This is a genomic window from Microbispora catharanthi (assembly GCF_006334915.2).
GTDB classification, from domain to species: Bacteria; Actinomycetota; Actinomycetes; order Streptosporangiales; family Streptosporangiaceae; genus Microbispora; species Microbispora catharanthi.
The window spans coordinates 170109-224087 of sequence record NZ_VDMA02000016.1; the positions used below are offsets into that span (position 1 = coordinate 170109).

General features: G+C 71.3%; 59 protein-coding genes and 2 pseudogenes (2 of these 61 running past the window's edge). 29 read left to right on the forward strand and 32 right to left on the reverse strand.

The window, feature by feature from the left end; translation table 11 throughout:
• A protein-coding gene (locus FH610_RS27785) for an alpha/beta hydrolase family protein (RefSeq protein WP_139577977.1) crosses the window boundary here: on the forward strand, positions 1-111 show its end. 486 nt of this gene lie to the left of the window's left edge; 111 of the gene's 597 nt are visible here — the last part of the coding sequence; its start codon lies beyond the left edge, outside the window; its stop codon occupies positions 109-111.
• Here FH610_RS27785 and FH610_RS27790 read toward each other — a convergent pair.
• Together FH610_RS27790 and FH610_RS27795 are read right to left on the reverse strand one after the other, a co-directional pair.
• A complete protein-coding gene (locus FH610_RS27790) occupies positions 98-298 on the reverse strand; it encodes a DUF5999 family protein (protein WP_139577978.1) in 201 nt (66 codons plus the stop codon). The two genes, FH610_RS27785 and FH610_RS27790, sit on opposite strands and share 14 nt — an antisense overlap.
• Before the next feature lie 324 nt (positions 299-622).
• Positions 623-1198, reverse strand: a complete 576-nt coding sequence (locus FH610_RS27795) for a TetR/AcrR family transcriptional regulator C-terminal domain-containing protein (protein ID WP_167538779.1) — start codon at positions 1196-1198, stop codon at positions 623-625.
• A gap of 142 nt (positions 1199-1340) precedes the next feature.
• Here FH610_RS27795 and FH610_RS27800 point away from each other — a divergent pair, with 142 nt between their 5' ends.
• Positions 1341-1793: a hypothetical protein gene (locus FH610_RS27800; protein ID WP_205826112.1), complete on the forward strand. Its 453-nt coding sequence runs from the start codon at positions 1341-1343 to the stop codon at positions 1791-1793.
• A gap of 74 nt (positions 1794-1867) precedes the next feature.
• Here the strand turns inward: FH610_RS27800 and FH610_RS27805 are convergent, their stop codons facing one another.
• From FH610_RS27805 to FH610_RS27815, 3 genes are all read right to left on the reverse strand, one after another.
• The gene (locus FH610_RS27805) at positions 1868-3253 is read right to left on the reverse strand and encodes an RNA polymerase sigma factor (RefSeq protein WP_139577979.1); all 1386 of its coding nucleotides are present in this window, start codon (positions 3251-3253) and stop codon (positions 1868-1870) included.
• Positions 3254-3419: 166 nt separating this feature from the next.
• Positions 3420-3803, reverse strand: coding sequence for a hypothetical protein (locus tag FH610_RS27810; protein ID WP_139577980.1), 384 nt, complete (start codon positions 3801-3803; stop codon positions 3420-3422).
• Positions 3804-3843: 40 nt separating this feature from the next.
• Positions 3844-4977, reverse strand: a complete 1134-nt coding sequence (locus FH610_RS27815; protein ID WP_139577981.1) for an AMP-binding protein — start codon at positions 4975-4977, stop codon at positions 3844-3846.
• Positions 4978-5085: 108 nt separating this feature from the next.
• Here FH610_RS27815 and menB point away from each other — a divergent pair, with 108 nt between their 5' ends.
• The 9 genes from menB to FH610_RS27860 all read left to right on the forward strand — a co-directional run bounded on the left by menB (position 5086) and on the right by FH610_RS27860 (position 13450).
• On the forward strand, positions 5086-5916 hold the full coding sequence (menB, locus tag FH610_RS27820; RefSeq protein ID WP_079313902.1) for a 1,4-dihydroxy-2-naphthoyl-CoA synthase: 831 nt from the start codon (positions 5086-5088) through the stop codon (positions 5914-5916).
• Between the two features lie 118 nt (positions 5917-6034).
• Positions 6035-7684: a 2-succinyl-5-enolpyruvyl-6-hydroxy-3-cyclohexene-1-carboxylic-acid synthase gene (gene menD, locus FH610_RS27825; protein ID WP_139577982.1), complete on the forward strand. Its 1650-nt coding sequence runs from the start codon at positions 6035-6037 to the stop codon at positions 7682-7684.
• 127 nt (positions 7685-7811) lie between these two features.
• A complete protein-coding gene (locus FH610_RS27830) occupies positions 7812-8453 on the forward strand; it encodes a DedA family protein (protein ID WP_076435912.1) in 642 nt (213 codons plus the stop codon).
• Positions 8454-8508: 55 nt separating this feature from the next.
• Positions 8509-9051: a DUF1203 domain-containing protein gene (locus FH610_RS27835; RefSeq protein ID WP_139577983.1), complete on the forward strand. Its 543-nt coding sequence runs from the start codon at positions 8509-8511 to the stop codon at positions 9049-9051.
• Between the two features lie 73 nt (positions 9052-9124).
• On the forward strand, positions 9125-10456 hold the full coding sequence (locus FH610_RS27840) for a serine hydrolase domain-containing protein (protein WP_139577984.1): 1332 nt from the start codon (positions 9125-9127) through the stop codon (positions 10454-10456).
• Positions 10453-12048 carry a helix-turn-helix domain-containing protein gene (locus tag FH610_RS27845; protein WP_139577985.1) on the forward strand — a complete coding sequence of 532 codons (1596 nt, stop codon included), beginning with the start codon at positions 10453-10455 and terminating at the stop codon, positions 12046-12048. The genes FH610_RS27840 and FH610_RS27845 overlap by 4 nt, the downstream gene beginning before the upstream one ends.
• Positions 12049-12176: 128 nt before the next feature.
• Complete coding sequence (locus tag FH610_RS27850; RefSeq protein WP_139577986.1) at positions 12177-12638, forward strand: SRPBCC family protein; 462 nt, start codon at positions 12177-12179, stop codon at positions 12636-12638.
• Positions 12635-12985, forward strand: coding sequence for an ArsR/SmtB family transcription factor (locus tag FH610_RS27855; protein WP_139577987.1), 351 nt, complete (start codon positions 12635-12637; stop codon positions 12983-12985). The genes FH610_RS27850 and FH610_RS27855 overlap by 4 nt, the downstream gene beginning before the upstream one ends.
• A gap of 21 nt (positions 12986-13006) precedes the next feature.
• A complete protein-coding gene (locus FH610_RS27860; RefSeq protein ID WP_139577988.1) occupies positions 13007-13450 on the forward strand; it encodes an SRPBCC family protein in 444 nt (147 codons plus the stop codon).
• A gap of 25 nt (positions 13451-13475) precedes the next feature.
• On the opposite strand, the gene menC is transcribed toward FH610_RS27860, so the two are convergent.
• Genes menC through FH610_RS27880 form a run of 4 tightly spaced genes read right to left on the reverse strand, consistent with a single transcriptional unit; the run spans position 13476 to position 17630 of the window.
• A complete protein-coding gene (gene menC / locus FH610_RS27865; protein WP_205826129.1) occupies positions 13476-14576 on the reverse strand; it encodes an o-succinylbenzoate synthase in 1101 nt (366 codons plus the stop codon).
• A 59-nt stretch (positions 14577-14635) separates the two neighbouring features.
• Entirely contained in the window at positions 14636-15460 is an 825-nt protein-coding gene (locus tag FH610_RS27870) for a GNAT family N-acetyltransferase (RefSeq protein ID WP_139577990.1), read from the reverse strand.
• Positions 15457-16572, reverse strand: a complete 1116-nt coding sequence (locus FH610_RS27875) for a M20 family metallopeptidase (RefSeq protein WP_240809231.1) — start codon at positions 16570-16572, stop codon at positions 15457-15459. The genes FH610_RS27870 and FH610_RS27875 overlap by 4 nt, the downstream gene beginning before the upstream one ends.
• Positions 16569-17630 (reverse strand): dipeptidase, encoded by a 1062-nt coding sequence (locus FH610_RS27880; protein WP_240809232.1) that lies wholly within the window; start codon positions 17628-17630, stop codon positions 16569-16571. Before FH610_RS27880 ends, FH610_RS27875 begins: the two co-directional genes overlap by 4 nt.
• 132 nt (positions 17631-17762) lie before the next feature.
• Between FH610_RS27880 and FH610_RS27885 the strand changes: the two genes are divergently transcribed.
• The 3 genes from FH610_RS27885 to FH610_RS27895 all read left to right on the forward strand — a co-directional run bounded on the left by FH610_RS27885 (position 17763) and on the right by FH610_RS27895 (position 20273).
• Positions 17763-18383 carry an IMPACT family protein gene (locus tag FH610_RS27885; RefSeq protein ID WP_139577991.1) on the forward strand — a complete coding sequence of 207 codons (621 nt, stop codon included), beginning with the start codon at positions 17763-17765 and terminating at the stop codon, positions 18381-18383.
• A gap of 402 nt (positions 18384-18785) precedes the next feature.
• A complete protein-coding gene (locus FH610_RS27890) occupies positions 18786-19658 on the forward strand; it encodes an alpha/beta fold hydrolase (protein WP_276607710.1) in 873 nt (290 codons plus the stop codon).
• A 123-nt stretch (positions 19659-19781) separates the two neighbouring features.
• Complete coding sequence (locus FH610_RS27895; RefSeq protein WP_139577992.1) at positions 19782-20273, forward strand: alpha/beta fold hydrolase; 492 nt, start codon at positions 19782-19784, stop codon at positions 20271-20273.
• A gap of 63 nt (positions 20274-20336) precedes the next feature.
• On the opposite strand, the gene FH610_RS27900 is transcribed toward FH610_RS27895, so the two are convergent.
• Complete coding sequence (locus FH610_RS27900; RefSeq protein ID WP_139577993.1) at positions 20337-20777, reverse strand: MarR family winged helix-turn-helix transcriptional regulator; 441 nt, start codon at positions 20775-20777, stop codon at positions 20337-20339.
• 122 nt (positions 20778-20899) lie between these two features.
• On the opposite strand from FH610_RS27900, the gene FH610_RS27905 reads away from it, so the two are divergent.
• Together FH610_RS27905 and FH610_RS27910 are read left to right on the forward strand one after the other, a co-directional pair.
• The gene (locus FH610_RS27905) at positions 20900-21349 is read left to right on the forward strand and encodes a MarR family winged helix-turn-helix transcriptional regulator (RefSeq protein WP_139577994.1); all 450 of its coding nucleotides are present in this window, start codon (positions 20900-20902) and stop codon (positions 21347-21349) included.
• A gap of 72 nt (positions 21350-21421) precedes the next feature.
• Positions 21422-22420, forward strand: coding sequence for a hypothetical protein (locus tag FH610_RS27910; RefSeq protein ID WP_139577995.1), 999 nt, complete (start codon positions 21422-21424; stop codon positions 22418-22420).
• 235 nt (positions 22421-22655) lie between these two features.
• Here the strand turns inward: FH610_RS27910 and FH610_RS27915 are convergent, their stop codons facing one another.
• The gene (locus FH610_RS27915) at positions 22656-23732 is read right to left on the reverse strand and encodes a winged helix DNA-binding domain-containing protein (protein WP_139577996.1); all 1077 of its coding nucleotides are present in this window, start codon (positions 23730-23732) and stop codon (positions 22656-22658) included.
• Positions 23729-24916: an epoxide hydrolase family protein gene (locus tag FH610_RS27920; protein WP_338104589.1), complete on the reverse strand. Its 1188-nt coding sequence runs from the start codon at positions 24914-24916 to the stop codon at positions 23729-23731. The genes FH610_RS27915 and FH610_RS27920 overlap by 4 nt, the downstream gene beginning before the upstream one ends.
• 62 nt (positions 24917-24978) lie before the next feature.
• Between FH610_RS27920 and FH610_RS27925 the strand changes: the two are divergent.
• Both FH610_RS27925 and FH610_RS27930 read left to right on the forward strand, forming a co-directional pair.
• A pseudogene (locus FH610_RS27925) lies at positions 24979-25981 on the forward strand (helix-turn-helix transcriptional regulator).
• Between the two features lie 287 nt (positions 25982-26268).
• Positions 26269-27105 (forward strand): enoyl-CoA hydratase/isomerase family protein, encoded by an 837-nt coding sequence (locus FH610_RS27930; RefSeq protein ID WP_139577997.1) that lies wholly within the window; start codon positions 26269-26271, stop codon positions 27103-27105.
• Between the two features lie 129 nt (positions 27106-27234).
• Here the strand turns inward: FH610_RS27930 and FH610_RS27935 are convergent, their stop codons facing one another.
• Together FH610_RS27935 and FH610_RS27940 are read right to left on the reverse strand one after the other, a co-directional pair.
• A complete protein-coding gene (locus tag FH610_RS27935; RefSeq protein WP_139577998.1) occupies positions 27235-27777 on the reverse strand; it encodes a TetR/AcrR family transcriptional regulator in 543 nt (180 codons plus the stop codon).
• Positions 27778-27920: 143 nt separating this feature from the next.
• Entirely contained in the window at positions 27921-29144 is a 1224-nt protein-coding gene (locus FH610_RS27940) for an isochorismate synthase (protein ID WP_139577999.1), read from the reverse strand.
• A 171-nt stretch (positions 29145-29315) separates the two neighbouring features.
• Here FH610_RS27940 and FH610_RS27945 point away from each other — a divergent pair, with 171 nt between their 5' ends.
• Positions 29316-30131: an SGNH/GDSL hydrolase family protein gene (locus FH610_RS27945; protein WP_139578000.1), complete on the forward strand. Its 816-nt coding sequence runs from the start codon at positions 29316-29318 to the stop codon at positions 30129-30131.
• Positions 30132-30142: 11 nt separating this feature from the next.
• Here the strand turns inward: FH610_RS27945 and FH610_RS27950 are convergent, their stop codons facing one another.
• Positions 30143-30835, reverse strand: coding sequence for a FadR/GntR family transcriptional regulator (locus FH610_RS27950; protein WP_139578001.1), 693 nt, complete (start codon positions 30833-30835; stop codon positions 30143-30145).
• 309 nt (positions 30836-31144) lie between these two features.
• On the opposite strand from FH610_RS27950, the gene FH610_RS27955 reads away from it, so the two are divergent.
• Positions 31145-32821 (forward strand): 2-isopropylmalate synthase, encoded by a 1677-nt coding sequence (locus FH610_RS27955; RefSeq protein ID WP_139578060.1) that lies wholly within the window; start codon positions 31145-31147, stop codon positions 32819-32821.
• A gap of 191 nt (positions 32822-33012) precedes the next feature.
• Here FH610_RS27955 and FH610_RS43905 read toward each other — a convergent pair whose 3' ends face one another.
• The gene (locus FH610_RS43905; RefSeq protein WP_205826114.1) at positions 33013-33171 is read right to left on the reverse strand and encodes a hypothetical protein; all 159 of its coding nucleotides are present in this window, start codon (positions 33169-33171) and stop codon (positions 33013-33015) included.
• Between the two features lie 102 nt (positions 33172-33273).
• On the reverse strand, positions 33274-33828 hold the full coding sequence (locus FH610_RS27965) for a CGNR zinc finger domain-containing protein (RefSeq protein ID WP_139578002.1): 555 nt from the start codon (positions 33826-33828) through the stop codon (positions 33274-33276).
• Positions 33829-33897: 69 nt separating this feature from the next.
• Here FH610_RS27965 and FH610_RS27970 point away from each other — a divergent pair, with 69 nt between their 5' ends.
• Entirely contained in the window at positions 33898-34809 is a 912-nt protein-coding gene (locus FH610_RS27970) for an NAD(P)-dependent oxidoreductase (RefSeq protein WP_139578003.1), read from the forward strand.
• Positions 34810-35174: 365 nt separating this feature from the next.
• On the opposite strand, the gene FH610_RS27975 is transcribed toward FH610_RS27970, so the two are convergent.
• Positions 35175-36047 (reverse strand): helix-turn-helix transcriptional regulator, encoded by an 873-nt coding sequence (locus FH610_RS27975; protein WP_139578004.1) that lies wholly within the window; start codon positions 36045-36047, stop codon positions 35175-35177.
• 150 nt (positions 36048-36197) lie between these two features.
• Here FH610_RS27975 and FH610_RS27980 point away from each other — a divergent pair, with 150 nt between their 5' ends.
• Both FH610_RS27980 and FH610_RS27985 read left to right on the forward strand, forming a co-directional pair.
• The gene (locus FH610_RS27980) at positions 36198-37004 is read left to right on the forward strand and encodes an alpha/beta fold hydrolase (RefSeq protein WP_139578005.1); all 807 of its coding nucleotides are present in this window, start codon (positions 36198-36200) and stop codon (positions 37002-37004) included.
• Between the two features lie 57 nt (positions 37005-37061).
• The gene (locus FH610_RS27985) at positions 37062-37979 is read left to right on the forward strand and encodes an NADP-dependent oxidoreductase (protein ID WP_139578006.1); all 918 of its coding nucleotides are present in this window, start codon (positions 37062-37064) and stop codon (positions 37977-37979) included.
• Between the two features lie 87 nt (positions 37980-38066).
• Here FH610_RS27985 and FH610_RS27990 read toward each other — a convergent pair whose 3' ends face one another.
• Positions 38067-39038: a GlxA family transcriptional regulator gene (locus tag FH610_RS27990; RefSeq protein ID WP_139578007.1), complete on the reverse strand. Its 972-nt coding sequence runs from the start codon at positions 39036-39038 to the stop codon at positions 38067-38069.
• 72 nt (positions 39039-39110) lie between these two features.
• Between FH610_RS27990 and FH610_RS27995 the strand changes: the two genes are divergently transcribed.
• Together FH610_RS27995 and FH610_RS28000 are read left to right on the forward strand one after the other, a co-directional pair.
• Positions 39111-40319, forward strand: coding sequence for an MFS transporter (locus FH610_RS27995; protein ID WP_139578008.1), 1209 nt, complete (start codon positions 39111-39113; stop codon positions 40317-40319).
• Between the two features lie 82 nt (positions 40320-40401).
• Positions 40402-41394, forward strand: coding sequence for a BtrH N-terminal domain-containing protein (locus FH610_RS28000; protein WP_139578009.1), 993 nt, complete (start codon positions 40402-40404; stop codon positions 41392-41394).
• A 48-nt stretch (positions 41395-41442) separates the two neighbouring features.
• Here the strand turns inward: FH610_RS28000 and FH610_RS28005 are convergent, their stop codons facing one another.
• The gene (locus FH610_RS28005; RefSeq protein ID WP_139578010.1) at positions 41443-42015 is read right to left on the reverse strand and encodes a CGNR zinc finger domain-containing protein; all 573 of its coding nucleotides are present in this window, start codon (positions 42013-42015) and stop codon (positions 41443-41445) included.
• A 21-nt stretch (positions 42016-42036) separates the two neighbouring features.
• Here FH610_RS28005 and FH610_RS28010 point away from each other — a divergent pair, with 21 nt between their 5' ends.
• Positions 42037-42480, forward strand: coding sequence for a VOC family protein (locus FH610_RS28010; RefSeq protein WP_139578011.1), 444 nt, complete (start codon positions 42037-42039; stop codon positions 42478-42480).
• Between the two features lie 4 nt (positions 42481-42484).
• Here FH610_RS28010 and FH610_RS28015 read toward each other — a convergent pair whose 3' ends face one another.
• The 5 genes from FH610_RS28015 to FH610_RS28035 all read right to left on the reverse strand — a co-directional run bounded on the left by FH610_RS28015 (position 42485) and on the right by FH610_RS28035 (position 46696).
• Positions 42485-43090, reverse strand: a complete 606-nt coding sequence (locus tag FH610_RS28015; protein ID WP_139578012.1) for a response regulator transcription factor — start codon at positions 43088-43090, stop codon at positions 42485-42487.
• Positions 43087-44211, reverse strand: a complete 1125-nt coding sequence (locus FH610_RS28020; RefSeq protein WP_139578013.1) for a sensor histidine kinase — start codon at positions 44209-44211, stop codon at positions 43087-43089. Before FH610_RS28020 ends, FH610_RS28015 begins: the two co-directional genes overlap by 4 nt.
• Before the next feature lie 20 nt (positions 44212-44231).
• Complete coding sequence (locus tag FH610_RS28025) at positions 44232-44957, reverse strand: ABC transporter permease (RefSeq protein WP_139578061.1); 726 nt, start codon at positions 44955-44957, stop codon at positions 44232-44234.
• Positions 44957-45853 carry an ABC transporter ATP-binding protein gene (locus FH610_RS28030; RefSeq protein WP_139578014.1) on the reverse strand — a complete coding sequence of 299 codons (897 nt, stop codon included), beginning with the start codon at positions 45851-45853 and terminating at the stop codon, positions 44957-44959. The genes FH610_RS28025 and FH610_RS28030 overlap by 1 nt, the downstream gene beginning before the upstream one ends.
• Positions 45854-45961: 108 nt before the next feature.
• Positions 45962-46696: an alpha/beta fold hydrolase gene (locus FH610_RS28035; protein WP_139578015.1), complete on the reverse strand. Its 735-nt coding sequence runs from the start codon at positions 46694-46696 to the stop codon at positions 45962-45964.
• Positions 46697-46738: 42 nt separating this feature from the next.
• Between FH610_RS28035 and FH610_RS28040 the strand changes: the two genes are divergently transcribed.
• Positions 46739-47698: a helix-turn-helix transcriptional regulator gene (locus FH610_RS28040; RefSeq protein WP_139578016.1), complete on the forward strand. Its 960-nt coding sequence runs from the start codon at positions 46739-46741 to the stop codon at positions 47696-47698.
• Here FH610_RS28040 and FH610_RS28045 read toward each other — a convergent pair.
• Entirely contained in the window at positions 47680-48519 is an 840-nt protein-coding gene (locus tag FH610_RS28045; RefSeq protein WP_139578017.1) for a helix-turn-helix transcriptional regulator, read from the reverse strand. The two genes, FH610_RS28040 and FH610_RS28045, sit on opposite strands and share 19 nt — an antisense overlap.
• Positions 48520-48739: 220 nt before the next feature.
• On the opposite strand from FH610_RS28045, the gene FH610_RS28050 reads away from it, so the two are divergent.
• Positions 48740-49501 carry an SDR family NAD(P)-dependent oxidoreductase gene (locus FH610_RS28050; RefSeq protein WP_139578018.1) on the forward strand — a complete coding sequence of 254 codons (762 nt, stop codon included), beginning with the start codon at positions 48740-48742 and terminating at the stop codon, positions 49499-49501.
• A gap of 114 nt (positions 49502-49615) precedes the next feature.
• Here the strand turns inward: FH610_RS28050 and FH610_RS28055 are convergent, their stop codons facing one another.
• The 5 genes and pseudogenes from FH610_RS28055 to FH610_RS44690 form a co-directional block, all read right to left on the reverse strand.
• Positions 49616-50998 (reverse strand): glycosyltransferase family 4 protein, encoded by a 1383-nt coding sequence (locus tag FH610_RS28055; RefSeq protein ID WP_240809233.1) that lies wholly within the window; start codon positions 50996-50998, stop codon positions 49616-49618.
• A 97-nt stretch (positions 50999-51095) separates the two neighbouring features.
• Complete coding sequence (locus FH610_RS28060; RefSeq protein ID WP_205826118.1) at positions 51096-51794, reverse strand: class I SAM-dependent methyltransferase; 699 nt, start codon at positions 51792-51794, stop codon at positions 51096-51098.
• A 10-nt stretch (positions 51795-51804) separates the two neighbouring features.
• A complete protein-coding gene (locus FH610_RS45325) occupies positions 51805-51927 on the reverse strand; it encodes a PNPOx family protein (RefSeq protein WP_276607711.1) in 123 nt (40 codons plus the stop codon).
• A gap of 81 nt (positions 51928-52008) precedes the next feature.
• Positions 52009-52434, reverse strand: a complete 426-nt coding sequence (locus FH610_RS44685) for an erythromycin esterase family protein (protein ID WP_240809234.1) — start codon at positions 52432-52434, stop codon at positions 52009-52011.
• An 85-nt stretch (positions 52435-52519) separates the two neighbouring features.
• A pseudogene (locus FH610_RS44690) lies at positions 52520-53113 on the reverse strand (erythromycin esterase family protein); the annotation flags it as partial.
• Positions 53114-53134: 21 nt separating this feature from the next.
• Between FH610_RS44690 and FH610_RS44695 the strand changes: the two are divergent.
• A complete protein-coding gene (locus tag FH610_RS44695; protein WP_240809235.1) occupies positions 53135-53329 on the forward strand; it encodes a hypothetical protein in 195 nt (64 codons plus the stop codon).
• A 9-nt stretch (positions 53330-53338) separates the two neighbouring features.
• Here FH610_RS44695 and FH610_RS28075 read toward each other — a convergent pair whose 3' ends face one another.
• Positions 53339-53979: the 3' portion of a CatB-related O-acetyltransferase gene (locus FH610_RS28075; RefSeq protein WP_139578062.1), read on the reverse strand. The gene runs 13 nt beyond the window's last position; 641 of the gene's 654 nt are visible here — the last part of the coding sequence; its start codon lies beyond the right edge, outside the window; it ends in the stop codon at positions 53339-53341.

The following is a 53979-nucleotide window of genomic DNA, read 5'->3' on the forward strand; positions in this document are numbered from 1 at the left end:
GACGCCGCACGTCTCGTGGTCCTCCCGGGGGAGGGGCACGAGTTCAAGAAGGACCCCGCCCGGGTGGGCGAGGTGGTGGCGCGGTGGCTGCTTTCGCCTAGGCCGCGCTGATGGCCATGTCGGTGGGGCGGTGCGGGGCGATGACGCCGCCGTCGGGCAGCAGCTCGCCGGTGTCCTCGAACAGCACGACGCCGTTGCAGAGCAGGCTCCAGCCTTGCTCGGGGTGACAGGCTATCGTGCGGGCGGCTTCTCGGTCCTTTGCATCCGCTCTGGGACAGGCCGGTTCATGAGGGCACATCGCCGGGGCTCCGTGTCTTTATCGTTCGCTCTTTTTTGTCTTCCTGGTGTCCGTGGGGTATGACGCACACCACACTGGACTACACCAGTTTGCGGCTCGGCCGCATCCGTACGACATAGTCAGTTCGGAGCATTTCCGCCGGTCGGGCAGGGGACCCGGCCGCACCCCGAGCAGGCTCACGCACACTGATGTGACCTAGTACACAAGAATGCCCCATTGGAGGCAACGGTCCGGCCTCGACACGCCGACGGCCGGGTAACCGAGAGATCACAGATTCCGGTCACCGAACACGGCCGATGCGGCCGGCCCGGAAATCTCCGGCTCTCAGCCGCCGAGGCCCGTGATCAGCGCGTCGAGGCCGTGCTCGAAGTCGCGCTCGCCCTCGGCGGTGCGCGCGTCGCGCACCTCGGCGTCCGGATCGGCCCACCCCGACTGCTGGACCTCCACCGCCACGCTGCCGAAGACGTAGGCACGCAGCGCGCGGACCGCTCCAGCCGGGTCGCCCGCCCCCGACTCGCGCAACTGCTCGGTCTGCTCCGTAATCGCGATGAGGGCCGACCCCTTCGGCGGCTTGGTCAGGGCCAGCGACAGCACGCCCGGGTGCTCGAGCAGCGCGGCACGGCTCGCGCGGGCCCAGGCGCGCGCCCTGTCCTGCCAGGTGGTGGCGGCGGCCGGATCGACCTCCACGGTCGTCACGTGCTCGGCGAGGGCGTCCATCAGCGCCTCCTTGCCCCGCGGCAGGTGGTGGTAGATCGCCATGGCCTCCACCTGGAGGGCGTCGCCGAGACGTCGCATGGTCAGCCGGCGCAGGCCCTGGCCGTCGGCGATGTGCAGGGCGGCGTCGATGATCCGCTCGCGGGAGAGGGGGACGGGTGGTCGCTTGGCAGGCACGGCGATCATGCTGCCATATCGATCCTTACTTCGTAAAGGGCGGCGCACCCTGCGGTGCGAGCCCCCGCGCGGAGCGCGTACGCTACCGACTGCGACGCGAGTTCGATTGCGCACGTTCGATTGCGCGAGTCCGATACCGAAGGGGCTGACGATGGCGTTTTTCCGTCCGCGGGTGAGCCGGGAGGCGGAGGTCCGCTACCACGCGGATCTGGAGATCCGGAAGGACTTCGACCACGTGCTGGAGAAGGTCCGGGTGGCGCAGCGGCGGTTCCAGGAGGCGAAGGCGGCGGGCGCGCCGCTCGCCGAGCTCCGTGAGGCGGCCCTGGGCCTCGACGCCGCCCTGACCGAGGCGCTGCGCGCCGCGGAGGCGGGCCAGCGCGCCACTTTCGGCGTGAAGTCCTACGACAGCAGGATCGCCCGGCGCAAGGCGAAGGCCACCCCCGACGGCGCGCTGTGGACCGACGAGGTGAACCGCCTGCGCACGCTGCGCGAGGCGCACCGCCTCAGCGGCATCCCCCGGGTGCCCCGCGCCTCCAAGACGGGCGACCCCGCCCGCCTGACCCCGCGCGACGTACGCAAGGGCCTGGCCGCCGCCGGCCGCTGAGCGCAGGCAGCAGTACGGCCCGCACCCCCAGGGGGTGCGGGCCGTACGAATATCTGAATCAGCCGGTCCGAGTTTCAGCTGGCCCAGTCGAGCAGCGGGCGGGTGTTGCTCGGGTGGCGCAGCTTGGACAGCGACTCCTTCTCAAGCTGGCGGATCCGCTCCCGGGTCAGGCCCAGGTGCTTGCCGATCTCGTCCAGCGTGTGCGGCTTGCCGTCGGCCAGGCCGAAGCGCAGGCTCATGATCTTCGCCTCACGCGGCGACAGGTTGCTCAGCACGCCCTTGAGCTGCTCGGCCAGCAGTTGCCGGTCCACGACCTCGGACGCCTCGGGGGAGTCGACGTCCTCGATGAGGTCGCCGATACGCGTCTCGCCGTCCTCGCCGATGGTCGAATCGAGGCTGATCGGCTGCCGGCTGGTGCGCAGCAGCTCCTCGATCTGGTCCGGGGTCTTGTCCAGCTCGACGGCCAGCTCCTCCGGCGTGGGCTCCCGGCCGAGCCGCTGGTGCATGTCACGCTCGACGCGCGACAGCTTCGACAGCATCTCCAGCACGTGGACGGGCAGCCGGATCGTGCGGGCCGAGTCGGCGAAGCCGCGCTGGATGGCCTGCCGGATCCACCACATGGCGTACGTCGAGAACTTGTAGCCCTTGGTGTAGTCGAACTTCTCGACGGCGCGGATCAGGCCGAGGTTGCCCTCCTGCACGACGTCGAGCAGGGCCATGCCGCGATCGGTGTACTTCTTGGCCACGGAGACGACCAGGCGGAGGTTGGCCTCCAGCATGTGGTCCTTGGCCCGCCTGCCGTCCTCGATGACCCATTCCAGGTCCTCACGCACGTGCGGGGGCAGGTGCTCGCCGTTCTCGAGGGCGGTCTCCAGCTTGTACTCGGCGTACAGCCCGGCCTCGATGCGCTTGGCCAGCTCCACCTCCTGGGCGGCGGTGAGCAGGGTGCGGCGCCCGATGGACTTCAGGTAGGTGTGGACCGAGTCGCCCATGACCGAGGAGGTGTCGTCGAGGTCGAGCGTCTCGCCGTCCTCCGCCTCGGCCTCGTCGGCCTGCGGCTCCTCGTCGTACGGCTCCTCGTCGGCGGCCTTGGCCGTCTTCTTCGCGGCGCTCCTGGCGGCCGGCCCGTTCTTGGAGGCCTGCGCCGCGGCCTGGGCGGCCCGGCGGGACTTCCTGGCCGGCGCCTTGGCGGGGGTCGGCGCCCCCGTCTCGGCTGCCGCCTCGGTCTGCGCGCCCGGCTCGTTCTGCGTGCCGTTGTCGGCGGCCAGGTTCACGCCCGCCTCGGTGAGCTCGCGCAGGATCGAGCGGCCCTCGACGGGGCTGACGCCGGCCTTCGCGAAGGCCTCGCGCAGCTCCGACAGGGAAAGACGACCCTGCGCACGGCCTCGCTCCAGGAGCAGGTCGAGCGTCGTCGGGGTCGCCTCGCGCTCGGGCGAGGCCGCCACGGCGGTCCGGGGCATGAGGACACCTCCTCCTTGCGGAGTTCATGGTTGGTTCGAGGTCTGATGCTTGCGATCGGGGCGCGGCGTCCGGCAGCTCAGCGCACCAGTATCAATAACGCTCTCGCGCCCGGTTTGTTCCCTCACCCCGCTGGGGACGCTGCCGGACTCGCCCCGGGCGGGCCGGTCAGTCGGGGATGATGCTGACGCTGACCTGGGGCACCGGCATGGGGTTCGCGTCCTGCATGCGCTCGCGGGTCCAGTAGTCGGCGACCCCGTCCGGGTCGTCCGTGAGCTCCTTCAGCACCACGTCGGGGTCGACCTCGGGAGTGGCCCGCGGCCCGGTGAGCTCGCCGCGGCCGGGATCGTCGGGGGAGACCTCGACCGATCCTCCGTGACCGCCCGTCGCCGGGCCGAGCTTGGCGGCGGGGGCGTCGCCCACCTTCGCGACGTCGTCCAGGCGGCCCGCGAAGGCGGCGGCCGTGATCGACGCCCCGCCCACGATGACGACGCCGACGAGCACGGCGGAGGCCATCATCTTGTGGGCCGGCGTGAAGCGGATCGGTTGCATGCGGCGTCCCCTTCCCCCTGCTCTTACAGACGCACGAAGGTCATCCGCGGTTCCGGTTCTTGAGTTCGACCATATCGGGTTTGCCGTTCGGCAGGAGCGGTATCTGGGACACCAGCTCGACGGCGCGCGGCGCGGCGTAGGCGGGCAGCCGCTCCTTGGCGAAGGCCCTCAGCTCGCCGAGCGTGACCTCGCCGCCATCGCGGGGGACCACGACGGCGACCACGATCTCGCCCCACTCGGGGTCGGGCCTGCCCACCACCACGACGTCGCGTACGGCCGGGTGCCCGGCCAGGACCCCGGCGACCGAGCCGGCCACGACCTTGCGGCCCCCGGTGTTGATCACGTCGTCGGCCCGGCCCAGCACGGTGAGCCGTCCGTCCTCGATCGAGCCCAGGTCGGAGGTGACGAACCAGCCGCCCTCGAAGGGCCGCTCCTCGCGCAGGCGGTAACCCGAGAACAGCACAGGGCCCGCGATCCGCACCCGCCCGTCGCCGCCGATCTTGACCTCGACTCCGTCGAGCGGCACGCCGTCGTACACGCATCCGCCGCTCGTCTCGCTCGAGCCGTACGTGGTGACGATCCTGGCCCCCGCCGCGCGGGCCTCGGCCAGCAGGCCCGGAGGGGCGGCGGCCCCGCCGAGCAGGATCGTGCCGAAGGCCGCGACGTCCGCCCCCGCGTCCAGCATCCGCCGCAACTGGGTGGGGACCAGCGAGACGTGGTCCGCCCCGCTCGCGGCGACCTCGTCGGGGGAGAAGCGCGCGTGGACGATCGGCTCGGTGCCGCACAGCAGCGACCGGACGAGCACCTGCGCGCCGGAGATGTGCGACGGCGGCAGGCAGCACAGCCAGCGGTCGCCCTCGCCGGCGCCGAGCCTGGACAGCGAGGCGCGGGCCGAGGCGAGCAGCGCCTCGGCCGTCAGCTCCACCCCCTTCGGGACGCCGGTGGAGCCGGAGGTCGCGATGATCAGCGCGGCGTCGGACGGCACCCCGTCCGGCTCGCGCCGCACGCCGCCGGCGGTGACGACGTGGGTGGGGCGCAGCGCGGCGAGCGTCGCCTCGAGCGCGGGCCGCGGCAGGTCGGGCGACAGCGGCAGCACGGTGGGCGCGTCGCCGGTCAGGGCCTGCCGTACGGCCTCGGACAGGGCGGGCCCCGGAGGCAGGACGAGAGCGTGCACGGGTCGCTGTCCTGGGTGGTGTCCGGGAGGGCTGAGCACGGTCGTAAGGTTAGTCCCGGTGCGGTGGCCGGAGGCGACCGCCTGGTTGGTGACGACGAAGGAGCGGGTGTGACGAGCGGGGTCGACTGGAAGCGGTCGGGCGAGTACGAGGACATCATCTACGAGACCGCGGAGGGGATGGCGAAGATCACGATCAACCGCCCCGAGCGGCACAACGCCTTCCGGCCCACGACCTTGTTCGAGCTCCGCGAGGCCTTCAACCGCGCCCAGGAGGACACCGAGGTCGGTGTGATCATCTTCACCGGCGCCGGGGACAAGGCGTTCTGCTCCGGCGGCGACCAGAAGATCCGCGGCGACGACGGCTACGTGGACGACAAGACCCACGGCATCGGCCGGCTCAACGTCCTGGACCTGCAGGTGCAGATCCGCCGCTGCCCCAAGCCGGTCATCGCCATGGTGGCGGGCTACGCCATCGGCGGCGGCCACGTGCTGCACGTCTGCTGCGACCTGACGATCGCCGCCGACAACGCCAGGTTCGGCCAGACCGGCCCCAAGGTGGGCTCGTTCGACGGAGGGTACGGCTCCTGGCTGCTCGCCGAGACCGTGGGCCTCAAGCGGGCCCGCGAGATCTGGTACCTGTGCCGCCAGTACGACGCCCAGACCGCGCTTCAGTGGGGCCTGGTCAACGCGGTGGTGCCGCTGGAGCGCCTTGAGGAGGAGACCGTCCAGTGGGCCCGCGAGCTGCTGGAGAAGTCGCCCCTCGCGCTGCGCATGCTGAAGGGCGCGCTCAACGCGGTGACCGACGGCGCGGCCGGCATGCAGCAGTTCGCCGGCGACGCGACGCTGATCTACTACATGAGCGAGGAGGCCCAGGAGGGCCGCGACGCGTTCAAGGAGAAGCGCAAGCCGGACTTCTCGAAGTTCCCCCGCCGCCCGTAGACGGCCGCGTGATGACGGCGGCCTCTCCGTTTTGCCGTACGCTTGCGGCTGCGGGAACGGGAGGAGACGGGCGGGTGGACAGGAACCGGGCCGACCGGGGCGTTCTGGGGGCGCGGCGGTGAACCCGGCGACCGCCCTCTCGACCGTCCTGATCGACGAACTGGTGCGCTGCGGGGTCACCGACGTGGTGCTCGCCCCGGGCTCCCGGTCCGCGCCGCTGGCGCTCGCCGCGCACGCCGAGTCGCGGGTGCGGCTGCACGTGCGCGTCGACGAGCGGTCGGCCTCGTACGTCGCCCTCGGCCTGGCCAAGCGGTCCGAGCGGCCGGTGGCCCTGATCTGCACCTCGGGCACGGCGGCGGCCAACTTCCACCCCGCCGTGATCGAGGCGTCCGAGTCGGGCGTCCCGCTGCTCCTGCTGACCGCCGACCGGCCGCCCGAGCTGCGCGGCACCGGCGCCAACCAGACGATCGACCAGGTCAAGCTGTACGGCTCGGCCGTGCGTTGGTTCGCCGAGGTCGGCGTGCCCGAGGAGCGGCCGGGCCAGGTGGCCTACTGGCGGTCGCTGGTGTCCCGGGCCTGCCAGCGCGCCGCCGGGCCGCCGGACCCCGGGCCCGTCCACCTCAACGTGGCCTTCCGCGAGCCGCTGATCCCCGACGGGGACGCGAGCTGGTGCGAGCCGCTGGACGGCGACGCCTCCGGCGCGTGGTTCCGGGCCCGGGTCGCGCCGCCCTCCGCCGCCCTGCACATCCCGCCGACCCGGCGCGGGGTGCTGGTCGTCGGCGACGGCGCCGCCAACGTGCGGCGATACGTCGCCGCCGCGGGCATGGCGGGCTGGCCCGTGCTGTCGGAGCCCAACGGCGGCGGCCGGTACGGCGACCACGCGATCTCGACCTACCACTTCCTGCTGGGCGACCAGGAGTGGGCCGACGCCCACCGGCCCGACGTCGTGGTCACCCTCGGCCGCCCCGGGCTGTCGCGCCCGCTGCTGTCGTGGCTGCGCCGGGCCGGGGAGCACATCGTGGTCGCCCCCGATCTGACCCGGTGGCCCGACCCGACCCGCTCGGCGACGCAGGTGGCCCAGGCCGTGGAGATCCCGATCGCGGCCGGCGGGGACGCCTGGCTGCGCGCCTGGCGGCACGCCGACCACGTGGCCCGCGAGGCGATCGACGCGGTTCTCGACTCCTCGGGGCTGACCGAGCCGCGGCTGGCCAGGGACCTCGTCGAGGTGCTGCCCAACGGCTCGCTGCTGTTCTGCGGATCTTCCATGCCGATCCGCGACCTCGACCAGGCCATGCGCCCCCGGCGGGGACTGCGGCTGATGGCCAACCGGGGCGCGTCGGGCATCGACGGGCTGGTCTCCACCGCCGTCGGGGCGGCGCTCGCCCACAACGGCCCGGCGTACGCGCTGATCGGCGACCTCACGCTGCTGCACGACCAGAACGGCCTGATCCTCGGCCCGCGCGAGCCCCGGCCCGACCTGTGCCTCATGGTGGTGAACAACGACGGCGGCGGGATCTTCTCGCTGCTGCCGCAGGCCGCGCTGGAGGACCCGTTCGAGCGGGTCTTCGGCACTCCCCACGGGGTGGATCTCGGCTACCTGGCGGCCGCGAGCGGCCTGCCGTACACGCTGGTCGAGGACCCGGAGGAGCTGTCCAGGGCGATCAAGGGGGACGGCCTGCGCATCGTGGAGGCGCGCACCGACCGGGTGAGCAACGCGGCCGTCCATGCCGCGATGCGCGACGCCGTGCGCGTGGCGATGCGCGACTGATCGGCTCCCGGTCGGAGGCGGGGCACGCCCGTCCTTCTCCCGGGTTACCCGCGTTGGTCCTTCCGGCGGATGTCGCACCCGTTGGGCGACGGCAGAATGGGTGCTGTTACCGCGTTGAGGGAGTGAGATGCACGTCGACGAGTGGCTGCAGACCATCCCGTCCGTCTGGGTCTACGTGCTCGTGGGCGCCGTCATCGGGCTGGAGAGCCTGGGCATCCCGCTCCCGGGTGAGATCGTGCTGGTGAGCGCCGCGCTGCTGTCGTCCAGAGGGGTCGTGGACCCTTTGGTCGTCGGGCTCTGCGCGAGCGGCGGCGCGATCGTGGGGGACTCCATCGGCTATCTGATCGGCCGCAAGGGCGGACGGGCGCTGTTCGACCGGCTGGGACGGCGCTTCCCCAAACACTTCGGCCCCGCGCACATCGCCAGGGCGGAGCACATGTTCAACCGCCACGGGATGTGGGCGGTGTTCTTCGGCCGCTTCATCGCCCTGCTGCGGATCCTCGCCGGGCCGCTGGCCGGGGCCCTGCACATGCCGTACTGGCGCTTCCTCGTCGCCAACGTCCTCGGCGGCGTCGCGTGGGCGGGCGGGACCACGGCCGGGGTCTACTACCTGGGCGTGGTGGCCGACAAGTGGCTCAAGGGCTTCTCCTGGGTGGGGCTGGTGGTCGCCGTCCTGGTCGGCATCGGCACCACCCTGTGGCTCAAGCGCAAGGCCGCCAAGGCCGCGAGCGAGGAGGAGACCGTGCCGGAGACCGTCAGCGCCTCGTAGCGCGCCGTCCGTTTCCCGCCAGCCCTCCGGACGGCCGCACGGCCACGATGAGGGCATGACGTTCGAGATCAGGGCCATCGCGCCCGACGTGCTTGACCAGATCAGGAAGACCGACGACGCCGGGCGGAGGCCGCGCCGGATCGTCGAGGAGGAGGGCGGCAGCCCGCTGCGCTGCTGCCTGCGCCGCTCCCGGCCCGGGGAGGCGGTCCTGCTCGCGGCCTACGCGCCGCTGCGCCGCTGGGCGGTGGAGACCGGCGCCGACCCCGGGGCGTACGAGGAGGTCGGGCCGGTGTTCGTCCACGAGGAGCCGTGCGAGGGCCCCCAGTCGAAGACAGGGCCCGGCTACCCGGCGGCGATGGGCGGCCCGCGCCGGGTCTTCCGCACCTACCGCGCCGACGGCTCCATCCTGAACGGGCACCTCGTGGATGGGCACCAGTCGGCCGACCCCGTCGCGGCGTCGATCCTGCTGGACACCCTGCTGGAGGACCCCGAGACGGCGGTGGTCCACGTGCGGGCCGTGGAGTTCGGCTGTTTCCTGTTCGAGGTACGGCGCGGGGTGTTGGAGAATCCCACTACGAGCGATGCGCCGGTTCGTTGAGGTGGACGAAGCAGCGGCGGGAAAGGACGCCTAGCGTTCGGGCAACGGCCCGGCGACGAAAGGACCCCCTCCGATGGCTGACGTGGCAGGACGATGGCAGACCCGGCTCGGTGAGCTGATCGCCGAGTACGAGGTGCCCGGTGCGACCCTGGCCTTCCTGCACGAGGGAGAGGTCCACGAGTTCGCCGCCGGAGTGCTGAACGTCGCCACCGGCGTCGAGGCGACCCCCGACTCGCTCTTCCAGATCGGCTCGATAACGAAGCTGTGGACGGCGACGCAGATCATGCTGCTGGCCGAGCAGGGGCGGGTCACCCTCGACACCCCGGTGCGGGAGATCCTGCCGGAGTTCCGGGTCGCGGACCCGGAGGTGTCCAAGACGGTCACGCTCCGGCACCTGCTGTCGCACACCTCGGGCATCGACGGCGACCTGTTCCTCGACACCGGCAGAGGCGACGACTGCCTGGAGAAGTACGTCGAGGCGTGCGCGGACCTCGCGCAGATCCACCCGCTCGGCGCCACCCACTCGTACTGCAACTCCGGCCTGTCCATCGCGGGCCGGGCGGTCGAGCGCCTGACCGGCAAGGTGTGGGACGCCGCGCTGCGCGAGCAGGTCGTCGAGCCCCTGGGCCTGACCCACACCTGGACCCTGCCGGAGGACGTCCTGCGCTTCCGCGCGGCCATGGGCCACATGGGCGGCGCGCCCGCGCCGATGTGGGGCCTGATGCGCTCGGCCGGGCCCGCCGGGCTGATCTGCGCCCGCGCCGCCGACGTCGTGGCGTTCGCCCGCGCCCACCTCGACGGAGGCCTGCTGGCCGACCCGCGGGCGATGTGGGAGCCGCAGGTGGACGTCCCCAACCCGCACACGCTGGGCCGGCAGTGGGGGATCGGCTGGATCCTCGACGAGTGGGACGGCCGCCGGGTGATCTCCCACGGCGGCAACACGATCGGCCAGGCGGCCATGCTCTGGGCGGTCCCCGGCACGGGCACGGTCGTGTGCGTGCTGGCCAACGGCGGCCAGACCGGCGCCTTCCAGCACGCCGTGGCCACCGAGCTGTTCGCCGACCTGCTCGGCCTGACCGTCCCGCCCGTGCTCGGCCCGCCGGCCGAGCCGTACGAGACCGACGTGGAGCGGTACGCCGGGGTCTACGAGCGGGCCGGCATGCGCATCACGATGACCGTGCGCGACGGAGCGCTCGCGACGCACATGGAGGCCACGGGCGCCCTCGCCGGCGCGCAGCCGCCCATGGACTTCGACCTCGTGCCGGTGGACGACGTCACCTTCGTCGGCCGCCCGGAGGGGCAGCCCGACTGGTGGTCGGCGGTGTTCTTCCAGCTCGCCGACGGCACGCCGTACGTCCACCTCGGCGCGCGGGCCACGCCCAGGATCGGCCGAGGCGGGGAATGAGCGCACGGCCGCGCGCCAGCCTGCGCCGGGTCCTGGAGGATCTCGGCAGCACCGTGCTCGACGTGGCCGCCTCACCCGGTGACCTCGACGCCGAGGTCACCGGGGTGCACATCTACGACCCCCTCGACGAGCCGCTGCTTCAGGAGGGGGCTCTCGTGCTCGCCGTCGGGGTGGACTCGGCCGAGCGGATCCGGGCCCTGCTCGACGCGGCCGGTCCGGCGGCCGGCATCGTCGTCAAGCAGCCGGTGGAGGTGGACGAGCCGCTCCGCGCGAAGGTCCTGGAGACCGGGGTCGCCGTGCTCGGCCTCACCCGCGCCGCCTCCTGGGCCCAGGTGGCGGCGCTGCTGCGCTCCCTGCTGGCCGAGCTCCGGGGTGAAGGCGATCTCGCCGAGCCGGGAGAGCCCCCGCCGGACGGCCTGTTCTCACTGGCCAACGCCGTGTGCGCGCTGCTGGACGCGCCGGTGACCATCGAGGACCGCTCCTCGCGCGTGCTGGCCTACTCCGAGCGCCAGGAGGAGGCCGACCCCGGGCGGGTGGCCACCGTGCTCGGCCGTCAGGTGCCGGAGCGGTATCGGCGGATGCTGGAGGAAGGCGGCGTCTTCCGCCGGCTCTACCAGAGCCGCGAGCCGATCTACATCGAACTCGACGACGAGGGGATCAACCGGGCGGCGGTGGCCGTCCGCTCGGGGGACGAGATCCTCGGCTCCATCTGGGCCGCGGTGCGCGAGCCGCTCAGCGAGCAGCGGCGGCGCGCCCTCGCCGACGCCGCCAAGATCGTCGCCTTGCAGCTCCTGCGGCAGCGCGCCGGGGCCGACACCAGCAGGCGGCTGCGCGCCGACCTGCTGTCGACCGTGCTCGCCGGCGGCCGTGACGCGGCGGAGGCTGCGGGCCGTCTGGGCGTGGCGAGCGAGCGCCTGTGCGTGCTCGCGGCCCAGCTCACCGAGGAGACCTACGACGACGCCGCCCGGCTGGAGGGCGACAGGCAGCGGTTCTGCGACGCCCTCGCGCTGCACGTCGGGGCCATCCACCCCAGGGCCGCCGCCGCGCTGGTCGGCTCGGTGGCCTACGCCGTGCTGCCCCTGCAGGCCGGCGGGCAGGAGGAGACGCGGGCCGTACGCGTGGCGGAGAGCTTCCTGACCAGGGTCGGCCCCCGGCACGCGGCCAACATCGGCGTGGGGCGCCTGGCGGCCGACCTCACCGAGGTGGCCAGGTCGCGGGCCGACGCCGACCGGGCGCTGCGGGTGCTGCGCGCCAGGAGCGCCTCCGGCCAGGTGGCCGGGTATACGAGCGTGCACTTCGAGGCGTTGCTGCTCCAGCTGGCCGATCTGGTCAGGGCGGAGAAGCAGGCGCCCACCGGGCCGTACGAGCGGCTGCTCGCGTACGACGCCGAGCACGGCGGCGAGCTGGTCGCCACCCTGCGGGCCTACCTGGACGCCTTCGGCGACGTCAACGCCGCCGCCGCGCGGGTCCACGTGCACCCCAACACCTTCCGCTACCGCCTCAAGCGGCTGACCGAGATCGGCGGGCTGGACCTGGCCGACTCGGACGCGCGGCTCGGCGTCATGCTCCAGATGCGGATCTTCGGCCGATAGCACGACGAGCGCGGGAAGCCCGGTGAGGCGACTCGCGCGGCTGGAATCAGCAACGTGCAACCAATGGTTGCGCTAGCGCCACCCTCCTGGATAACCTCATGTGCAACCAAACGTTGCAGGAGGCTGACGTGGAGTTCGGCACAATCGAGCGCGAGATCTACATCGAGGCGTCGCCGGAGATCGTCTTCGAGGTGGTGAGCAGTCCCGACCACCTCAAGGAGTGGTGGCCGGACGACGCCCGGTACGAGCCGGCGCCCGGGGCGGCAGGGGAGATCGTCTTCGGTGACCGCGACGCCGGCGGGGCGGTGGTGTCGTTCACCGTCCTCGACGTGCGGCCGCCGCGGACGTTCTCGTTCCGCTGGACGCATCCGGCCGGTGAGGTGGCGGCCGAGGGCAACTCGCTGCTGGTCACCTTCGACCTGACTCCCTCTGGCGGCGGGACGCTGCTCAAGATGACCGAGTCCGGCTTCCGCGAGATGGGCTGGGAGGTCGCCGTCTTGGAGCAGCAGTACCGGGAGCACGTCACCGGCTGGGACTTCTACCTGCCGCGGCTGGCGGCGTACGTCGCGACGCTGCGGGTGCGGCCGTGAGCGTCGCGGCGGCCGAGAGCGTGGACGACGACCTCTGGTCGGCGATCGGAGACCCGACCCGGCGCCGGATGCTCGACCTGCTGCTCATCGAGGGCGACGGCACCGCGACCTCGCTGGCCCAGCGGCTCCCGGTCACCCGTCAGGCGGTGGCCAAGCACCTCGGTGTCCTCGACCGGGCCGGCCTGGTCCGGGGGACGCCGGCGGGCCGGGAGAAGCGGTATCGGGTGGACGACGCCCAGCTCGCCCGCGCGGTGGCCCAGCTGTCGTCCGTCGGCGCGGCGTGGGACGCCCGGCTGCAGCGGATCAAGCGGATCGCCGAGGCGATCCAGCGCACCCAACAGGACTGACGAGACCAAGGAGAATCGAAGATGGCAGACATCCTGCACAGGATCGGGGTCAAGAGCCCGTCGCCGGAGAAGGTGTACGACGCGCTGACGACCGTCGAGGGCCTCGCCGGCTGGTGGACCGACGACACGAAGGGGAGCGGCGACGTCGGCGGCGTGCTCGAGTTCCGGTTCCCGCCCGGCGGCTTCGACATGGAGGTCGTCGAGCTGGCTCCGTCCGAGCGGGTGGTGTGGCGGGTGGCCGACGGCCCCGAGGAATGGGTCGGGACGACGATCGACTGGCACCTCCGCCAGGACGGCGACTACACGATCGTGCTGTTCACGCACCGGGGCTGGAAGGAGCCCGTGGAGTTCATGCACCACTGCAGCACCAAGTGGGCCACGTTCCTGATGAGCCTGAAGTCCCTGGTGGAGACCGGCGAGGGCGCGCCGTCGCCGCGGGACGTGCAGATCAGCGACTGGCACTGAGCCGTCCACGGGTGGCCTGCGGGAGTCAGAGCGGGATCCACTCGGTGGCGACGGTGACCTCGTCCAGCAGCGACGGGATCGGCTCGACCCCGATGCCCGGGCCGGTGGGCACGGTCAGATGCCCGTCCTCGAGCTCGAAGGGCGGTGTGATGTCGGTTCTGTAGTAGCGACGGGAGCCGGAGGTGTCGCCGGGCAGGGTGAAGCCGGGCAACGCGGCCAGCGCGACGTTGGCCGCCCGGCCGATCCCGGTCTCCAGCATGCCGCCGCACCAGACCGCCACGCCGTGGGCGCGGCACAGGTCGTGGATGCGCCGGGCTTCGAGGTAGCCGCCGACCCGGCCGGGTTTGATGTTGACGACCGAGCAGGCGCCGAGGGAGATGGCCGCCGCCGCGTGCTCGGCGGACTCGATCGACTCGTCCAGGCACACCGGGGTGCTGATCGCGGCGGCCAGCCGGGCGTGCTGGACCATGTCGTCGTCGGCCAGCGGCTGCTCGATGAGCAGCAGGCCGAACTCGTCCAGCCGCGCCAGGTGCGGGGCGTCGGCAAGGGTGTAGGCGGCGTTCGCGTCGACCTGCAGCGGCAGCTCGGGCCCGAAACGCTCGCGCACGGCGCGTACGGGCTCCAGATCCCAGCCGGGCTGGATCTTGAGCTTGACGCGGACGTAGCCCTCGTCCAGGTAGCCGGCGACGGCGTCGAGCAGTTCGGGGACGGAGTTCATGATGCCGACAGAGACCCCGGCGGCCACCCGGCTCCTCGTGGCGCCGAGGAAGCCGGCGAGCGACTGCCCGGTGGCACGCAGGTGGGCGTCCAGCACGGCCGTCTCCAGCGCGGCCTTGGCCATGCGGTGCCCCTTGATCGGGCGCAGCGCCTCGTTGACGGCGTACGGGCCGGGGTGCGAGGGCAGCGCGGGGATCAGGAAACGGCGCAGCACGTCGGCCGCGCCTTCGGCGTACTCGGAGGAGTAGAGCGGCTGGGTCATCGCCACGCACTCGCCCCAGCCCTCGGCGTCGGGCGTGACGACGCGCAGCAGCAGCACGTCGCGCCGCGTCTCGGTGCCGAAGGACGTGCGGAACGGCGCGACCAGCGGCATCGCGATCCGCCGCAGCTCGACACCAGTGATCTTGATGCCCGTGTCTGTCATATCCGTGGTTGTCATATCCGTGGTCTTCATCCCCGTGGTTTTCATCACAGCTCGCGGCCTTCGCCGCCTCTCCTTTCGTCGCGGGCGCCCCGGCGGACGACGTAGCAGGACCTGTCGTGGAATCCGGTGACCCGCGCGCCGTCGCGCAGCAGGCCGCCGAGCACCTCGCGCAGGGCCAGCCGCCAGGCCCGGGCCGCGGCCGGATCCGTCACGCGCAGGGTCTCGATGTCCCCGGGCACGGCGACCAGCACCGTCTCGGCGTCGGTGCGGCCCCGCACGGGCCGGCCGCCGTCGTCGTCCAGTCCCGTGACCGCGTCCGGCGGGATCTCCACCGGGGACGGCTCACGCCGTACGGCGGCGAGCACGGGCGGTGAGGTCAGGCACCAGACGGCGAGCACCCGGTCGGACTCGTCCCCGGCGTTGATCGCGTCGCCCATGCTGCCGTAGAAGGCCGGCAGGTACTCCTCGGGCCGGGCGCCGAGCTTGGCGAGGTTGAAGTGGGCGTTGCGGCGCACCAGCGGATCGTACGTCCAGGTGATCGTCTCCAGGCCCCGGTCGAGCGCCCACTTCCGCTGGTGCAGCTTCATCGCGAAGCCGACGCCCCGCCCGGTGAGTGTTCCGGTGATGTGGGAGTGCAGCGCCCGCCGCGGCGGGGCCGCGACGAACCCGACCGACGCGCCGACCAGCCGGTCGTGCAGGTAGGCCCCCGCGACGTAGTTGCCGGCGTGCGAGAGCGCACGCAGCATCTCCACCGTGACCGGCGCACCGCCGGGATCCGGCCGCCAGATGCCGCCGAACAGGCGGCAGACCTCCTCGAACTCCCCGATGGCGTGCAACTCGCGCAGGTCGGGTTCGTCAGGGCCGCTCATCCCCGCACCGCCTCGACCAGGCCCGCCAGCAGCGTCGTACGGCCCGGCATCTCGGCCACGACCACGTGCTCGTCGTCGGCGTGCGCGCCGCCGCCGACCGCGCCCAGCCCGTCCAAGGTGGGGCAGCCGGCCCCGGCGGTGAGGTTGCCGTCCGACGCGCCTCCGACGGCCGCGCCCGTGAGGGGAGCGAGCCCGAGGCCGGCGGCGACCCGCTGGGCGAGCGCGAACAGGCCGGCCGACGAGGCCGGTTCGAGCGGCGGGCGGTTCGGGCCGCCGAGAACCTCCAGGCGGGTGCCGGGCGTCCGGGGTGACAGCGCCCGCATCAGCGCGTCCACGCGGAGCTGGGCCGCGACGGTCGGCAGGCGGACGTCCACGGCCAGGCGGGCCAGTGCGGGCACGGTGTTCACGGTGGTGCCGCCGGACAGCAGCGTGGGCGTGACCGTCGTTCCGTCCAAGGTCCCGTCCGGGCCGTCCGCGGCCGCCATCGCGGCGACGGCGAGGATCTGGTGGGCGAGCTCGACTCCGGCGTTGGCCCCCTTGCCGGGGTCGAGGCCCGCGTGGGCGGCCCGGCCGTGCACCACGATCTCGTACGCCGAGATGCCCTTGCGTGCGGTCTTCAACGCGCCGCCCTCGGCGCTCGCCTCCAGCACGAAGGCGGCGGCGCAGCCGCGCGCCGACTCCTCGACCAGGGTGCGGGAGGACGGCGACCCGACCTCCTCGTCCCCGGTGACCAGCACGCACACGCCGTCGGGCGAGGGCAGCGCGGCCAGCGCGTGGAACATCTGCACCAGCCCCGCCTTCATGTCGAACACTCCGGGCCCCCACGCGATCCCGCCGCTGACCGACCACGGCCGCGTGCGGAGGGAGCCGATCGGCCAGACCGTGTCATGGTGACCGAGCAGCAGCACGCGCGGCTCGCCGAAGCTCCACCGCAGGTGCGTCACCCCGTCGATCACGATCGTCTCGGGAGGCACGCCGAGCAGGCGGCGTCCCTGGCCGGCGACAACGGCGGCGCTGCGGGCCACCGCCTCGTGGTCGGCGGAGAACGACTCGCAGCAGACGAGCTCCTCCAGGTCCGCGAGCATGGCAGCGGCGTTCACGGCGGTCGTCACCGGGGCCTGCCCAGCTCGGCCCGGAACAGCCGCCGCACGTTGCCACCGAGGATCTTCAGGATGTCGTCGGCGGGCAGGCCGCGCCGCAGCAGGGCCTCGGTGACCAGGGGCAGCCCGCGTGGCCCGTCCAGCCCGGGCAGGGCGGCGCCGGGGTCGATCCCGTCGAAGCCGAAGTCCTCACAGCACGGGGGAGTGACGTCGTGCAGCACCTCGCGGACGAAGTCGGGCCCCAGTCCCACGTGGTCGATCCCGGCGACGTCCGCGACGTGTTCGATGTGGTCCACCAGCCGGTCCACGGTGTGGCCGGCGGAGTCCTCGGCGAGGAAGACGGGGAAGAAGTTGACGCAGACGACCCCGCCGGTGGCGGCGACGCCGCGGATCTGGTCGTCGGTGAGGTTGCGGTGGTGGTCGCGCAGGGCGCGCGCGGACGAATGCGTCGCCATCACCGGGCGGCCGGCCAGCTCCAGCACGTGCTCGACCCCGCGTGCGCCCAGGTGGGAGACGTCGAAGATCATGCCGAGCCGCTCCATCTCGCGTACGGCCGCCACCCCGGCATGGGTCAGCCGGCCACCGGTGGCGTCCTCGCCGCTGCCGTCCGCCAGCGGCGTGCGCCCCCAGTGGGCGATCGAGGCGACGCGTACGCCGAGCCGGTGCAGGGTGGGCAGCAGTTCGACGGAGGAGTCCAGGCCGGGCATGCTCTCCAGCGCCAGGACCAGGGCGATCACGCCGTCGTCGAGCGCCCGGTCGACCTGCGCGCCGTCCAGGCACAGCCGTACGGCGTCCGCGTTGCCCTCGGCCAGGGTGTGCGCGCACTCGATCATGCGAAGGGTCTGGCGCAGCGCGCCCTCCGGGCGGTAGCGGTCGTCGACGAAGACCGGCAGCACCTGGAGGTCGACTCCGCCGTCCCGCAGCTGGGGCAGCCACCGTTCCCGGAAGAACTCCGCCCACCGGGCCGGCGGGCGTTCGGCGACCGCCATCAGCAGGTCGTTGTGCGTGTCCGCGACGACCGCGCGGTGGTGGAGGCGCTGGTGGGGATGCTGGTGGAGTTCGACTGACACGCCGCTGACGGTACGGCAGGGAGGGAGCGGGTTAGTTCGTGCGGTCTCACCAAAGACCGGCGTGATGTTCGTCCGTTCGCACAAAGGCCTCACATTACTTTGTAAAGGCAGTCCACTGAATAAGCTGACCTCGTGGCAGCGCCGTACCGGACGATCAGGGGCATCGTCGAGCACGAGATCGAGATCCGCCGTTCGCGCTTCGTCTGCGCGCTCGCCCCTGCGGCCACGGAGGAGGCCGCGCGGGAGTTCGTCGCCGAGCGCAGGCGGCTCTACGCCGACGCGACCCACAACTGCTCGGCGTACGTCGTCGGCGAGAGCGTGCGCAGGGCGGACGACGACGGGGAGCCCGGCGGCACGGCCGGCACGCCGATGCTGGAGATGCTCACCCGGCGCGGCTTCGCCGACGTGGCCGCCGTCGTCACCCGCTACTTCGGCGGGGTGCTGCTGGGCGCGGGCGGCCTCGCGCGGGCGTACGGCGGCGCGGTGGGGGAGACGCTCGACCGGGCGGAGGCGGTCGAGATGGTCCCCGCGGCGGTCGTGACCGTGTCGGTCGGCCATGCCCAGGCCGGGAGGCTGGAAAGCGACCTGCGCGCCTCGCCGTACGCGCTGCGCGGTGTGGACTACGGCGCGCGGGTCGCCTTCGAGGTGGCGGTGGCCGAGGACCGGCTGCCCGTCTTCGAGGAGTGGATCGCGGCGGTCACCGCCGGGCGGGCCGTGACCGCGCTCGGCGGCACCGTCCACCTCGCCCGCTGACTGGAGGCGCTCCTCACCTGCTGGGCGCGACTATGCGCGCTGCCGAAACCCGCATGATCACAGCGAACAGTCTCATCAATCCCGGCACCCGCCTTCCAGGGGGCGGTCGCGGATCTACTCGTGTTCCATCCCCGACTGCGCGGCCAGCGTGGTAGAGCAACGCGGCGCGCGCACGAACGGTGGCGTCGGCGTACGGCCCGGACATTTGTTCAAGACGCCGACGCGCACCGGCGGCGACCGTAGGCCCATGACTATTTCCCCGGGGCTCGACGGCCCTGCTGCTTCGACGACGCCGACCTGCGGTTGCCGCACCGGCAGGCTGATGTGAACAGGCCGGCACGGCGCCGGCGGCGCCTCTTGATCACCTCGGCTGTCCTTTTCGTCGCCGCCGGGTCGCTTCTCGTGAACGCGGAGGTGGTGACGCGGCAGAGCGCCGAGGCCAGTGGGAATCCGACCCTGCCCCTCAACGGGGGGAACATCTACGTGCGCCAGGACGGCCCCCGCGATGCCCCGGCACTCGTATTGATCCACGGGCTCGCCGCGTCGACCCGCTCGTGGGACGCGCTCGTTCCGCTGCTGACCAAGTCCCATCGCGTCATCCGAATCGACCTGCTCGGGCACGGCAGGTCGGCCAAACCGGTCGGCGGTGGCTACGGGATGCCGGAGCAGGGACGCCGGGTCGGTGAGGCCATGGACCGGCTCGGGGTCAAGCGCGCCGTAGTGGTCGGCCATTCCACCGGCGGCGCGGTCGCCACCGCGCTCGCCGAGCAACGCCCCGACCTGGTGACCTCGCTCGTGCTCATCGACACCGCGCCCAGTCTGGACGCCTTCATCTCAAGCGGCTTCGTCGGTGGGCTCTTGTCCGACCCCGTCATCGGGCAGCTGCTGTGGCGGCTTCGGACCGACGGCCTGATCCGCCAGGCCGCGAGCACCGCGTTCAGCCGCCCCGGCTACCAGGTCCCGCAGTCGGTTGTGGACGACGCGCGCGGCATGACCTACCACGCCTTCATCGCGACATCGCAGGACGGCGACGACTATGTGAAGCAGCGCACGCTCCCCGATCGGCTGATTTCCCTCGGCAAGCCGCTGCTGGTGATCTTCGGTGAGGAAGACCGGAGATGGCGATCCTCCTCCGCCGCCGAATACCGCGCTGTTCCGGGCGCGAAAGTGGAGGTGCTGCCCGGTGTCGGGCACTCGCCCATCATGGAGGATCCGCCGCGGACCGCCGCGCTTCTTCTGGCCTTCACCGCGAGCCACACCACCCAGGCGCGCTGAACAAGACGACGCTGAGGAGCCCGGCCGGACCGGCCTGCGGTGCGGGTGGATCCGGCCGATGTGCTCCGCCGTACGTGTTACCCGACACACTTCGCCAAGACAGGGGACGGCGGTGCGATCGCGGTGCGTATCGCGCTCGACTACCCGGACGAGGTGCGTGCGCTGATCGGTGTCGTTCCGTGGAACGCTGCGGGGACGACTGCCGGGGACGAGGTGATCGTCGGCTTCGATGCCGCATACGGCGATGCCGAGGCCCTCGCGCAAGCAGTGGCGGCAATCTCCGTGGACCCGTCGAAGACCTCGGGTCTGACGCGCGGCATGCTGACCGTCACCGAACAGATGTGGCACGGCTGGCTGGCCGGCGGTGCGCTGACAAGCCAGGCCGACGAGCTGTCTGAGATACGCGTACCGACCTGCTACATACTCGGCGGGAAGGACGTCGTCGTAGATCAGGCCAAGCAGCTGGACGACGTGCGGCGCATCCCCGGAGGCCGTGCGGTCCTGCTGAGCGACCTTGGACACCTGTGTGGTCTCGAGATGCCCGACGTCGTCGCGAACGAGATCTCGAACTTCCTGGAGACGGAGATACGCACCGATCCAGCCGAAAGTCGTTGAGAGGCCAGGACGCCGGATGGTCCGCTTCAGCACGTTGTGAATCTCCCGCAGGTGTTCGGATCGTCAGCCACTGTCGAGGACTCGGTTGAGCAGGTCGACGATCATTTTCGATTCCGAGGGGGAGAGGGCGCGCAGTAGCTCATTCTGGGCGTCGGCGATGAGGGCGCTGAGCCTCTCCAGATGGTCTTTGCCCGCGGGGGTGAGCGTGACGATATTGCGCCGGCCGTCGGCCGGGTCGGGACGCTGTTGCAGAAATCCTTGCTCGACCATCGCGTTGACCCCCGTCACCACATCGCTGCGATCGATTCCGGTGCATCTGCCCAGATCGGCTTGGCTGGATGGGCCGAACTCGTCGAGGGCCGACAGCATCGCGAACTGGCGTCGGGAACTCGTGCCGGCTAGCGCTCGGTCGGTCAGCCGGTTGGCCGCGATCGCCGCCTGATTGATCACCCAGCTCGGCAGGACGCGCAGCCGGGCGGGTGTCGGGTGCGTAGTGCTGTCCACCTCACCAGGTTAACCGATTGTTGGTGTCACCATCAATCTTGTGTATGGTTGGTGGCACCATCATTGGTGGCACCAACAGAAGTGGGAGTGCTGCCAGACCGTCACGTCACAAGGAGACTCGGATGACCGTGAACCCCGAATCGCGTCCCAGCCTCGGCCGCGCGTTAGGCGAGACCGCGCGCCTGATCGGCAAGTTGCACCGTCGCGCCCTCGCGGACTTCGACTCGGACTTCCCCACCTGGATGCTCCTGACCCTGCTCCGGGAGGCGGATGTTCCATTGCCCCTCGACGAGGTGGCGAAGGAACTCAACCGCCGTCTGGACCTGGCCGAGCCGGACACCGTACGGGTGCTCGAGCGCGCCGCTGCGGCGGGCCACATCACGTACCAGCCCGAAAACGCCTCCGCTGAAGCGGAACTCACCGAAGCCGGCAGGGACTACTTCACGGCCCTGTACGCGCATGCGCGCAAGGTCACGGATGCCGCCTTCGAGGGCATCGACGCGGCCGGGCTCGACACCGCTCTCACGGTGGTGCTGGCGGCCAAAGAACGCGCCGCCGCCGTACTCGGCTGACCAAGCGACCACCCGACGCAACGAGGAAACGCTCTCATGTCACCTCTTTCTCGGTTTGCACGAGCCTGCGCAATGGCCGCGCGAACCTCGCTCGCACTCTTGGCCGCGATCTTCGCCGTCGCGACGGCGGCGCCGTTCGGATCGACCACGGCATCGGCCGACACCGGCACGAACGCGGCGAAGTACTACGGCATGTGGAACTACGACCAACCCGATGCCGCCACTCTGAACAACATCGATGTGCTGGCCTGCCCCGACGGCGGCGGCCAGTGCGACCCGCAACTACCGCTGCCGCTGAAAGTCCCCCAGGTGGGCTGGGTGGTGTTTGCCCCCGGCCCCAACGGGACGGTCAACGGACACACCGATGGAGGCTGCACCTGGAATTTCCGCGTCCAGCGCACCGGACTGGAGTTGTCGTCCACGACCCAGCAGTGCACCAACCGGGCGGTCGGCTCTCCCGGCAACATCACGAAATGGTCCGTCCAGGTGAAGGGCAACCGCGAGACGGAGTCGATCGTGACCGTGAGCCATCAGCCCAACGGAGTGGATCTCATCGGCACCATGAATTCCGGCTCCCGCACCAAGGTGGTCGACGGCCGGCACAACGGCAAGTTCGTCCAGCGGTTCGTCGGCGACTACCGCTACGACCCGGCGGACCTCCACACCCTCACCAACGTCGTCTCCACCGACAAGGGCACGGTCTACCCGGAACAGGGCACGGTTCGATTCAGCGGCACGCACCATGGTCGCGGCAAGATCAACGCGCACACGCCGGACGGTTGTGACTGGACGCTCGTCGTGCGCGGCAACACCGCCGAACTTGATCCCGACACGCAAACCTGCCACACCGCGAACGGCGACCGCTCGCTGTATTACTGGGCGCTGGTCACCGACGACGGACAGCACATGAACGGCTTCCTCGCCGGATCCACCACCGCACCGGGCCAACCCCCGACCAACACCTTCCTGTACGTCGGCGCGCTGACCAGATCCGCCACCGATCCAGGCGAAAAGCCACGCCGTCCCGGGTCGTCAACCACTCCGACGATGTCGGCGGGGCCGGGACACTAGGGAACCCCACGGCCCGGCATCAGGCCGGTCGTGGAGATCATCGACCGTGCTCAGCCCGGGGACTGGGAGCGGGCGATCAGGTCTGGCCGGCCGAATCCGGGCCGGTCAGACCTTCGCCGCGGACGGTGAACTCTCCCGCCAAGAGGCGGCGGTCGTCGGCCGTCAGCGGGTGGCGGACCTGCACCGGCGCCGGCACGGCAGGGCGGTCCACGGCCAGCGAGGAACGATCAACGATCTACGGTTTGTCGAGGACTATGTCGTGCGTCGCTTGGGGGGCAAGGAAAGCGCACAACTGTGCAGCCTCGGTCAGCAGCGCGTCGTAGTCCTCTCGGCACAGCCTGGTGAACGGCCGGATGCGCAGTGAGTGGTTCCGGATCTTCCAGGTGCCCTGCCACATGCCGTCGACCAGGAAGGTGCCGGCGGTCGCGCCGTTGCCCGGCGGGAGCGGCACCGGGCGGTTGCCGAGGATCACTCGGGTGCGGTCCTTGTGTGACAGCAGCAGGTTGTCGTATTCAGGCAGGAACCGTGGCGGGGCAGGCATGTCCTCAGAAGGCCGGGGCGCCTCGGGTAGGTCGTACAGCGTCTGCCCCTCCTGTCCGCGGAACGTCCGCAAGGGCAGCCGCTCCACCACCTCGCGCAGGCGGGTCAGCCCGGACCACACCTGGATGTCCGCGACATGCGCCGGACCAAACGCGCCGAGATAGCGCAGTACCAGCGCGTCCACCGGCACCGAACGCAGCGGCGCGCCCAGCCAGCTCTCCACCGGTGCCCATGCCGCGGGACCGTTCTTGCCCCAGACGCCCCGCGGTGGCACCTGGCACAGCGCGATGTGATGCGTCGCCGCGTACGCCAGCGCGTTCGGATCGGCGTCCGGCCAGCGTTCCGCAAGCAGCTTGCCGAGCTCGGCGCGGGTGCGCGGCTGCTCCTCCAGCAGCTGCTTCGCCTGCCTGAGCAGCGCGTCCCGGTTCACTCCCTGGGTCCCGTGGCGAAAGTGCCCGCTGAACCGGGCGGCGTGCAGCGGATGGAACAGCGGGCGCCAGCCCAGGCAGTCGCGCGCGCTGACGAGATGCACGGTGTTGCGCATCAGGTGCAGCCGTACCACCTGACGCTGCTCGGTCAGCGTCGAAAGCTCGTCCGCCGCGAAGTCCTGGAGACGGGTCCACAATCCTACGTACGGGGCGAGCGGTGCCTGGGACTGCATCCCGCCCAGGTGCTCGATCGCGTCGATCGCCGGTGTCGGCGCGCGTTCCAGCAGGTGCTGGCGAGCCAGCGTGGCCCGGTTGAGACCACGCCGGCTCAGCACATCGGTCACTTCAGTGGTCCGAAGAAGGCCTGCAGGTCCGCGGCCAGCTGGGCCGGGGCCTCCATCGCCGGGAAGTGCTTGCCGCGCTGGAACTCGGTCCAGTGCGCGTTGGCCGGCGCGGGGACCAGCTTTCGTACAGTGTCGTCCGCTCCGAAGACCGCAAACCCCTGCGGTACGGCCGACGGCGCACCCCAGTCCGAGGAGTGCGCCTGCTCGTACAGGGTGTGCGCGGCGGTGGCGCCGGAGCCGGTGAACCAGTACAGGCTGACCGTGGTGAGCAACTGGTCGCGGTCGACCGGCAGGTCGGTCCACTCGTGGAACTTCTCGGCGATCCAGGCGAGCTGCAGCAGCGGTGAGTCGACCAGACCGTAGCCGATGGTTTGCGGCCGGCTGTTCTGGATCGCCAGGTAGCCGGAACCTTCCTTTGTGAATGCGTCCATCCGGCTCAGGATCAGCTTGTCGACCGGGTCGTTCTCGTCGAGTCGGTCGGCCATCCCCGGGATGAAGGTGGCGACGCTCGCGGCCGTCAGCGGATCGGTCACGACGTGTGCGCCGATGACATGCTCGCCGTCGAGGTCGGCGACCATGCCGGACACGCCGGCGCCGACGTCGCCGCCGTGCACGCCGTACCGCTCGTAGCCGAGGCGGCGCATCAGCTCAGCCCAGGCGCGTGCGGTGCGACCCATCGCCCAGCCCGTCCCGCCCAGCGGGGTCGAGAAGGCGTACCCGGGCAGGGACGGGGCGACGACATGGAAGGCCTGACCCGCTGCCGGGTTGACCAGCGGCTCGATCAGGTGCAGGAACTCGGCGACGGAGCTGGGGAAGCCGTGGGTGATCAGCAGCGGTTTGGCGCCGGGCTTGTCGGATGTGACGTGCAAGAAGTGGATGCGCTGGCCGTCGATCTCGGTGATGAACTGTGGGTGCTGGTTGAGCTGCGCCTCTTGGGCGCGCCAGTCGTACTGCGTGCGCCAGCACTCGGCGAGTTCCTTCAGGTAGGCCGGCGGAACGCCGCGAGTCCACTCCACGCCGGGCACTTCGCCGGGCCAGCGGGCGTCGGCGAGCCGGTCGTGCAGGTAGTCGACGTCGGCTTGGGGGATCTCGATGCGGAAGGGCTGGATGCCGTCGCTGATGGCGCTTCTCCTTGTCAACGGGGCCGGTACGGCCGGGCGATCGATGAGAGCTCTTGTGCTCACGCGGAGAAGGCTAGGAACATTAACGGAAAGGATCGTTCCTAGATTGCCGTCAGGATCGAAGAATGTCGGAGACTTCGGCGCGGCTGCTGCGCCTGCTGTCCCTGTTGCAGGCTCAACGCGACTGGACCAGTACCGAGCTCGCCACCCGGCTCGGCGTCACCACCCGCACCATCCGTAATGACATCGGTCGGTTGCGCGGGCTGGGCTATCCGGTCGACGCGCGGCCGGGTGTGGCGGGCGGGTACCGGCTCGGCACGGGCCGTGCCCTACCGCCGCTGCTGCCTGCGTACCGCCGCGAACGGCTCGATCGCGGGCATCGAGGAGACCTCGGTGCGTGCGCTGGCGAAGCTGCAGCAGGTGCTTCCCTCGCGGCTGCGCCACCAGGTCAGCGCCCTCCAGTCGTACGCGCTGCCGATGCCGTCTCGTGGCCCGCAGGTGGATCCGGACGTGCTGACCGTGATCGCGAGCGCGTGCCGGGACCATGAGCGGCTCCGGTTCGACTATCGGGCGCATTCCGGCGCGGCCGGCCGGCGCTCGGTCGAGCCGTACCGCCTGGTGAACGACCGGCGTCGCTGGTATCTGGTGGCCTGGGACCTGGACCGGGACGCCTGGCGCACCTTCCGGGTCGACCGGATCGAGCCGCGGACGCCGACAGGGCCGCGCTTCACGCCCCGTGCGCTACCGCCTGACGAGAAGATCGCGGCGCAGGTGGCACGCGGAGTCGGCGAGGCGACCTGGCGGTACCGGGCACGGGTGATCGTGCACGCGCCCGCGTCATACGTGCGGGACCGGCTGCCGATCCCCATGGAGGTGCAGTCCCTAGGCGAAGACCAGTGCGCGTTCGAGCCAGGCTCGGACCATCCGGAGATGCTCGCCCTCTATCTGGGCATGCTGGACGCGGACTTCACGATCGTGGACTCGCCGGAACTGGTTGACACGCTGCACAACCTGACGAAGCGCTATCAGCGCGCGATCGAGGCCAGCCGGCAAACGGCTGCCTGCTCCGCGCACAGAAGCCGCCATCACCAGCAGCACGAGTCTCCACCGGAATCGGGACAGAGTTGATCTTGTCCGCACCGCCCGGCGCCCGCTACCAGCCCAGGCCGAAGGAGTGGGTGCTTGTGCTCAGCGCCGACGGCAAGGGCATCGTCATGCTCCCTGGGCGTTGCGCGAGCTGACCGCCCGCGCCGCCCAATCCGCCGGCCATCACCTGGCCAGCCGCCTGCCGCCGAGGAGGTGTGATGGCGAAGCCGCGCGGACCGAATCCGACGTTTTCTGTGGTTTGTCGGGTATCCGTCAGGGGCCGGTTTTTGAGGATTGAGCCGGCTGCGGCGCTCGAGGAGCATGATCGCATGACCGATCAGTTGAACACGGCCAGATGGGCGGGGCTTGTCAGCCGTCCCGACTTCGCCGAGTACGCGGAGAAGTACCGCGACTTCTTCGTGATGCGCCGCCGCGACGGCATCCTTGAGCTCCGCATGCACACCGACGGCGACTCGTACGTCCAGACGCTTGCCAGTCACAACGCCTGGGGGCAGGCATGGCTGGAGGTCGGTAACGACCCGGAGAACGAGGTGCTCATCCTCACGGGTACCGGCGACCATTGGCTGGACGCGCGGCGCAGCGCCGACGGGCATTTCGATCGGACGGTTGACGACATCGCCAAGATGTACGAGGACGCGGCGAAGTTGTTGCAGAACTTCGTCTTCGGCGTCGACGTCCCGACGATCGCCGCTGTCAACGGGCCCGGACCGCACACCGAGATCGCGCTCGCCTGTGACATCACGATCTGCACCGAGGACGCACGCTTCTTCGACCCGCATTTCCTGGTGTCGACCGCGCCGGGTGATGGGCAAAGCCTCACGTTTCAGGAACTGATGGGCACCAAGCGAGCCGCGTACCACATCTACACCGGCCAGGCGGTGGATGCGCGGCAGGCACTCGAGTACGGCATGGTGTCGGAGATCGTGCCGCGCGAGCGCCTGGTGGACCGGGCGTGGGAGCTCGCTGACATGATCATGCGACGTCCGCGTGGCGCGCGCCGGATGACGCACGCCATCGTCAGCCGGCCGTGGAAGCAGCGGGTCGTCGATGACTTCCCATTCCAGCTGCAGAGCCAGGCTGCGGCGCTGTTCCTCGACGGGCCGCGGGCGGGCCGCCCACCGATTGGGGAGGAGCTTCGATGGTGAGCTCGCTGGGGGACGGGCATGGTGCGCAGGGAACCGCGAGGTGGCGGCGTTGAGCGGCATCTTGTACGCCGCCCGCAGGCGGGCATGGTGCCGAGCGGCGAGCGGCTCATGACCGCAGAAGTACCCGGGTCACCCTGACGCCGGCCTCAGCCCGTACAACACCGCTCGGGTCACCTCGTCGGCCACCTGGTCGGGTGAGGTGTCCGACAACCCGTTCTCCCGCCACCAACAAACCGCGCCGACGATCGTCGAGCCGGCGATGTGCGCCGTCACAGCCGACTCGTACACGCACCGTTCGACGAGCAAGCGAGACACCTCGGTGCGCACCGCGCGCTGGATCAGCGGGCGCAGAACGTCGATATTGCGCCGGCAGCCGTCCGCCCGGCGGGAATCCTCCCACAGCAGCACCGCCAGGGCGTGGACGAGGTCGGCGACCGGCGCAGGCGCAGCCGGAAGCCTGGTGGCGAACCGGTGCCGGATCTCATCGCGCACCATCGCCTCTGCGAACGCGTACTTGTCGGCGTAGTGCGCGTAGAAGGTGGCTCGGTTGACGTCTGCGCGCTCGGTGATGTCGCGTACCCGGGCTGCGCGAAAGCCCTTTTCGCGGATGACCTCGATGGCCGCCTGGCGGAGCAGCGATCGCGTCCGCCGGACCCGCCGGTCCGTGGTCATGCGAGCGCCTCCAAGCTACCGCGGCCGTTGCAGATCACCGCGTTGGCGCTGTTCCGCGCCTCGACCATGTTCAGCCCTTCGGTTTCTCCTCCTGCGACTACACCTGGCCCCGGCCGAGTGGCCTGTGAGCCCGCCCTCGGCGCTCATCCTTCCAGGGCGTACCGCATCACGCGGAGCTTGGCCTGCGCCTCGGCGAGTTCGGCGGCGGGGTCCGACCCGGCCATGATGCCGCAGCCGGCGAACAGCCGGGCGCGCCTGCCCGAGACGTACGCGCAGCGCAGCGCGATGCCCCACTCGCCGTCGCCGCGCGAGTCGATCCAGCCGACCGGCCCGGCGTAGCCCGCGCGGTCCATGCCCTCCAGTTCGCGGATGACGCCGAGCGCGGCGCCGGTGGGCGTCCCGCCGACGGCGGCCGTGGGGTGCATGGCCGCCACCACGTCGAGCACCGACGCGCCGTCGGACAGCCGCCCGGTGACCCGGCTGGCCAGATGCTGCACGTTGGGCAGCACCAGGAGCTCGGGCTCGTCGGGGACGTGCAGCGCCGAGCACAGCGGGGCGAGGGCCTCCCGGACCGAGGCGACCGCGCAGGCGTGCTCGTGACGGTCCTTCTGCGAGGCGTGCAGCGCGGCGCCGCGGGCTGCGTCGTCGGCCGGGCCGCCGCCGCGCGCCGTCGTGCCCGCGAGCACCAGCGACTCCACCGCCTGGCCGGTGTGCCGCACCAGCAGTTCCGGCGTCGCGCCGACCAGCCCGTCCACGGAGAACGTGTAGCACTCGGGGTAGCGCTCGGCCAGCCGTCCCAGCAGCACGCGGGGGTCGATGTCCCGCTCGGCGACGGCCGTCAGGTCGCGGGCGAGCACGACCTTGTCCAGCATGCCGTCCTTGATCCGCCGTACGGCCCGCGCGACCCGGTGCTCCCACTGGGCCGCCGTCAGAGAGCCGTCGGCGTACCGGATGCGGCCGGGTTCCCTCGGCGGGCTGACCAGGTCGAAGGCGCTGTCGCCGATAGTGGTGAGCCAGGCGCGGCCGCCCCGCCGGGCGAGCACCACGCGGGGGACCACCAGCACGGTCCCCTGGGCGTCGCCGTCGAAGGTGAAGGAGCCGAAGGCGACCGGTCCCGAGCCCGGCACGCCGACCTGGTCCTCGATGAGCGCCCCCGCGAACAGCGAGGAGAGCCAGCCGCGCGCCCAGTCGAAGCGGCCGGGGCCGGGCGGCACCGCGGCGCGGGCCGCCTCCCCCCAGCCCACGAGTCCCTCACCGTGTCTGATCCAGGCGTACGGCGCGGCGTCGGGCAGACGCGCCAGCAGATCGTCAGGGTCGCTCACCGCGACCGTGCGAACCACGAGGGGCCGGATAAGAGCGACACTCACCCGACTCACTCTACGCAGGATCTGAACATGTTCGACAAGAGACCCCCCTTGCGGTCGCAGGCTCCCTCTGTCAAGCCGCGATAGGAACTTGGTCATGGAAGGCTCGCCTTCCCTGGTGGCGATAGAGCGCACCTCCACGCGATCCCTACCTTTGATCTCCCGGAGGTGCCCATGATCAAGAAGATCACGCCGGTCCTGGCCGCGGCCGTCCTGCTCGCGCCGACCGGCGCCCACGCCCGTACGACGCCCGCCGTGATGGCGGCGCTGGGAGACTCGATCAGCGCGGGGTTCAACGCCTGCGGCTGGTACGTCGCCTGCACGTCCCGCTCGTGGTCCGCGGGCGACTCGCCGTCGGTGAACAGCCACTATCTGCGCCTGCTCGCCATGGGGAGCGCGATCAAAGGGCACAACCTGAACTTCGCCGTCCCGGGAGCCACGAGCGCCGACCTGGCCGGGCAGGCGCGGCAGGCCGTCCAGGCCGGGGCCGGCTACGTCACCGTCCTGATCGGCGCGCAGGACGCCTGCGTGGGCTCCGAGAAGGAGATGACCCCCGTGGCCGCGTTCCGGCGCAACATCGACGCGGCCTTCGACGTGCTGCGGCCCACCGGCGCGCGGGTCTACGTCGCGAGCATCCCGGACGTCAAGCGCCTGTGGCGGGTCGGCAAGGACAACGGATGGGCGCGCGTCTTCTGGGGGATCGGCCACATCTGCCAGTCGATGCTGGCCAACCCGAAATCCACCGCGAAGAAGGACGAGGCCAGGCGCGACCGGGTGCGCGAGCGGGTGATGGACTACAACGAGCAGCTCGGACAGGCATGCGAGAGCTACGGCCCGGCCTGCCGCTACGACGGGGGCGCGGTCTTCTCCTATCCCTTCGCCCTGAAGCAGGTGAGCGGGTGGGACTACTTCCACCCCAACGCCGACGGGCAGAAGGCCCTCGCCAAGATCACCTTCGACGCGGGCTTCTTCTCCGACGTCGAGCCCTGATCGGGCTCACCTCACCCCGCGCGGCGGAGGCGGTCGAGGGTCTGCTCCAGTTCCTCCTGCAGCACGCGGCCCGCGCCGTCGGCGTCACCGCGCTCGACGGCGCCGACGAACGCCGCGTGGGCGTCGTCTCCCGGGTTCGGGTCACTCGCCCGCAGGTCGAGCAGGTCCACCAGGGCGACCAGACCCTCTCGCAGCCGTGGGACGAACTCGGCGAACAGGTCGGTCAGCACCGGGTTGTGCGCGGCGGCGACGACGGCCGCGTGCAGGGCGATGTCGGCGTCGACGAAGGCGGCGTCACTCTCCCGAGCGGCGGCCCGCCGGGCCTCCAGCGCCGCGTGCAGCGCCGTCACGTCGTCCGGCGTACGGCGCCGCGCCGCCAGCCGGGAGGCTTGCACCTCGACCAGCATGCGCACCTCGTAGACGTCGGCCACGGCGGCACGGCGCAGGCGGGCCGTCCAGTCCTCGGCGGGACTGGTGGCGATGACGAAGACCCCGGCGCCCTGTCGCGCCTGCACCAGCCCGGCTCCGGCCAGCGCGCGCAGGGCCTCGCGGACGGTGGAGCGGCCCACCCCCAGGGTCTTGGCCAGGGTCGTCTCGCCGGGCAGCCGGGTGCCGACCGGCCAGCGGCCCTCGGCGATCTGCTCGCGCAGGCTCTCGACGGCCTGGTCGACGAGAGGGCTGCGGTGGAGTGCGCCGAGCGCCATCGACTTTCACCTCTCAGGTTGTCTGAGGAGTTGTTCTGTGGTTAGTCTAACCGCCATGTCGTCGCACTGGTCCTTCGGCCATGTTTCCGGCCTGCTTCTCGGCCGCCGCGGCGGGGTTTGATCCGAGACCGGCGCCCCGCCGCGGGGTGCCGTGCCGCCGGTCGCCGGCAGACCGACCAAAGGATCACCTCCGTGACCACCGCCTCCACTCCCGTCCCCGCGATCCGCACACCTTTCCCCACGCTTCGCACCCCGGACGGCCCGGTGCCCGCCGACGCTCCCGCCTGGAATCCCCAGCGAGGCAGCGCGATGCCGTACCACCGCTACCGGCCCGCCCACGAGCGGGTCGAGATTCCCGAGATCCGGCGCGCATGGCCGGGGCGCAGGATCGAGCGGGCCCCACTGTGGGTGCCCGTGGACCTGCGCGACGGCAACCAGGCGCTCGCCGAGCCGATGGACACGCCGCGCAAGCGCCGCATGTTCGACCTCCTCGTCGCTATGGGGTTCAAGGAGATCGAGGTCGGCTACCCGTCGTCGAGCCGGACCGACTTCGACTTCGTCCGTCACCTGGCCGCACGCGGCGCGGTGCCGGACGACGTGACCCCCGTGGTGTTCACGGCGGCCCGCCGCGACCTCATCGAGCAGACCTTCGCCTCGATCCAGGGCATGCCGCGCGCGGTGGTGCACCTGTACACCGCGACCGCGCCGGTCTGGCGCGACGTCGTGCTCGGACAGGACCGGGCCGGCCTGCACGCGCTCATCCGGGAGGCCGCCGAGCACGTCGCGCGGCTCGCCGACGCCATGCCGGAGACGGCGGTGCGGTTCGAGTTCTCCCCTGAGGTGTTCAACTGCACCGAGCCCGACTTCGTCCTGGAGGTCTGCAACGGCCTCACCCGGCTGTGGGACGCCTCGCCCGACCGGCCGGTGATCCACAACCTGCCCGCCACCGTCGAGATCGCCACGCCGAACCTGTACGCCGACCAGATCGAGTACATGCACCACCACCTCGAACGGCGTGACGCGGTCATCCTCTCGGTCCACCCGCACAACGACAGGGGCACGGGGGTGGCCTGCGCGGAGCTCGCCGTACTGGCCGGGGCGCAACGCGTCGAGGGGTGCCTGTTCGGCAACGGCGAGCGCACCGGGAACGTCGACCTCGTCACCCTCGCGCTGAACCTGTACGCGCAGGGCGTCGACCCGATGGTGGACTTCTCCGACATCGACGTCATCCGGCGGACCGTCGAGGAGTGCAACCGCCTGCCGGTCCACGTACGGCATCCGTACGGGGGAGACCTGGTCTACACGGCCTTCTCCGGCACCCATCAGGACGCGCTCAGCAAGGGCCTCGCCCACCACGAGCGCGCGGCGGCCGAGCGGGGCGTGCCGGTGGGGGAGGCGCCCTGGTCGGTGCCCTATTTGCCGATCGACCCGGCCGACGTCGGCCGCACGTACGAGGCGGTCATCCGGGTCAACAGCCAGTCGGGCAAGGGCGGCATCGCCCACCTCCTCCAGGCGCACCACGGGCTCGACCTGCCGAAGGCGCTGCGCGCCGAGTTCTCCCGCGTCGTGCAGGACGCGACGGACGGCAGTGGGCGGGAGGCCACATCGAAGGACCTGCTCCAGTTGTTCCGCGCCGCGTACATGGCGGAGGACGGGCCGGTCACGCTGTCGTCGTGGGCCGCCGGCGGCGACGGCTTCCACTGCCTGGTGCGGCGGGACGGGCGCGAAAGCGAGGGCACCGGCGCCGAACCGGCGGCGGCCCTCGCCGCCGCGCTGGAGGCGTCCGGAATCGCGGTGGAGGTGCTCTGGCAGGGCGGGCATCCGGCGGAGGGCGGCGCCGTCGCCTACGCCCGGTGCCGCGTCGGCGACACCCCCGCGTGGGGAGCGGGCGAGGACGCCGACGCCGTGACGGCGTCCGCCCGGGCGGTGCTCGCCGCCGTCAACCGCGCCCTGGCCGGGCAGCGGGGTGACCGCTCGCAGGGGTAGCCGGGCGATCTGCTCGTCCTCGGCTGCCTCGGCTGCCTTGCTCGTCTGCCTTGGTGGGAGGCGAGCAAGGCAGCCGAGCCTGAGTGGTCGGCTCCGGAAGTCCTTCGGGCGTTGATCATGACAGACCCGGCAGGCCCTGCTCGGCGAACCGGCCCCGCCAGGTGCGCATTGTGTCCAGGAGCAGGCCCGTCTCAGGGGCGACGCGCGTTGGAGCGCCCGCGCGCCGCGTGCAGGAGGACCTGCGCGCGCAAGCGCAACCGATACTCGGTCTTGTGCCCGTAGGCCATCTTCTTCAGCCGCTTGCGCTCGGCGGCGGTCGGCGCTATCGGGCGGGCCAGGGCAACGGGCATGAGACGAGGGCCGATCGAGAGGTAGCCGGTAGTCGGACGGTTGTCCTGTCCGTTACTGCGCGCGGGTGGTCGGGCTTGCCGGGCCTGATCACGACTGTTGGGTCAGCTCCCGGCGAGTCGTGCCTTCTTGACCTTGTTGCCGCAGGTGTTCATGGAACACCAACGGCGGTTGGCTCCGCGGCTGGTGTCAAGGAAGAGCCCCGCGCATCCGGGGCCTTCGCAGTTCTTGATGCGGCTGCGGTCGGGGCCCCCGAGGATGTGGATGGCATCTGTGGCCAGGACCCCGAGGGCGTCACCGACAGGCGTCGTCTCGGTCAGGTGCCATCCTGCGAGATCGCCTTCGAGCGCGGCCTTCGCGTGCCCAGCGGCCGCGACCGTGTTGAGAGTGCGGACATCCTTCGAATCGGGCTGTTCACCTGCGGCGATCGCCGACCCGATTCGGTAGATCACCTCGCGCAGCTCGACGGCGTCCTTCAGATCGGTCAGCGACACGTCCGTGGCGTCAAGCCCTGTCGCCTGCAGCCACATCTTCAGTCGTGCAGGGTCAGTCAGCCGCTCTCGCGGCGCCATGCCGGCTCGATCGCTGAGGGTGGCAGTGAACCGGAACGCCAGGACCTCGTTGTCCATTCGGAACACACGGCGTACGTCCTCGGTCATTCCGACCTCCGCAGTGAGCGACAACACCTTTCGAACCGTCTTAGCCAGTTCGACATGATGATACCCCCCATGACATCGTGGAACCGTCTTAGACGGTTCATAGAGAGGGTTCTCCACATGAGCGACATCGCGGTCATCGGTCTGGGAGCAATGGGGCGGCCCATCGCACGCAACCTCTTGAGGGCCGGGTACGACGTCGTGGTGTGGAACCGCTCCGACAGGCCCGCGGACGAGCTTGTCGCGGCGGGTGCCCGGCGAGCCACCTCCGTCGCCGAGGCCATGCACTCACCGGTGGTCTTCTCGGTCCTGGCCGATGACCGGGCCGTCGCCGAGACGTTCATCGACTCCGGTGTTCTCGCTCAGGCCCCGGGCGGGACTGTTCACGTCAACCTCGCGACGGTGAGCGCCGGCCTGGCTCGCCGGGCCGGCGCAGCGCACGCTGAGCATGGTGTCGGGTACGTCGCGGCACCAGTCTTCGGCCGTGTTCCGGTCGCCGAAGCCGGAGCACTCAACATCCTCGCGGCGGGCGAGCAGGGGCTGATCGACCGCGTGCAGCCGCTCTTCGATGTGATCGGCTCGCGGACCTGGCGACTCGGCGATCGTCCGGAGCAGGCCAACATCGTGAAGATCCTCGGGAACTACCTGATCGCCTGCGCGATCCAGTCGCTGGGCGAGGCTGTCAGCCTCGCGGAGGGCGCCGGTGTCGACTCGGGGCAGTTCGTCGAACTGCTGACCGCAACACTCTTCCCGGGAGCCGTCTACACCGGCTACGGGTCGATGATTGCCGAACGGCGCTACCAGCCGCCCGGATTCACTACAGTCCTGGGCCGCAAGGACCTCCACCTCGCGCTCGACGCAGCGAACGACAACGACATTCCGCTCCCGATCGGTGAACTGCTGCGGACTGTCTTCGATCAGGCCATCGCCGACGGTCGCGAGGCGGACGACTGGGCGGTCATTGCGGAACAGCAGCCGCGGTGACCGTCGTGGGCCAATGACCAGCTCGTCCGGCACGCTGATGTCGTCCTCACACGCATTTGGATCAGCGAGGCGGTAGAGAACCCCGAACACCGCTTCGTAGGCCACCATCCGTGCCAAGGCGCCGATTCGCTCACTCGGCACACTCACCTCGTCCACCAGATGCAAAAGCGCCCGGGCTCCATCGGAAAATGGACCGTTCGGCCGCCGTCGCAGATCTCGCCGGATGTTCGCGATCCACACGTCGGCGTTGTCTCGCCAGGAGTCGATCTCCGCAGACCACAGGCTTCGAAGCAGCCGATAACGCGCTAGCTGTGGGCTGTTCTCGCTGACCTCGAAACGGATCCAATCCGATGGGTCACCAGCGCCTAACTGCCGGAGCTGATCCCACGCGTCGCGGCGGTGTCGTGCCGGTGCCGCGGGCCGAGCACGCGCAGCATGTCCAGCGCCTCGGTGCCGCCGGGCGGCGGGGTGAAGACCCGCAGTCGCTGGTCCGCCGCAGGCGTCGCCAGCACCTCGCAGTCGAACTCGATCCTGCCCAGGTCGGGATGCATGAGCCGGTATGGGTGTGACCTGCGCACCGCGACCTCGTGCCGGTCCCAGAGCGCCGCGAAGTCGGCGCTGGCCGCGCGGAGCCGCGTGACAAGTGTGCGGGCTGCCGCGTCGTCCCCGCGGCGCGTTACCGCGGCGCGCAGGTCGGCGACCAGCTGCCGGGAGTGCTCCTCGTGCTCCTCGGCCGCGAAGTGGTTCCGCACGTCCGGCTCGGTGAACCAGCGCAGCACGATGTTGCGGTCCTCCTTGGCCACCCTGCACACGCACCCGAACAACGCCTGCGCCATGTCGTTCTGCGCCAGCAGGTCGCCCAGGTCGCTCAGGACCTGGACCGGAACGCTGTCCAGCCGGTCGAGCAGGTACAGCATGCTCGGCCGCAGATACTCCCCGGCCCGCGCCCCCTCCGGCGGGCGGTGCCCGGCGAGCAGGTACAGGTGGTCCCGCTCGTCGGTCGTCAGTCGCAGCGCGTGCGTCAGCGCGGCCAGCATCTGAACCGAGGGCTGCGGGCTCCTGGCCTGCTCGAGCCGCATGTAATAGTCGGCCGACATACCGGCGAGTGCCGCGACCTCCTCGCGGCGCAGTCCCGGCGTACGCCGCCTCGGCCCCTCGACCAGTCCGACGTCCCGTGGAGTCAGCCGCTCTCGGGACCGGCGCAGGAAATCGGCGAGGTCGTCGCGGTGAATCCCCATATCGGTAGTGATATCACCGTTCGTCAAACACATCCTGGGACCGTCGATCCTAGGGAGACCGCTCCGTTCCTGACCGTCGATGGCGAAGGCATAGTCGAGGCGTGGCCGTCCAAGGCCTATCCGTACGAGGAAAACGATGAAGGCGGTCTCATGAGGGAATCCGTGCTGGAAGTTCCCGGCGCGCGGCTGCGTCATTTCGTCCGTGGCTCGGGCCCCCTGCTCCTGCTCGTCGCCGGCGGATATGGGGACGCCGCCGTGAACGAGGCTCTCGCCACCCACCTCGCCGGCAGGTACACCGTCCTCACCTACGACCGCCGTGGCCTGTCGGGTAGCACCACCGACGACCCCGGACTGACGCTGGCCACGCACGCCGACGACGTCTCCCACCTGCTCTCCGCCCTCACCACGGAACCCGCCCACGTCTACGGCAGCAGCATCGGCGCCCTGATCTCGCTGGAGCTGACGACAAGGCACCCCGGGCAGGTCGGCGTGGTCGTCGCGCACGAACCGCCCGTCACCCAGCTGTTGCCTGAGCCGGAGCGCGCTCTCGCCATCGAGGATCTGCTCGCAGCCGAGGAGACGTTCAAGGCGGAGGGCGCCTTCCCCGCCCTGCGCAGGTTCGCGAAGTTCGCCGGCATCGACCCGACAGATCGTGAGCCCGACGTCGAGCCGCGCGTTCCGGGGCCGGAACAGCTGCCGAACCTGGAGTTCTTCCTCACGTACGACGCCCCGGCCGTACGGACTCACGCACTCGACCTGACCGCGCTCAAGAACTCACCCGCCCGTGTCGTGCCCGCTGTCGGTGAGAACTCGGGCCACATCTGGGCGCACAAGTGCGCCAGGTTGCTCGCCGAGGAGCTGGGGATCGCCTGCGAGACGTTCCCCGGCGGGCACAACGGATACGTCTTCCGCCCGCGCGCGACCGCGGAGCGACTTCACCAGGTGCTCGACGTCTAGGCCTGCCGGACCGGCACTCCAACACCTATCCGAACGAGGAAGAGCGGTGATCACGCGATGAAGGCGGTGCGGTTCCACGAGTACGGCGGCATCGATGTGCTGCGGGTGGAGGAGGTGGAGCGTCCGGTGCCCGGCCCCGGGCAGGTGCTGGTGGAGGTCCGCGCGGCCGGGATCCAGCCCGGCGAGGTGATGATCCGGAAGGGCGCGCGGCACGAGCGCTGGCCGGCGACGTTCCCCTCCGGGCAGGGCAGCGATCTGGCCGGTGTCGTGGTGGAGGCCGGTCCGCAGGCGCGTGGTGTCGCGGTGGGCGACGAGGTTCTCGGCTTCACCCACAACAGGGCAAGTCACGCGGAGTTTGTCGTGGTCGACGACGTGAATCTGACCCCGCGTCCGGAGGGGCTGTCCTGGGACGTGGCCGGGTCGTTGTACGTGGCCGGCACGACCGCGTACGCCACCGTGTTCGCGGTCGACCCCGGACCGGCCGACACGGTCGTCGTGTCCGGTGCGGCCGGCGGCGTCGGGTCCCTTGCCGTGCAGCTCGCGCGGCGGCGCGGCGCCACGGTGATCGGGCTGGCGAGCGAGCCGAATCACGCCTGGTTGAAGGATCGCGGTGTCGTCCCGGTCGAGTACGGGGAGGGCGTGGCCGAGCGGATCCGGCAGGCCTCCGGCGGGAACGTCGACGCCTTCATCGACACGTTCGGCGACGGCTACGTGGATCTGGCAGTGGAGCTGGGCGTACGGCCCGAGCGGATCGACACGATCCGCGACTGGCGGACCGCCGCCAAGGTTGGTGCGCGGACCTACGGCGAAGGCGCGGCGGCGTGCGCGGTCGTGCTCGGAGAGCTGGCCCGGCTCGCCGCGCGCGGGGAGCTGGAGGTGCCGATCGCCCGCGTCTACCCGCTGGAGCGGGTGCGGGACGCCTTCCGCGACCTGGAACGGGGGCACACGCACGGCAAGATCGTGCTCCGGCCCTAGGGAGGGCGGGAGACCAGGGCCATGGTGGGTGCTCGCCGTACAGAGCAAGTGGACGGGTGGGGGTCGCGGCGGAACCGCCCGGGAGCTTCAGCGGAAGGAACGGCGGTAGGCGGCCGGGGTGGTGCGCAGGGCGGTGTGGAAGCGGCGGCGGAGGTTGACCGCCGAGGAGAGGCCCACGCGGGTGGCGATGGTCTCGACGGGCAGGTCGGTCTCCTCCAGCAGGGCGCGGGTGGCGGCCAGGCGGCGTTCCAGCAGCCAGCGGGCGGGTGGAACGCCGAGCTGATCGGCGAACTGGCGGGTGAGGGTGCGGGGGGAGACGCCCGAGTAGGCGGCCATGTCCTTGACGGTGACCTGGTCGGGCAGGCGCGAGAGGAGCCATTCGAGCAGGGGGGCCAGGGAGTCCGGCATGGGGCCGGTGGTGGGGAGGGGAGGGTACTGGCGCTGGCAGCCCTCGCGGTGCGGACCGGCGGCGAGCTGGCGGCCGATGCGCATGGCGTGGGCCGCGCCGTACTCCTGGAGGACCTGGTGAAGGCAGAGGTCGAGGGTGGCGGCCGAGGCTCCGGCGGTGGCGACGTCGCCGTGATCGACGTAGATGACGGTGTCGTCGGGGATGACGCGGGGGTGGCGCGCGGCGAGTTCGCCGGACAGTTCCCAGTGGACGGAGGCGCGGCGGCCGTCCAGGAGGCCCAGGGCGGCGGGGATGAAGATTCCGGCGCAGACGGCGACGATGCGGGCGCCTCGGGTATGGGCTTGGGACACCGCGTGGAGTACGGCGGCCGAGGGGGTGAGGGTCCAGCTCGCGATGACCACGGTGTCGGCGTCGTCGAGGGCTTCGAGACCGCTGTCCACCTGGATGGGGACGCCGAGGGTGGTGGGGAGGGAGCCGGGGCGCTCGGCGCACAGGCTGAAGCTGTAGTGCTGGGGGATGTCGGGGCCGTGGTAGCCGAAGACCCCTGAGGCGGAGGTGACCGGGTAGAGCTCCTGGTTCGGGGCGACCAAGGCGACCACGCGATGCGGGTCGGGGGGCGTAGGCGGCGTTTCCGGACAATCCAAGGCCATGGCGCAAATGTACCTAATGATGTCATTTGGGACACCGGTGCTCTGATCTGGGAAAATCCAAGATTGGGGCTCATGTGGACGAGGAACTTCACCCTCTACTTCGGGGCTCGCACGATCTCGCTGCTCGGCGACGCGATGATGCCCGTCGCCTCGGCGCTGGCGATCGGGAGAGTCCATGGGATCGCGGGCGTCGGCTACGTGCTCGCGCTCTGGACCGCGTCGGCGGTGCTGGTCATGGTGTTCGGCGGGGTGGTCGCCGACCGGATCGGCGCCCGGCGCTTGATGATCGGCGCGGACATGGTCAGGGTCGTCACCCAGGGGGCGGTGGCCGTCGCCTTCCTGGATGGTGCTCCGCCGTACGCCCTGTTGCTGGTGACGGCGTTCCTGTCGGGCGCGGCCGCCGGGATGTTCGAACCGGGCGTCAACGGCATGGTCCCCCTGGTCGCCGGAGATCCGCAGCGGGCCAACGCGACGTTGAAGATCGCCGAGGCGGTCACCCAGATGGTGGGGCCCGCGCTGGCCGGAGTCCTCATCGTCGTCGCCGGTCCGGTCTTCGTCTACACGGTGGACGCCGCGACGTTCCTGGTCAGCGGGGTGTGCCTGCTGCTGGTCCGGGTCACCGCACCCAGGCCGGAGCCCTCCGACGTGCTGAGCGACCTGCGCAGGGGCTGGGAGGAGTTCACGGCCAGGAGCTGGATGTGGTCGGTCATCCTGGTCTGGGTGTTCTGGGGCGTTCTGGTGATCGGGCCGTATGTGCCGCTGTCATCCCAGGCCATCGGAGCCGGCTACGGCTGGGTGATGACGGCGCTCGGACTCGGCACCGTGCTGGGCGGGCTGGTGGCGATCAGGCTCAGGCCGCGCAGGCCGCTGGCGGCCGGGGCGGTGGCGTTGAGCGGGTACGTGGCGGTGCCGCTGGCGGTCGCACTCGGGCTGCCGCTGCCGCTGCTGATGGCCGGGCACCTGCTCGGAGGGTGCGCGTTGGCGTTCTGGTCGGTGATGTGGTCGGCCAGCGTGCAGACACAGGTCGCGCCGGACGTGGTGAACCGGGTCAACGCCTACCAGGTGGCCGGGTCGGTCGCGGGCATGGCAGTCGGGCAGGCGCTGGCCGGTCCGGTCACCGCGCTGGTCGAACCGCGCGCTTTCATGCTGGGGTCGGCCCTGGTGACGGTCGGCGTGGTGGTGGCGCTGCTGTCGATCAGGCCGGTCAGGCGGCTGGGCCGGGAGCCTCAGGAGTGCGCAGGCCGGTCGATCCCGGTCTCGGCCGGCTTGCCGACGAGATGATCAGGCCTGGCGGTGGACTCTCCCACTGTGGGAGACCTGACGCTACTTCCAGCGATCAGGGATAGGGATGAGGAGAGCGAGCATGGCCATCGTGAAGGACGTCGAGGCCCGTGGAATGCACCACTGCGAGACGACGGCGCTGGGGGTGCTGTTGCGGCATGAGGGACTCGATCTGTCCGAGCCCATGCTGTTCGGGCTGGGCTCGGGCCTGTCCTTCATCTACTGGGACAGCAAGAGCATGCCGTTCCCCCTTCTCGGAGGCCGCGTCAAGCCTTTCGACCTCACCAGGAACCTGGCCGCCAGGCTGGGGCTGACGTTGACGGTTGAGGAGACCACCTCGGCGCGCAAGGCGTGGGAGAACGTGGCCGCCCCCATCGACGCCGGTCGGCCGGTCGGCCTCCAGCTCGACTCCTACCACCTGGACTATTTCCGCTCCACGGTGCACTTCGGCGGTCATGTCGTCGCCATGTACGGCTACGACGAGCACGACGTCTACCTTGTGGACACCGACCAGCAGGGAGGAGCGGTGCGCACCAGCCGGGCCGGCCTCGCCATGGCACGGGCCGAACGCGGCCCGATGACCGCCAGGAACCGATCCTTCACCATCACCCTGCCGGCTCACCCGCTCTCCTGGCAGGACCGGATCATCCCCGCCATCAGAGACTGCGCCGACGCCTTCCTCGCCGCTCCCATCGCGAATCTGGGCCACCGCGGCATCGAGAAGGCCGGCAAGCAGGTGCCCGGATGGCTGCTACGCGCCGGCGAGCCGCGGCGGGACCTGCCGCAGGCCGCCCTCCTCATGGAGAAGGGCGGCACCGGCGGCGCCCTGTTCCGCGCCCTCTATCGCGACTTCCTCGACGAGTGCACCCGGCTGATCGACGACGACGACCTCCGCGCCGGTCACCGGCTGTACGCCGAGGCCGCCGTCCTGTGGACGCAGGTGTCCACCCTGATCGCGAAGGCGGGGGAGAGCGGCGACGCGGGATGCCTCGAGCAGGCCGGCGCCATCCTCCACGATCTTTCGCGCGTCGAGAAGGACGCCATGCAACTGCTGCGTCGGTTGTCGACGGCCTGAGTCATGTTCACGTCGTCCCGGCTTTGTGCCGGCTGGAGCAGGCGAACGCTAGCCCTCGCGGGAGCGGTGGGCGCGGACCTTGTGGCGGTTGCCGCACCGGTCCATCGAGCACCAGCGCCTGCTGCCCGGGCGTGAGGTGTCGACGAAGATGAGGGCGCAGTTGTCCCCCGCGCACTCCCGCACGCGGTCCGCGTAGGGGCCGGTGAACAGCTCGATCGCGTCCCTCGCGACGGTCGAGACCACCTGGCCTCCGGTCGCGGGGGCGGCCCAGGATCGCAGCCCGTCCGCCGTCATCACGGGCGTCAGCGGCGGCGCCGACGCTGCCCGGTTGACCGCGTCCACGTCCGCCTGCCTCGGCGTGCGTCCGTGGACGCGGTCGCCGGCCAGCCCCCACAGCGCGGTGCGCAGGGCTTTGGCACGGATGAGCTCGTCGGCCGTCGTGTCCACCTCCTCCAGGCCGAGCCGGGACACGGCGGCCCATCGGGCGAGGTCGGCGGTTCCGTGCAGCGTCTCGTAGTGGGCGTAGACCCCCACGCCGCCGCTCACCAGGAACTCCAGGCAGAGGGCGCCCGGATCGAAGCGGAAGGAGACGCCGTCGCGTGGATGTAGCGTCAAGCTCATGTAACCACTATAAAGGGTTACATGACTCTCGAATGGAAGCTCGTCATCGACTGTGCCGACCCGCATGCGCAGGCCGCGTTCTGGGCGGAGGCCCTGGGCTACGAGGTGGAGGACAACAGCGCGGTGGTCGGCCGGCTCCTGGCCGCCGGCGTCGTGGGGGAGGAGGCGGTGACCCCCGACCGCGCGGCCTTCCGGACGCTGCGGGCCGTGCGGCACCCGGACGACCCGGTCGATCCGGACACCGGCACCGGCCTCGGCCGCCGGATCCTCTTCCAGGCGGTCCCCGAGCCGAAGGCCGGCAAGAACCGCCTGCACATCGACCTGCACGCGGGTCCCGAGCGCAGGGACGCCGAGGTGGACCGGCTCAAGGCACTGGGCGCCACCGTGCTGCGCACCGTCCGGGAGCCCGGGGGCCACCACGTGACCATGGCCGACCCCGAGGGCAACGAGTTCGACGTGCAGTGAGCCGCTACAGCCAGCCGTTGTGCCGGGCCAGGCGGGCGGCCTCGATCCGGTTCCTGGTGCCGGTCTTGCCGATGGCCGACGACAGGTAGTTGCGCACGGTGCTGTCCGACAGGTGGAGACGGGCCGAGATGTCGGAGATCGTCGAGCCGTCGGCCGCCGCGGCGAGGACGTCCCGCTCCCGGTCGGTCAGCGGGCTCGGGCCGGTGCTCAGCGCGGCCGCCGCGAGCGCGGGGTCGATGACCCGCTCGCCGCGCAGCACGCGGCGGACGGCGTCCGCGAGATCCTCGACCGGGCCGTCCTTGACCAGGAATCCGCGCGCCCCGGCTTCCATGGCGCGGCGCAGGTAGCCGGGCCGCCCGAACGTCGTGAGGATGAGCACGGCGCAGCCGGGCAGGTGCTCGCGCAGGTCGGCGGCGGTCTCCAGCCCGCCGCGGCCCGGCATCTCGATGTCGAGCAGGGCCACGTCGGGCCGGGTGCGCAGGGCGGTGTCCACCACCTCGTCGCCGTGGCCGACCTGGGCGACGACCTCGATGTCCTCCTCCAGGCCGAGGAGCAGGGCCAGCGCGCCGCGCATCATGCCCTGGTCCTCGGCCAGCAGCACCTTGATCACTGACCGTCCTCCTTCGCGTACGGCACGGCCACCCGGAGCAGGAAGCCTCCGTCCGCCGGTGCCGTGGTCTCCACGGTGCCGGCGGCGGCCTTCACCCGCTCGCGCAGGCCGATCAGCCCGTTGCCGTGCCCCTGGGCCTTCTTCGGCGGGCCGTCGTCGCGGATCTCCAGCACCAGGAGCCCGCCGTCGTCGCGCAGGCCGATCTCGCAGGCCGACGCGCGGCTGTGCCGTACGACGTTGGTCACGCCCTCGCGGACGGCCCAGCCGAGCAGGGCGTCGGTCTCGGGATCGGGCCGTACGGAGGAGGTGCGGACCGTCGCCTCGATGCCGGCGTCCGCGAGCGCGGCGTGGGCGGAGTCGAGCTCGGCGGCGAGCCCCCTGCCCCGGTAGCCGGTGACGGCGGCCCGCACCTCGGTCAGCGCCTGCCGCCCGATCTGCTCGATGTCGGCCGCCTGCCCCGCCGCCGCGTCGGCGTCCACCCGCGACAGCCGGCGTACGGCCTCGGCCTTGACGACCATGATCGAGAGGGTGTGCCCGAGCAGGTCGTGCAGGTCGCGGGAGAACCGCAGCCGCTCCTCGGTCACCGCGGCCCGGGCCAGCTCCTCGCGGGTGGCCTTGAGCTCGTGGATGGCCTCCCACAGCCGGATGATGATCGCTGGTATCAGGCCCGCGGTGAACGTGCCCCAGACCATGGAGAACACGCCGGTGAGACCGGCGTCGGCCCGTACGGCCACGGCCAGAGCGGCGGCGCACTCGGCGATCAGGATCACCGGCAGGATCTTGCCGCGCACGGTGATCCCGGTGGCGACGGCCAGCATGACGATCAGGTAGAGCCAGTTGTGCCGGAAGCCGGTGGCGGACGCCAGGACCACCACCGCGAGCAGCCCCAGCATCGGCAGGGCGCGCCGCCGGTTCGCGAAGGCGAAGTGTGCGGTGACCACGTAGAGCCCGGCGGCGGCCAGCGCGGCCGGCCATGCCAGCCAGAGGGGATGGGACCGGCCGTGTGTGATGTCCCACACGGGTGCCGCCGTCACGGTCACCCACATGTACATGCCCTTGGCGTCGGGGCCGCGCTCGCCCTCGCGTAGCGGGTCGAGCCAGGTGTCGCGTTCTGTCGTCATCGGGAACGTCACATTAGCGGTCAGGCCCGGCGGCCGGCGCGGCGGTAGCCGTACACCGCGTAGACGCCGAAGACGAGCAGCCAGGCCGACAGGAGGACGACCTGACGGAGGGTGGGGACGTCGCCGAACGCGATCCGCCAGGACAGGCCCGCGTAGCTGTTCGACGGGGTCCACTCGGCGATCGCCCGCAGCCAGGACGGGAAGTTCTCGACCGGCACCCACAGGCCGCCGAGGATGGACAGTGTCAGCATGGTCGCGATGTTGGCCATCGCCGCCGACTGACCCGACAGGCGGTAGCCGTTGCCGAGACCGAGCAGGGAGAAGGGCACGGTGCCCGCCCACAGGAGCGCGACGATCGCCAGCCACCGCTGCGGGGGGAGCGTTACGTGGTTGACCAGCACGCCGGCCAGCAACACGGCCGCGATGCTCGGCACGACGGCGACCGCTCCGGTGACGACCTTCCCGGCCACGACCTGGGCCGAGGTCAGCGGGGTGAGCCGCAACTGGCGCAGCCACCCCGCCGCGCGGTCCTCAGCGATGCCGCTGCCGTTGTTGAACGCGCCGCCGAGCGCGCCATAGGCCGCCATGCTGACCATCGTGTAGATCGCGGCGTCGTGCCGGTCGCCGGGGGCCAGGCCGAGGTTGGTGAAGACGAGGTACATGACGACCGGCATCACGATGCCGAAGATCACGTAGCCGCCGTCGCGTACGGACCTGGTCAGTTCGAGCCGCACGTATCCCCACATCACGCGTTCTCCTTCGCCGTGAGGGCCACGAAGGCGTCCTCCAGATCGGCCGGGACGACCTCCAGCTCGCGGACGGCGCCCGCGCGGGCGAGGGCCATGACGGTGGCGTCGGAGTCGCCGCTGCGCAGGTGGACCCGGCCGCCCCTGATCTCCATGTGGCGCACGCCCGGCAGGGTCGAGAGCCAGGCGGACTCGCCGTCGGCGGTCACGCTCACCGTGGTCAGCGCCGCCGCCCGCTTGATCTCCGCGCTGGTGCCGTCGGCGATCACCCGGCCGTGGCCGAGCACGACGACGCGGTCGGCGTGCTCGTCGGCCTCGTCCAGGTAGTGGGTGCTGAACAGGATGGTCTTGCCCTGGCTGGCCAGCCCGCGCATGCCGTCCCAGAACTCGCGCCGGGCCTCCACGTCGAGCGCGGCGGTGGGCTCGTCGAGGACGATCAGGTCGGGGTCGCCGCACACCGCCATCGCGAACCGCACGCGCTGCGCCTGCCCGCCGGACAACCGGTCCACCCGGCGGTCGCGCAGGTCTCCGATCCGGGCGAGTGTGAGCACCCGGTCGAGGGGGAGGGGAGCGGCGTAGGTCCCGGACACGAAGGTCAGCAACTCGCGGACCGTGACCCGGGGGATGAGGCCGCCCTCCTGCGGCATCGCGCCCACCAGGCCCTGCCGTACGGCCTCCTCGGGGTCGAGCCCGAACAGCGCGGCCCGCCCGGAGTCTGGCGGCAGCAGTCCGAGCAGCAGCGCGATGGTGGTCGACTTGCCCGCGCCGTTGGGGCCGAGGAGGGCCACCGTCTGACCGCGGGGGATGGCGAGCGTGAGCCCGTCCACGGCCCGTACGGGGCCGAAGCGCTTGGTCGCCGAGGTCAGGGACACGGCGTCGGCGGTTTTCGTGGTCATGGGGACGACGGTAGGCGGGCGCCGTCGGCCCAGGTAGAGAGATCGATACGGCCCTGGGCAGGACAAATGTCCCACCCAGGGAATCTACATTGTAAAGGCGTCGGCTTGTTACGCCATCTCGGCGAGAAGCACGGCCAGATCACCTGAGCGGGAGAGCATCGGCCAGTGACCGGTGGGCAGCTCACGCAGCTCCCACTCCGGTCCGGCCAGCGGCGCGAACGCCGGATGTCCGGTCGCGATCAGCTCCTTGACCTGCGCGAGCGGGAACGAGGAGCTCACCAGCGTCTTCGGCAGCGCGGCGAACGCGGCGGCGTCGTCTCCCAGCGCGAGGGGCTGCGTGATCGCGCCGAGCGGCTGGTCGGTGGCCCGGGCGGCCATCAGCGCGCGCTCGCGCTCGCCCAGCCCCTCCAAACTCGCGCCCGACTCCTGCAGTTCGTCCCAGGAGGGCATGGGGTAGCGCCGGCCGTCCACGACGCGCTTCTCGACGAACTCCCGCCCGGTGAGGTCGATCTGGGCCATGCCGTCCGGCACCGGGCCGCTCTCGACGTACACGACGCGGCTCACACGGCCGGCCGCGCGGGCGGCGGCTCCGGTGATGGCGGCGGCGCTCCCGCTGTGGCCGACGAGCACGACGTCGTGCAGGTCCTCGGCCTCGACGAGGCCGGTGATGTCGCGGATGTGGGTGTCCAGGTCGAGATCGGGGGAGGCGAGGTGGGCGCGGTCGGCGAGGCCGGTGAGGGTCAGGGGGTAAACCTCGTGCCCCATCCCGCGAAGGGCGGCGGTCACGTCCCGCCATGCCCACGCGCCGAGCCAGAAACCAGGGACAAGTACGTATGTCGTCATGCGTCGACGCTAGAGCCGAATCAGGGCAGAATCGGTCCTGATATGTCGACCAATCGCGTTCTCGCCTTCCTGGAACTGCTGCAGGCCAGGCCCGGGCTCACCGGTCCCGAGCTGGCCGAGCGCCTGGAGGTGGACGTGCGGAGCGTGCGCCGCTACGTGCGCAGGCTGGAGGACCTCGGTATTCCGGTGGAGGCCGAGCGGGGACGCTACGGCGGCTACCGGCTGATGCCGGGATACCGGCTGCCGCCGCTCATGCTGACCGGCGACGAGGCCACCGCCGTGGTGCTCGGGCTGCTCGCGGGCCGCCGCGCGGGCCTGACGGTGGGAGAGGGGGCGGCCGAGAGCGCGCTCGCGAAGATCCAGCGGGTGCTGCCCGACGCCCTGCGCGACCGGGTCGGCGCCGTCGAGGACATGGTCGGCCTGACCACCCGCTCCGCCACGACCTCCCGGCCGAGCGGGGCCACGTTGCTGACGCTGGCCGACGCGGCCCGCCGTCGTCTCCGCGTACGGCTGGCCTACCGGTCCTACCGGGGGCAGGACAGCGAGCGGACGGTCGATCCCTACGGACTGGTGTTCCACTCGGGCCGCTGGTATCTGACCGGCCACGACCACCACAGGGGGGAGGTGCGGACGTTCCGGCTCGACCGGATCGGCCGGGCGGAGATGACGGAGGAGGAGTTTCCCGCCCCCGGGGAGTTCGACGCGGTCGCCCACGTCATGGCGTCGCTGGCCGGCGTGCCGTACCGGTACGAGGTCGAGGTGGTGCTGGCCACGACGATGGAGGAGGCCCGGCGGCGGATCCCGCCGACGGTGGCCGCGCTCGCCCCGGTGGACGGCGGCGTCCGGATGACCGGCCGCGCGGAGCGGCTGGACGGCATGGCGCAGGTGCTGGCCGGCCTCGGCGTGCCGTTCACCGTGGTCGGCCCGCCGGAGCTGCGCGAGGAGGTCCGGGCGCTCGCCCGTCGCCTGGAGGAGTGGGCCGGTCAGGCCCCGAGGCGCTGACTGCCGATGACGGCGAGCAGGCGCAGCTTGTCGTGGCTCTCGGTGCCCGGCGTGGCCGTGTAGACGAGCAGCGCCTGCGACTGGTCGGGATCGAGCAACGTCTGACACTGCAGTTCCAGCATGCCGAGCTCCGGGTGCAGCAGCCGTTTGGTGTCCGGGTACCCGAGACCCACCTCGTGCCTGTCCCAGAGCGCGGCGAACTCGGCGCTGCGGCCGAGGAGGTCGTGGGTGACAGCGGCGGCGCGGGAGCGGGGCCCTTCGCGCGTGGCGGCCTCCCGCAGCAGGGCGGTGAACACGCGTCCATACAGGGGATGGTCGTCCTCCGGGTAGAGGCGCCGTTCGGCCGGGTCGGTGAACCACCGGTAGAAGACGCTGCGCGCCATGCCGCTGAAGACGGTCTGGTCGCCGAACAGGGCGACGGCGGCCGGGGTCTGCCGGAGCGTCTCGCCGAGTCCGGTGGTGACCAGGGCGGGTGTGTCGCAGAGCCGGTCGAGCACGCGCATGATCCCCGGGTTCACGTGGTCGCCCCGCAGCGCCCGCTGGGGTGCGCTGTGCCCGGCGAGCCGGAAGAGGTGGTCACGCTCGGCGAGGGTCAGGCGCAGCCCGCGGGCGATCGCGGCGAGCATCTGCTCCGACGGCTGAGGCCCTCTCCGGCGTTCCATCCGGCTGTAGTAGTCGCTGGACATGCCGCAGAGGGCGGCCACCTCCTCGCGGCGGAGCCCGCTGGTGCGCCGGCGCGGCCCGCGGACCATCCCGACGTCCTCGGGCTGCAGGGCCTCCCTGCGCTTGCGCAGGAAGTCGGCCAGTCCCTCGCGGTCCACGCTCGCGCCTCCTTGCCTTCTCCCGTCTCCGCTCATCCTTCCGCGCCGGGCGCCCTGTATCCACGGCCTGCCGATCCCCGGATACGCGGGCCCCGGCTGCGTGGGCCGTGGCTGCGTTGGCCGTGGATAGGTGGGCCGTGGCAGCCCGGCGCGCGGCCGGGTGAACTGGGCGTGACGGCCCCGCCGGGGGCCGTGTTCCCGATGACCAGGAGCTTCGATCATGACCTCTCAGCGAATCGCCCTCATCACCGGCGGCAACCGGGGCCTCGGGCGTGCCACGGCCCTCGCCCTCGCCGAGCGCGGCGTCGACGTCGTCGTCACCTATAGGGCCGGCAAGGACCAGGCCGAGGAGGTCGTCGAGTCCGTGACCCGGCTCGGCCGCACCGCGGCGGCGCTGTCGCTGGACACCGCGGCGGTGGCCGGGTTCGACGGCTTCGCGGACGAGTTGCGCCGCACCCTGCGCGAGCGGTGGGACCGGGACGAGTTCGACTACCTCGTCAACAACGCCGGCATCGCGGTCAGCGCGGCGTTCACCGACACGACCGAGAGCGAGTTCGACGCCCTGACCGACGTGCACTTCAAGGGCGTCTTCTTCCTCACGCAGAAGTTGCTGCCCCTCATCGCGGACGGCGGCCGGATCGTCAACCTGTCGACCGGGCTGACCAGGTTCGCGAGCGTGGGGCAGGCGGCGTACGCGTCGGTGAAGGGCGCGGTGGAGGTGCTGACGCGATACCTCGCCAAGGAACTCGGGCCGCGCGGCATCACGGTCAACACCGTCGCCCCCGGCCCGGTCGGCACCGACTTCGCGGGCGGCATCATGCGGGACGACGAGGGGTTCCGCGCCGTGCTCGCGTCGCAGACCGCGCTGGGACGGGTGGGGGAGCCCGCCGACGTCGGGGGCGCGATCGGCGCCCTGCTCGCCGACGAGAGCCGCTGGATCACCGGACAGCGCGTCGAGGTCTCCGGCGGCATCTTCCTGTGACCGTGGCCCCGGTGCGGTGCGGTGCGGTGCGGTGGGTGGTGCGGTGGGTGGAGCCGCCGGCGGTGCTCCGCACGGTCCTCCGGATCGCCCGTGAGGCGGCCCCCCGCCGGTGGTTCACGCGTTCTGGCTGAGCCGTGCCGTCCGCCCGTCCGGCGTACGGCCGACGTCGAGCGCGGCGGCGCCGAGAGGGCCAGGCCGTTCCCCGGCGTCCTGTTCGCCCGCCTCGGCCGACCCGTACGCGAGCGGGTCGCCGGGCGCGTGGCCGCGCCGCCGGTCCACCAGGCCGGACAGCAGGTCCTCCCACCGGGCGCCGATGACGTCGAGGTCGTGGCGCGCGGCCGTCTTCAGCGCGTTGGCGCCCATCTGGCGGCGCAGGTCCTCGTCCTCGATGAGCGTGCAGATGGCGTCGGCCATCGCATGGATCTTCTCCGGCTTCACCAGCAGGCCGTCGTGGCCGTGGGTGATCATCTCCTTGGGGCCGGTCGGGCAGTCGTAGCTGACGACGGGGACGCCCTTGCTCATCGCCTCGAGGATGACCATCGGCATGCCCTCGTGGCGGGAGCTCAGCACGAACATCGAGGCGTCCGCGAGGACGGCGCCGACGTCCTCGACCGGGCCTTCGAGGAACACCCGTTCGGAGAGCCCGCGCTTATCGATCGACGCCTGGAGCTTCTCCTGCCGGGGGCCGCCGCCGTAGATCCGCAGCGTCCAGTCCGGGTGCCGCGCCGCGACGTGCGCCCACGCGCGGATGAGCAGGTCGTAGCCCTTGCCCCAGGTCAGGCGGCCCACGGTGACGACGGTCTTCGCGGTGACCGGTGAGACGCCGCCGTTCAGGCGGGGCGTCGCGTTGGGCACCTGCGCCAGCACGGCCGGCAGGTCCTTGCGCGCCTTCTCGAAGGACCGCTCGTAGGCGCGCAGGTCGGCCTGCGTGAGGGTGACGACCGCGTCGTGCCTGGCATACCTGCGGATGATCTGCTTGCGCACCAGTGGCTGGTGCGAGGACAGGTTCCCGTGCTCCTGGGCGACCGTGATGATCTCCGGGGGTGCGAAGCGGGCGGCGATCAGGTTCAGACCGGGCCGGGTCCCGATGAGGACGCCCCTGCGGCGGGAGCGAATGTAGCGGACCAGCTTGAGGTCGGTGCGCAGGGTGAACCAGTGGTAGGCCGCCTCGTCCTTCGGCACCAGCCTGCTCGGGAACCGTGACAGCAGGCCCTTGCGGCGGGGCAGCCGGTTGTCGAGGTAGCGGACGCGCACTCCGGGAGGAACGGGGAGGAAGGGCTCCTCGCGTTCCCGTACGACGCTCACGATCTCGACATCGTGGGTGCGCGCCAGATATCCGGCGAGGTTGAAGACCGTGCGGATCGTGCCGCCCATGCCGTTGGCGTGCAGCAGCAGGATCCGGATCTCGTGACCGTCGGGCGGCGGTGCCGAGCGAGCACGCTGCCGGTCACGGGCCTCCAGCGCCCGTACGACCGCCCTGGCCGCTTTCCTTGCCACCCTGCGGTGAAGAGAAGACACAGTCACGCCCCGTTTCGTGTCAGACGAAGATCCCCTTTCCCTATGACGTAACCGGCAGTTGTTCCGTTGTTGTGAACTAGGTCACACCGTGCTCGGAAAGCCGATATATGGTCGTCCGTTTGCTGGGGGCGTCCTCCAGGAAGGCGGGCACCTGATGCACCCCGACCTGCTCGAACACACCCTGAGGGAGATAGGAGCAGGCGCGGTCGGGCACCCCGATAAGGACCTCGCCGCCGGCCCGGGACAGGAACGGGGTGACCCGCCGGGCCAGCGGCTCCTCGTAGTAGACGTCCCCGGCCAGCACGACCTGCTGGGACGGCGTCCCGTCGAGCAGGTCGCCACCGGCGATCCGCACCGCGACGCCGTTCGCGCGGGCGTTCACGCTGACGGCCGCCAGCGCGTACGGGTCGACGTCGTTGGCGACGACCAGGGCGGCTCCGGCCAGCGCCGCGGCGACCGCGACCAGGCCCGAGCCGCTGGCGAGGTCGAGGACGGTGCGGCCCCGCACGATCTCGGGGTGGTCGAGCACGTGGCGGGCCAGCGCCTGCCCGCCGGCCCAGGGGCAGGCCCAGAAGGGCAGCCGCCCGGCGCGCTCCCACAGCTCGTACACGAGGTCGTCCCCGCCCGCGTCCGGCACGGCATACGGCCCGGCGCCGGGCGTGATCAGGCGCAGCCGTATCTCCGGCACGTACGGCACGGCCGCGAGCCCGGTATGCGCGCGGACGAAGTCCTCGGCGTCGTCCTCCACGGCCGCCGATCGTATCCGCACGGACACGCGTCCGGGGCTACACACTCGTGAGGAGGATCGCAACGGCCGGTGGCAGCACCTGCCTGTCCGGTGAGACGGTGGCCAGCCGCCCGATGCGCTGCGTGGCCAGGTAGTCGAGTTCGGCCTGGGTGAAGACCATAGGTGAGTCCTTCCGTTGCTTGTGTCGTAGGAGCCGCGAGCCCTTGGCCCCGCCAAGGTTGATCAGCGGAGGCCGGGGTCCTCAGATCTGGACGTCGCCGGCGACGGTGGAGACCGGCGTGTTGAGGACGCCGTCGAACGCGTCGAGCACGGGGGTATGCAGGTAGACGCTCTGCATCCGGATCCGGTCGGGGCCGGCGCCGTCGGCCGTCTCGCGGCGTGCCCGGCGGAGATCGGCGATGCCGAGCCCGAGGCCGGCGTCGGCGAAGGCGGCTTCGACGCTTCCGGGTTCTGGAGGCTCCAGCGTGATGTCGTCGAGGGTGAAACCGAAGGGTGTCTTCTCATCGCGGCGCATCTCGGGTGTGTGTCCGGTGGTGCTCGTCAGGCCGAGGGCGAAGTACTCGTCGCCGAGGGCGCCGTGCAGGTGCTGTCCCATGGGGAGCCCCGTGAGGTGGCCGTCGAAGAAGATCGGCACCTTCTGGATGTGGGCGTTGTGGGCCGCCAGCACGACCCGGGGTCCCAGGTTCGAAGCGCTCCAGATGCCACAGGACCGACCCGGCCATGTAGACGTCGCGGGCCGAGGTGTCGGCGGTCAGGCCGCTTCCGGCGAAAAGGCCGGCCATGGCGCGGAAGGTGTAGTCGCCGTGGCAGGCCCCTTCGAGGCGACGCAGGGCGATGTCATAGCTGTCCTGGTCGCCGCGGGAGACGTACAGCGGTTCGACGGCGCGGAACCGGATGAGCAGGCGCATCAGGATCGCGCTGAGGGCGTCCTGTTCGGCGGTGTCCAGTCGCGCCCACGCGGGCGCGGCCACCGCCCCGGAGCCGCCGGCGAACGATTCGGCGATCCGGATCGCCGCCTGGATCATCGGCAGAGTTTCGGGATCGATCCGGCGCAGGTAGTCGGCGATCGGGACGAGTGCGGGGAGCAGGGACCCGCCGGCCGCGGGGATGTCGATGCCGGCGAAGCGCACCGGTTGTGCGGCTGTGCGGTTGTGCCGGCGGATCCAGCGCAACGGCTCGTCGACTCCCACGGGGATCGCCGCGGCGAGGTGGGCCGCCAGGTCGTCGTCCGCACCCTTCCCCTGAGCCCAGGCGTCGAGGGGGAAGCCTTCGCTGAAGCCGTGTTTGAAGGCCAGGACGGTGAATCCGCAGCGTTCGACCAGGAACCGCAGGATGCGCCGGCGCACGCGTGCGAACTCGTCGATGAAGTGGGAGTTCTCGCCGACCGCGACGACGCGCGCGTCGCCGATGATGTCGCGCAGCGGCTCCAGGTCGTCGAGCGGCGCCTCCGGGTCGAGGTGGGCGAGCGGAACGGCATGGGCGCGAAGCCAGCCGGCGAACGGATTGTGGGGGGGACGAGGAAGGCATGCCGGCCGCTCGATTCCGAGGTGCTGGAAGCGTGAAGAGTGGGATTACGGGTGCGAAGGCGCCGGCGCCGCGTTCTCCAGGTCGTCGATGCTTCCGGACATGATCGTGCGGAGGTGCTCGGTGATGTGCTGGAGCGGCCAGTCCCACCAGGCCAGTGCGAGGAGGCGCTCGATGTCCGCGTCGTCGTAGCGGCGGCGGATGAGCCTGGCGGGGTTGCCGCCGGCGATGCCGTAGTCGGGGACGTCGTCGACGACGACGGACCCGGAGGCGATGATCGCTCCGTGGCCGATGCGTACGCCGGGCATCACCATGGACCGGTATCCGAGCCACACGTCGTTGCCCACCACGGTGTCGCCCCGCCCGGGCAGGCCGGTGATGAGGTCGAAGTGCTCGGCCCAGGAACCGCCCATGATCGGGAAGGGGAACGTCGAGGGGCCGTCCATGCGATGGTTGGCGCCGTTCATGATGAACCGCACGCCCTCGCCCAGCGCGCAGAACTTCCCGATGACGAGTTTCTCCGGCCCGTAGTGGTACAGCACGTTGCGCGTCTCGAACGCGGTCGGATCGTCTGGATCGTCGTAGTAGGAGAACTCTCCGACCTCGATCAGCGGTGAGGTGATCAGTGGTTTCAGCAGCACCACCCGCGGTTGCCCGGGCATCGGATGCAGCACGGTCGGGTCGGCGG

Coding starts and splice junctions, on each gene's coding strand:
- FH610_RS27910 (WP_139577995.1), top strand. CDS start 21,422: ATGGCCGCGCGAACCTCGCTCGCACTCTTGGCCGCGATCTTCGCCGTC.
- FH610_RS45325 (WP_276607711.1), bottom strand. CDS start 51,927: ATGGTCTTCACCCAGGCCGAACTCGACTACCTGGCCACGCAGCGCATC.
- FH610_RS27975 (WP_139578004.1), bottom strand. CDS start 36,047: ATGGGGATTCACCGCGACGACCTCGCCGATTTCCTGCGCCGGTCCCGA.
- FH610_RS43905 (WP_205826114.1), bottom strand. CDS start 33,171: ATGCCCGTTGCCCTGGCCCGCCCGATAGCGCCGACCGCCGCCGAGCGC.
- FH610_RS28005 (WP_139578010.1), bottom strand. CDS start 42,015: ATGAGCTTGACGCTACATCCACGCGACGGCGTCTCCTTCCGCTTCGAT.
- FH610_RS27930 (WP_139577997.1), top strand. CDS start 26,269: ATGACCGATCAGTTGAACACGGCCAGATGGGCGGGGCTTGTCAGCCGT.
- FH610_RS27965 (WP_139578002.1), bottom strand. CDS start 33,828: ATGACCGAGGACGTACGCCGTGTGTTCCGAATGGACAACGAGGTCCTG.
- FH610_RS27845 (WP_139577985.1), top strand. CDS start 10,453: ATGAGCGCACGGCCGCGCGCCAGCCTGCGCCGGGTCCTGGAGGATCTC.
- FH610_RS28025 (WP_139578061.1), bottom strand. CDS start 44,957: ATGTGGGGATACGTGCGGCTCGAACTGACCAGGTCCGTACGCGACGGC.
- FH610_RS28035 (WP_139578015.1), bottom strand. CDS start 46,696: ATGACGACATACGTACTTGTCCCTGGTTTCTGGCTCGGCGCGTGGGCA.
- FH610_RS27955 (WP_139578060.1), top strand. CDS start 31,145: ATGCCGTACCACCGCTACCGGCCCGCCCACGAGCGGGTCGAGATTCCC.
- FH610_RS28050 (WP_139578018.1), top strand. CDS start 48,740: ATGACCTCTCAGCGAATCGCCCTCATCACCGGCGGCAACCGGGGCCTC.
- FH610_RS27935 (WP_139577998.1), bottom strand. CDS start 27,777: ATGACCACGGACCGGCGGGTCCGGCGGACGCGATCGCTGCTCCGCCAG.
- FH610_RS27795 (WP_167538779.1), bottom strand. CDS start 1,198: ATGATCGCCGTGCCTGCCAAGCGACCACCCGTCCCCCTCTCCCGCGAG.
- FH610_RS28010 (WP_139578011.1), top strand. CDS start 42,037: ATGACTCTCGAATGGAAGCTCGTCATCGACTGTGCCGACCCGCATGCG.
- FH610_RS27870 (WP_139577990.1), bottom strand. CDS start 15,460: ATGAGCGGCCCTGACGAACCCGACCTGCGCGAGTTGCACGCCATCGGG.
- FH610_RS27860 (WP_139577988.1), top strand. CDS start 13,007: ATGGCAGACATCCTGCACAGGATCGGGGTCAAGAGCCCGTCGCCGGAG.
- FH610_RS27790 (WP_139577978.1), bottom strand. CDS start 298: ATGTGCCCTCATGAACCGGCCTGTCCCAGAGCGGATGCAAAGGACCGA.
- FH610_RS27835 (WP_139577983.1), top strand. CDS start 8,509: ATGACGTTCGAGATCAGGGCCATCGCGCCCGACGTGCTTGACCAGATC.
- FH610_RS27805 (WP_139577979.1), bottom strand. CDS start 3,253: ATGCCCCGGACCGCCGTGGCGGCCTCGCCCGAGCGCGAGGCGACCCCG.
- FH610_RS28040 (WP_139578016.1), top strand. CDS start 46,739: ATGTCGACCAATCGCGTTCTCGCCTTCCTGGAACTGCTGCAGGCCAGG.
- FH610_RS27830 (WP_076435912.1), top strand. CDS start 7,812: ATGCACGTCGACGAGTGGCTGCAGACCATCCCGTCCGTCTGGGTCTAC.
- FH610_RS27970 (WP_139578003.1), top strand. CDS start 33,898: ATGACATCGTGGAACCGTCTTAGACGGTTCATAGAGAGGGTTCTCCAC.
- FH610_RS27945 (WP_139578000.1), top strand. CDS start 29,316: ATGATCAAGAAGATCACGCCGGTCCTGGCCGCGGCCGTCCTGCTCGCG.
- FH610_RS27990 (WP_139578007.1), bottom strand. CDS start 39,038: ATGGCCTTGGATTGTCCGGAAACGCCGCCTACGCCCCCCGACCCGCAT.
- FH610_RS27980 (WP_139578005.1), top strand. CDS start 36,198: ATGAGGGAATCCGTGCTGGAAGTTCCCGGCGCGCGGCTGCGTCATTTC.
- FH610_RS27950 (WP_139578001.1), bottom strand. CDS start 30,835: ATGGCGCTCGGCGCACTCCACCGCAGCCCTCTCGTCGACCAGGCCGTC.
- FH610_RS28020 (WP_139578013.1), bottom strand. CDS start 44,211: ATGACGACAGAACGCGACACCTGGCTCGACCCGCTACGCGAGGGCGAG.
- FH610_RS27995 (WP_139578008.1), top strand. CDS start 39,111: ATGTGGACGAGGAACTTCACCCTCTACTTCGGGGCTCGCACGATCTCG.
- FH610_RS27810 (WP_139577980.1), bottom strand. CDS start 3,803: ATGCAACCGATCCGCTTCACGCCGGCCCACAAGATGATGGCCTCCGCC.
- FH610_RS27905 (WP_139577994.1), top strand. CDS start 20,900: ATGACCGTGAACCCCGAATCGCGTCCCAGCCTCGGCCGCGCGTTAGGC.
- FH610_RS28030 (WP_139578014.1), bottom strand. CDS start 45,853: ATGACCACGAAAACCGCCGACGCCGTGTCCCTGACCTCGGCGACCAAG.
- FH610_RS27840 (WP_139577984.1), top strand. CDS start 9,125: ATGGCTGACGTGGCAGGACGATGGCAGACCCGGCTCGGTGAGCTGATC.
- FH610_RS27985 (WP_139578006.1), top strand. CDS start 37,062: ATGAAGGCGGTGCGGTTCCACGAGTACGGCGGCATCGATGTGCTGCGG.
- FH610_RS27800 (WP_205826112.1), top strand. CDS start 1,341: ATGGCGTTTTTCCGTCCGCGGGTGAGCCGGGAGGCGGAGGTCCGCTAC.
- FH610_RS28000 (WP_139578009.1), top strand. CDS start 40,402: ATGGCCATCGTGAAGGACGTCGAGGCCCGTGGAATGCACCACTGCGAG.